At 46.0% G+C, this 57,671-nt stretch carries 47 protein-coding genes, 1 tRNA gene and 6 pseudogenes (2 of these 54 only partly in view); 18 read left to right on the plus strand and 36 right to left on the minus strand.

Going from position 1 to position 57,671, the window contains the following annotated elements; genetic code table 11:
• From FJQ87_RS14265 to flgF, 23 genes are all read right to left on the minus strand, one after another.
• On the minus strand, positions 1-1,566 hold the 5' portion of the coding sequence (locus tag FJQ87_RS14265; RefSeq protein WP_140933181.1) for a flagellar hook-length control protein FliK. It extends 390 nt beyond the left edge of the window; 1,566 of the gene's 1,956 nt are visible here — the first part of the coding sequence; it begins with the start codon at positions 1,564-1,566; the stop codon falls past the left edge of the window.
• Positions 1,567-1,836: 270 nt separating this feature from the next.
• Entirely contained in the window at positions 1,837-2,283 is a 447-nt protein-coding gene (gene fliJ / locus FJQ87_RS14270; protein WP_140933182.1) for a flagellar export protein FliJ, read from the minus strand.
• 24 nt (positions 2,284-2,307) lie between these two features.
• On the minus strand, positions 2,308-3,651 hold the full coding sequence (gene fliI, locus FJQ87_RS14275) for a flagellar protein export ATPase FliI (protein ID WP_140933183.1): 1,344 nt from the start codon (positions 3,649-3,651) through the stop codon (positions 2,308-2,310).
• Positions 3,651-4,625 carry a flagellar assembly protein FliH gene (fliH, locus tag FJQ87_RS14280; protein WP_140933184.1) on the minus strand — a complete coding sequence of 325 codons (975 nt, stop codon included), beginning with the start codon at positions 4,623-4,625 and terminating at the stop codon, positions 3,651-3,653. The genes fliI and fliH overlap by 1 nt, the downstream gene beginning before the upstream one ends.
• Complete coding sequence (gene fliG, locus FJQ87_RS14285) at positions 4,625-5,662, minus strand: flagellar motor switch protein FliG (protein ID WP_140933185.1); 1,038 nt, start codon at positions 5,660-5,662, stop codon at positions 4,625-4,627. Before fliG ends, fliH begins: the two co-directional genes overlap by 1 nt.
• Positions 5,649-7,346 carry a flagellar basal-body MS-ring/collar protein FliF gene (gene fliF / locus FJQ87_RS14290; RefSeq protein WP_168195253.1) on the minus strand — a complete coding sequence of 566 codons (1,698 nt, stop codon included), beginning with the start codon at positions 7,344-7,346 and terminating at the stop codon, positions 5,649-5,651. Before fliF ends, fliG begins: the two co-directional genes overlap by 14 nt.
• 103 nt (positions 7,347-7,449) lie before the next feature.
• Positions 7,450-7,785, minus strand: coding sequence for a flagellar hook-basal body complex protein FliE (gene fliE, locus FJQ87_RS14295; RefSeq protein ID WP_140934137.1), 336 nt, complete (start codon positions 7,783-7,785; stop codon positions 7,450-7,452).
• Positions 7,786-8,118: 333 nt separating this feature from the next.
• The gene (locus FJQ87_RS14300) at positions 8,119-9,450 is read right to left on the minus strand and encodes a sigma-54 dependent transcriptional regulator (RefSeq protein WP_140933187.1); all 1,332 of its coding nucleotides are present in this window, start codon (positions 9,448-9,450) and stop codon (positions 8,119-8,121) included.
• A gap of 8 nt (positions 9,451-9,458) precedes the next feature.
• Positions 9,459-10,532 (minus strand): ATP-binding protein, encoded by a 1,074-nt coding sequence (locus tag FJQ87_RS14305; RefSeq protein WP_140933188.1) that lies wholly within the window; start codon positions 10,530-10,532, stop codon positions 9,459-9,461.
• 135 nt (positions 10,533-10,667) lie between these two features.
• Entirely contained in the window at positions 10,668-12,107 is a 1,440-nt protein-coding gene (locus tag FJQ87_RS14310) for a sigma-54 dependent transcriptional regulator (RefSeq protein WP_140933189.1), read from the minus strand.
• A gap of 272 nt (positions 12,108-12,379) precedes the next feature.
• On the minus strand, positions 12,380-12,790 hold the full coding sequence (gene fliS, locus FJQ87_RS14315; protein WP_140933190.1) for a flagellar export chaperone FliS: 411 nt from the start codon (positions 12,788-12,790) through the stop codon (positions 12,380-12,382).
• Between the two features lie 6 nt (positions 12,791-12,796).
• Positions 12,797-13,129, minus strand: a complete 333-nt coding sequence (locus FJQ87_RS14320) for a flagella biosynthesis chaperone for FliD, FliT (protein ID WP_140933191.1) — start codon at positions 13,127-13,129, stop codon at positions 12,797-12,799.
• 53 nt (positions 13,130-13,182) lie between these two features.
• Entirely contained in the window at positions 13,183-14,550 is a 1,368-nt protein-coding gene (gene fliD, locus FJQ87_RS14325; protein WP_140933192.1) for a flagellar filament capping protein FliD, read from the minus strand.
• Positions 14,551-14,584: 34 nt separating this feature from the next.
• The gene (locus FJQ87_RS14330) at positions 14,585-14,989 is read right to left on the minus strand and encodes a flagellar protein FlaG (protein WP_140933193.1); all 405 of its coding nucleotides are present in this window, start codon (positions 14,987-14,989) and stop codon (positions 14,585-14,587) included.
• A gap of 109 nt (positions 14,990-15,098) precedes the next feature.
• Positions 15,099-15,917, minus strand: coding sequence for a flagellin (locus tag FJQ87_RS14335; protein ID WP_140933194.1), 819 nt, complete (start codon positions 15,915-15,917; stop codon positions 15,099-15,101).
• A 203-nt stretch (positions 15,918-16,120) separates the two neighbouring features.
• A complete protein-coding gene (locus FJQ87_RS14340) occupies positions 16,121-16,942 on the minus strand; it encodes a flagellin (protein ID WP_140933195.1) in 822 nt (273 codons plus the stop codon).
• Between the two features lie 92 nt (positions 16,943-17,034).
• On the minus strand, positions 17,035-18,234 hold the full coding sequence (gene flgL / locus FJQ87_RS14345; protein ID WP_140933196.1) for a flagellar hook-associated protein FlgL: 1,200 nt from the start codon (positions 18,232-18,234) through the stop codon (positions 17,035-17,037).
• Between the two features lie 9 nt (positions 18,235-18,243).
• Entirely contained in the window at positions 18,244-20,157 is a 1,914-nt protein-coding gene (gene flgK, locus FJQ87_RS14350; protein WP_140933197.1) for a flagellar hook-associated protein FlgK, read from the minus strand.
• A gap of 29 nt (positions 20,158-20,186) precedes the next feature.
• Positions 20,187-21,329, minus strand: a complete 1,143-nt coding sequence (flgJ, locus tag FJQ87_RS14355; RefSeq protein ID WP_140933198.1) for a flagellar assembly peptidoglycan hydrolase FlgJ — start codon at positions 21,327-21,329, stop codon at positions 20,187-20,189.
• Between the two features lie 18 nt (positions 21,330-21,347).
• Positions 21,348-22,490 (minus strand): flagellar basal body P-ring protein FlgI, encoded by a 1,143-nt coding sequence (locus FJQ87_RS14360; RefSeq protein ID WP_140933199.1) that lies wholly within the window; start codon positions 22,488-22,490, stop codon positions 21,348-21,350.
• A gap of 10 nt (positions 22,491-22,500) precedes the next feature.
• Positions 22,501-23,175 (minus strand): flagellar basal body L-ring protein FlgH, encoded by a 675-nt coding sequence (flgH, locus tag FJQ87_RS14365; protein WP_140933200.1) that lies wholly within the window; start codon positions 23,173-23,175, stop codon positions 22,501-22,503.
• Between the two features lie 9 nt (positions 23,176-23,184).
• Entirely contained in the window at positions 23,185-23,973 is a 789-nt protein-coding gene (gene flgG / locus FJQ87_RS14370) for a flagellar basal-body rod protein FlgG (RefSeq protein WP_140933201.1), read from the minus strand.
• Positions 23,974-23,984: 11 nt separating this feature from the next.
• Positions 23,985-24,728, minus strand: a complete 744-nt coding sequence (flgF, locus tag FJQ87_RS14375) for a flagellar basal-body rod protein FlgF (protein ID WP_140933202.1) — start codon at positions 24,726-24,728, stop codon at positions 23,985-23,987.
• A gap of 153 nt (positions 24,729-24,881) precedes the next feature.
• Here flgF and FJQ87_RS14380 point away from each other — a divergent pair.
• The 3 genes and pseudogenes from FJQ87_RS14380 to FJQ87_RS14390 all read left to right on the plus strand — a co-directional run.
• Positions 24,882-25,579: pseudogene (locus tag FJQ87_RS14380) on the plus strand (IS3 family transposase); the annotation flags it as partial.
• 664 nt (positions 25,580-26,243) lie between these two features.
• Positions 26,244-27,767 carry a group II intron reverse transcriptase/maturase gene (gene ltrA / locus FJQ87_RS14385; RefSeq protein WP_140933203.1) on the plus strand — a complete coding sequence of 508 codons (1,524 nt, stop codon included), beginning with the start codon at positions 26,244-26,246 and terminating at the stop codon, positions 27,765-27,767.
• A gap of 80 nt (positions 27,768-27,847) precedes the next feature.
• Positions 27,848-28,336: pseudogene (locus FJQ87_RS14390) on the plus strand (IS3 family transposase); the annotation flags it as partial.
• A gap of 219 nt (positions 28,337-28,555) precedes the next feature.
• On the opposite strand, the gene flgE reads toward FJQ87_RS14390, so the two are convergent.
• From flgE to flgB, 4 genes are read right to left on the minus strand one after another with little or no spacing between them, the layout of a single operon-like run.
• Positions 28,556-29,917, minus strand: coding sequence for a flagellar hook protein FlgE (gene flgE / locus FJQ87_RS14395; RefSeq protein WP_140933204.1), 1,362 nt, complete (start codon positions 29,915-29,917; stop codon positions 28,556-28,558).
• 52 nt (positions 29,918-29,969) lie between these two features.
• On the minus strand, positions 29,970-30,731 hold the full coding sequence (locus tag FJQ87_RS14400; RefSeq protein ID WP_240778931.1) for a flagellar hook assembly protein FlgD: 762 nt from the start codon (positions 30,729-30,731) through the stop codon (positions 29,970-29,972).
• 19 nt (positions 30,732-30,750) lie between these two features.
• Positions 30,751-31,167, minus strand: a complete 417-nt coding sequence (gene flgC / locus FJQ87_RS14405) for a flagellar basal body rod protein FlgC (RefSeq protein WP_140933206.1) — start codon at positions 31,165-31,167, stop codon at positions 30,751-30,753.
• Positions 31,168-31,169: 2 nt separating this feature from the next.
• Positions 31,170-31,580, minus strand: coding sequence for a flagellar basal body rod protein FlgB (gene flgB / locus FJQ87_RS14410; RefSeq protein ID WP_140933207.1), 411 nt, complete (start codon positions 31,578-31,580; stop codon positions 31,170-31,172).
• Positions 31,581-31,790: 210 nt separating this feature from the next.
• On the opposite strand from flgB, the gene FJQ87_RS14415 reads away from it, so the two are divergent.
• Entirely contained in the window at positions 31,791-33,116 is a 1,326-nt protein-coding gene (locus FJQ87_RS14415) for an IS4 family transposase (protein ID WP_140934043.1), read from the plus strand.
• 43 nt (positions 33,117-33,159) lie between these two features.
• On the opposite strand, the gene FJQ87_RS14420 is transcribed toward FJQ87_RS14415, so the two are convergent.
• Both FJQ87_RS14420 and FJQ87_RS14425 read right to left on the minus strand, forming a co-directional pair.
• The gene (locus tag FJQ87_RS14420) at positions 33,160-33,990 is read right to left on the minus strand and encodes a protein-glutamate O-methyltransferase (protein ID WP_140933208.1); all 831 of its coding nucleotides are present in this window, start codon (positions 33,988-33,990) and stop codon (positions 33,160-33,162) included.
• Positions 33,991-34,047: 57 nt separating this feature from the next.
• Positions 34,048-34,968, minus strand: coding sequence for a chemotaxis protein CheV (locus tag FJQ87_RS14425; RefSeq protein ID WP_140933209.1), 921 nt, complete (start codon positions 34,966-34,968; stop codon positions 34,048-34,050).
• 190 nt (positions 34,969-35,158) lie between these two features.
• On the opposite strand from FJQ87_RS14425, the gene flgA reads away from it, so the two are divergent.
• The 3 genes from flgA to flgN all read left to right on the plus strand — a co-directional run bounded on the left by flgA (position 35,159) and on the right by flgN (position 36,770).
• Complete coding sequence (flgA, locus tag FJQ87_RS14430; RefSeq protein ID WP_140933210.1) at positions 35,159-35,881, plus strand: flagellar basal body P-ring formation chaperone FlgA; 723 nt, start codon at positions 35,159-35,161, stop codon at positions 35,879-35,881.
• A gap of 129 nt (positions 35,882-36,010) precedes the next feature.
• Entirely contained in the window at positions 36,011-36,343 is a 333-nt protein-coding gene (flgM, locus tag FJQ87_RS14435; protein WP_140933211.1) for a flagellar biosynthesis anti-sigma factor FlgM, read from the plus strand.
• Entirely contained in the window at positions 36,333-36,770 is a 438-nt protein-coding gene (gene flgN / locus FJQ87_RS14440; RefSeq protein ID WP_140933212.1) for a flagellar export chaperone FlgN, read from the plus strand. Before flgM ends, flgN begins: the two co-directional genes overlap by 11 nt.
• A 204-nt stretch (positions 36,771-36,974) precedes the next feature.
• Here the strand turns inward: flgN and FJQ87_RS14445 are convergent, their stop codons facing one another.
• Both FJQ87_RS14445 and FJQ87_RS14450 read right to left on the minus strand, forming a co-directional pair.
• Entirely contained in the window at positions 36,975-37,454 is a 480-nt protein-coding gene (locus tag FJQ87_RS14445) for an LPP20 family lipoprotein (RefSeq protein WP_140933213.1), read from the minus strand.
• Positions 37,447-38,106 carry a FlgO family outer membrane protein gene (locus FJQ87_RS14450; RefSeq protein ID WP_140933214.1) on the minus strand — a complete coding sequence of 220 codons (660 nt, stop codon included), beginning with the start codon at positions 38,104-38,106 and terminating at the stop codon, positions 37,447-37,449. The genes FJQ87_RS14445 and FJQ87_RS14450 overlap by 8 nt, the downstream gene beginning before the upstream one ends.
• A gap of 614 nt (positions 38,107-38,720) precedes the next feature.
• On the opposite strand from FJQ87_RS14450, the gene FJQ87_RS14455 reads away from it, so the two are divergent.
• From FJQ87_RS14455 to FJQ87_RS14470, 4 genes are all read left to right on the plus strand, one after another.
• Positions 38,721-39,893, plus strand: a complete 1,173-nt coding sequence (locus FJQ87_RS14455) for a flagellar assembly protein T N-terminal domain-containing protein (RefSeq protein ID WP_168195205.1) — start codon at positions 38,721-38,723, stop codon at positions 39,891-39,893.
• A 147-nt stretch (positions 39,894-40,040) separates the two neighbouring features.
• Positions 40,041-41,477: a 6-hydroxymethylpterin diphosphokinase MptE-like protein gene (locus tag FJQ87_RS14460; protein ID WP_140933216.1), complete on the plus strand. Its 1,437-nt coding sequence runs from the start codon at positions 40,041-40,043 to the stop codon at positions 41,475-41,477.
• Positions 41,478-41,511: 34 nt separating this feature from the next.
• The gene (locus FJQ87_RS14465) at positions 41,512-41,772 is read left to right on the plus strand and encodes a hypothetical protein (RefSeq protein ID WP_140933217.1); all 261 of its coding nucleotides are present in this window, start codon (positions 41,512-41,514) and stop codon (positions 41,770-41,772) included.
• 109 nt (positions 41,773-41,881) lie between these two features.
• Positions 41,882-41,957: transfer RNA gene (locus FJQ87_RS14470), tRNA-Arg, on the plus strand.
• 489 nt (positions 41,958-42,446) lie between these two features.
• Here FJQ87_RS14470 and FJQ87_RS14475 read toward each other — a convergent pair.
• On the minus strand, positions 42,447-44,522 hold the full coding sequence (locus FJQ87_RS14475; protein ID WP_140933218.1) for an amidohydrolase family protein: 2,076 nt from the start codon (positions 44,520-44,522) through the stop codon (positions 42,447-42,449).
• A gap of 198 nt (positions 44,523-44,720) precedes the next feature.
• Here FJQ87_RS14475 and FJQ87_RS14480 point away from each other — a divergent pair, with 198 nt between their 5' ends.
• The 6 genes and pseudogenes from FJQ87_RS14480 to FJQ87_RS14505 all read left to right on the plus strand — a co-directional run bounded on the left by FJQ87_RS14480 (position 44,721) and on the right by FJQ87_RS14505 (position 51,901).
• A complete protein-coding gene (locus FJQ87_RS14480) occupies positions 44,721-45,356 on the plus strand; it encodes a TetR/AcrR family transcriptional regulator (protein ID WP_140933219.1) in 636 nt (211 codons plus the stop codon).
• Positions 45,357-45,574: 218 nt separating this feature from the next.
• A complete protein-coding gene (locus FJQ87_RS14485) occupies positions 45,575-46,843 on the plus strand; it encodes an IS4 family transposase (protein WP_140934138.1) in 1,269 nt (422 codons plus the stop codon).
• Between the two features lie 245 nt (positions 46,844-47,088).
• Positions 47,089-47,982 (plus strand): annotated as a pseudogene (locus FJQ87_RS14490) (IS256-like element ISSod4 family transposase); the annotation flags it as partial.
• A gap of 89 nt (positions 47,983-48,071) precedes the next feature.
• A complete protein-coding gene (locus FJQ87_RS14495) occupies positions 48,072-49,685 on the plus strand; it encodes an IS1634 family transposase (protein WP_140931885.1) in 1,614 nt (537 codons plus the stop codon).
• Positions 49,686-49,703: 18 nt separating this feature from the next.
• Positions 49,704-50,018 (plus strand): annotated as a pseudogene (locus FJQ87_RS14500) (transposase); the annotation flags it as partial.
• A 539-nt stretch (positions 50,019-50,557) separates the two neighbouring features.
• Positions 50,558-51,901, plus strand: coding sequence for a sensor domain-containing diguanylate cyclase (locus FJQ87_RS14505; RefSeq protein WP_140933220.1), 1,344 nt, complete (start codon positions 50,558-50,560; stop codon positions 51,899-51,901).
• Positions 51,902-52,224: 323 nt separating this feature from the next.
• On the opposite strand, the pseudogene FJQ87_RS14510 reads toward FJQ87_RS14505, so the two are convergent.
• From FJQ87_RS14510 to FJQ87_RS14520, 3 genes and pseudogenes are all read right to left on the minus strand, one after another.
• Positions 52,225-52,713, minus strand: a pseudogene (locus FJQ87_RS14510) (IS3 family transposase); the annotation flags it as partial.
• Between the two features lie 80 nt (positions 52,714-52,793).
• Positions 52,794-54,317 (minus strand): group II intron reverse transcriptase/maturase, encoded by a 1,524-nt coding sequence (gene ltrA / locus FJQ87_RS14515; protein ID WP_140933221.1) that lies wholly within the window; start codon positions 54,315-54,317, stop codon positions 52,794-52,796.
• 664 nt (positions 54,318-54,981) lie between these two features.
• Positions 54,982-55,679: pseudogene (locus FJQ87_RS14520) on the minus strand (IS3 family transposase); the annotation flags it as partial.
• 405 nt (positions 55,680-56,084) lie between these two features.
• Here FJQ87_RS14520 and FJQ87_RS18985 point away from each other — a divergent pair.
• Positions 56,085-56,210, plus strand: coding sequence for a hypothetical protein (locus FJQ87_RS18985; RefSeq protein WP_276613145.1), 126 nt, complete (start codon positions 56,085-56,087; stop codon positions 56,208-56,210).
• Positions 56,211-56,334: 124 nt separating this feature from the next.
• Here the strand turns inward: FJQ87_RS18985 and FJQ87_RS14525 are convergent, their stop codons facing one another.
• Positions 56,335-57,671, minus strand: partial view of an IS1634 family transposase gene (locus FJQ87_RS14525; RefSeq protein WP_140931885.1) — the 3' portion only. The gene runs 277 nt beyond the window's last position; the window shows 1,337 of its 1,614 coding nt (coding positions 278-1,614); its start codon lies beyond the right edge, outside the window — the gene reads right to left on this strand; its stop codon occupies positions 56,335-56,337.

The following is a 57,671-nucleotide window of genomic DNA, read 5'->3' on the forward strand; positions in this document are numbered from 1 at the left end:
CGCAAAGCGCTCAATCATTTCATGCTGTTGCAGCTGCTGATCTAAATGCTGGCGTAATGATAATTGCACTTGGCTAACGTTTTGGGTTTTAGTGGCATCCAGGCTTGCGCTAGCTGTACTTGGTAATACATTTATGGTTTTAGGTTCATTTTCAACCACTTGAAATTTTGCATCGGCTAACAAACTTGCCATTTGCTTATCGGTTAGCGGTGCATCTTGCGGCGTTAATAGTGATTTGCTAAGTTGTGAAGCCATGCTCCCTTGGCTATTTAGCGGCGATTGAGCCTCAAGATTAACGCCAGCATTTGGCGCACTATTCACTAGTCCCTCGCCTAAAATGTTACTGCGACTTTGTGGGCTTTGATTAAGTGCTGAATGGCTATTGGCATGTAACTGCGCTGTAGCGCTGGCTGATAGCTCAGCTTGATAGCCCTTCTGACTATTGGCGTTATCATTTAGCGCCGGTTTAGGATGATTCGCGCCATCACTCAGTACCAAGCTATTAATGTCCTTACCACTGACAACCGTAGCAGCCAGCGCATCTTTCGCGGTTTGCCATTTAGGTTCAGTATTTGGCAAAGGCTCACCAGAGGCGGCTAAGGTTTGCTGCAGCATGGCAGCCAAACTATGAGCATCAAGCTTATCCAATGCCTTAGCCTCCAGCCCTTGCGTGCTTAACCACTCTTTGAACTGCGCTAAATCATTGCTTGATAACTCAAGTGCTTGCCCTTGCTGCAATTGCTCCCAAGTATTGGTTAGCAAATTCTGTAACTCAGGCGGTAATGCCTCTTTATCATTGCCTTGCTGCCACTGAGCTAATAAGGCCGCAAGTTCATTGAGTACTTTGGCATCTATGTCTGTGGGCTGTTCATGCCCCAATGTCAGCGCTAATAGCTGCTCTAGTGAAAGCTCTGCCTCAGGTACTGCGCTGCCTTGCAGTAAGGCATCAAGCTCTTCAACCGCGAAACTGAGTTCACCATCTAAACTAGCATCGGCCCCAGCTAATTGATTGACATTGAGGGAATCAAGGGCTGAGTCATCAATACCTAACTGACTAAACATCAGCGTCATAAAATCGTCACTGCCAAAATTTTTGCCAAGCGGCAAGTGTTTATCTTGACTGACAGCCGGCTTGTTAGCTTGATTAACGTCATGATTTAACGGTTTAGTTTTATCGGTTAATGCGGTGTTAGCATCGCTGTTTTTAACAGGCTTAATCTCGGGATTTCTTGGTGTGTCAGTACTTGTTTGCTGGGCGCGCACAGCATCTTTACTTGCCGCGTCGCGATTAGCGGCATCTCTGCGGCTGTCATTGGCCGCCCTTTGATCAGCGGCAAGCTTATTATTAGCCGCCATTTGGGTATTTTCTTGCTGTAACTGCTCAGCTCTTTGCTGCCTAGCATTGGCGGCGGCCGTTAACGCGGTGGAGAAATCACTATCACGGCTAGATGCCACTTGACTGCGCGTATTAGCTGAGCCGCTATTGACTAAACTGGCGTTAGTTGAGCTGCTATTTACTGCCGTAGTGACTACAGGCGCTAAAAACACAGATTGATTTTGCTGCATGCTATTCTCCGCCAAGCCTTGATTGAATCTTAACCCGCATTTACTCAGGCCAGTTCCATGGGAGCGTTAACCTTAATCACAATGACAGTCACAGTGACAATAACGGCAACCACTCCCTATTGACCTAGTTATAAGCAATTTAAATGCCACAAACTAAGAGACTTAGGAATTGCAAGAGACAAGTTCAGAATAGCAACAGCAAGATAAGCAAGTATGAGGTTCGGCAAGCCTTAACGTATCAAACCCTAACGCCTTTTGCCTGTCGGGTAATTAGCGAATGGTGCGTCTAGCGTATTGATTAACCACAAACTCATCTTGCTGCTTTTGCTCTAATCGCTGCGCCTTAGCATTGGCTTGCTGGGCTTTTTTACCCAGCAGTTGCTCGACCGATTTACGTTTTTGCTGGCGCTGCAACCAATGCGCCTGCCTATGCTCACGAATATTATTGGCATCTGTAATGGTTTTAAGCTGATTAGCGATGGCGTCATCGATTTGGCGAATGAAGCGCTGAAATTGATGATAATAATTGGCGCTAATATCTTGCCCGAGTTTATTTTTTAACTGCTGCATGTAATCCAAGCGATATTGATTGAGAGAGGCCAACTGCTGCTGGCGTTTTTGGCATTCAAGCTGGGCACTTTTTAATTGCAAGGCCGCCTGCTGCTCAGCTTCTGTCACTAGTTTTAGCACTGTTAGCAGTGGATCTTTACTCATCACACACTCCCTTTATTGAGTGAACCGCTACTTACATTGGGCTGCTAACTGGGTCAGCATTAATTGACTATCAGCAAAATTGACGCTTTGGCGCATGCTTTGGCGCATAAAAGCATTCATGGCCGGCAATAAGCGTATGGCATTATCAAGCCTAGGGTCGCTGCCTTGGGCATAAGCGCCGATGGAGATTAAGTCGCGGTTTTGCTGGTACAAGGAATAGGTTTGTTTGACTTTACGCATAGCTTCAAGATGCTGCTCACTCACCACCATAGGTGCCACGCGGCTGATAGATGCTTCAACATCTATGGCTGGATAATGGCCGCTATCGGCTAAGGTGCGCGACAGCACTATATGACCATCCAAAATGGCGCGGGCCGCATCGGCTATTGGGTCTTGCAAGTCATCGCCTTCGGTTAATACCGTATAAAATGCGGTGATCCCGCCTTCGCCAGCGCTGGCATTACCATTACCCGCGCGCTCAACTAAACGCGGCAACTTAGCAAATACGGACGGCGGATAACCTTTAGTGGCGGGCGGCTCGCCCACGGCCAAGGCAATTTCCCGCTGCGCCTGCGCGTACCGAGTTAAGCTATCCATCAATAACAACACGCTATAACCTAGCTCTCGATAATATTCAGCTAATCGGGTAGCGGTTTCGCAGGCACGCAGGCGCATTAATGGCGAAGTATCCGCAGGCGCGGCGATGACGACAGAGCGCGCGCGCCCTTCATCACCAAGAATTTCTTCAATAAACTCTTTCACTTCTCGGCCACGCTCCCCCACCAGCCCAACAATAATCACATCGGCATTAGTGCCGCGGGTCATCATGCCTAGCAGCACACTTTTACCTACGCCTGAGCCTGCAAATAATCCCATGCGTTGACCAACGCCCACAGTTAACATGGCATTGATGACTCGAATACCGACATCAAGTGGCTCAGTAATAGCGCGCCGCGATAACGGATTTATCGCTTCTGTGTGACTACTCACTCGTTTTTCAAAGGTTAATGGCCCAAGTCCATCAAGGGGTTCGCCGCTACCATCAAGCACACGCCCAAGTAATGCCATTCCCACAGGTAAACCCGCTTTGGCGCCAAGGGGGGTCACTCTAGCGCCAGGCAATACTCCGCGCAGTTCATCCACTGGCATCAGGTATAAAATATCATCATCAAAGCCCACGACTTCAGCCACTAGCTCGCCTGCCATAGTTTCTATGCTGCATAAACTGCCCACAGGCGCGCGGCAACCACAGGCTTCTAAAGTGAGGCCAACCACCCGCACTAACTGCCCAGATGCCACAGCGCGAAACGGATGTTGCTGCTGCAAATGCTGAGTTAAGCTCTGTTTGAGGTGCTGCTGACGACTTGTCATTATTCTTCCCGCATCACTTGAGTACTGGCATCTAAGTTATCTAACTCAATGGCGGATGCCTCTGTGACAACTGAATTAGGCTCACTGTCACTTGCTAATTCATTGTCACTAGTGTCAGTGCCATCGCTATGATCGCAAGCGGTATCGGCGCTTGTTGAGCGCGCCGCAAGTGTGGCTTGTTTATCATTGATTTGATTGGATAACTGCTGCATTTGCGCGCTGGTTTGAGCCAGCACGGCTTGCAGGCGGGGCTGCAAACTTAAATCCACTAAAGAACGGCCCGAAGCAATTTGGCAATCACCGCGCCCTAAGCAAGGATCGGCTTGCAATTGCCAGCCATTATGCTCCATGTGCTCGGCGCCATATAAGGTGGTAACCAATTGAATATCATCGGGATGTAGATGAATCGCTATGGTTTTACTGGCTAAGGGTAAGGCGGCGATGCCTTGTTTAAGGGTATGAAGAATATGTTCAGGTTTTATGGATAATTCATGGCCAATTACGGCCTGGCTTAAGGCTTGAGTTAACTGCAATAACTGATATTCAATTTCATCATCCAGCAAAGATAGCGGCGCCATAAACTGGCTAATTAAGCCATCAAAGCGCGCCATCATGTCCGTGGCTTTAGCCATGCCTTGCTCGTAACCTTGTTGCTCGCCTTGACTAAAGCCTTGTTGATGGCCTTGCATTAAGCCTTCTAAGCGCCCCGCCTCTAGCCCTTGCTCTAGTCCCTGCGCTCGTCCCTCAGCAAAGCCTTCTTGCTCGGCTTCGAGGCGAATTTGCTCAAGTTCAGCCATGGTTGGCGGCATCATGGTGAGATCGTTATCAAGGGGTAATACTAACTCCCCAGGGACATGACCAAATAAGTCTTTATCTGGGCGGGCAATATCATGACTCACATCAGGCATGCGCCAAGCATCAAACTCTTCTTGCTCTTCTGGGCGCACCAGATAGCGGGTGATTTTTTCAGCCATTAGAGGAACTCATCTCCGCCACCACCACCCAACATGATTTCACCTGAATCCGCTAAGCGGCGCGCAATCGCCAAAATTTCTTTTTGCGCGACTTCCACTTCACTTAAGCGAATAGGCCCCATGGCTTCCAAGTCATCAGCCAGCAGTTCGGCGGCGCGTTTAGACATGTTGGCCAAGATTTTAGTTTTAAGCCCGTCATCGGCGCCTTTAAGGGCTTTCATTAAAGCATCTTGCTGAACTTCACGCAATATTGCCTGAATACCGCGATCATCCACATCAATCAGGTTTTCAAACACAAACATCAAGTCTTGAATTTGCTGCGCCATTTCTTCATCGGCTTCGCGCATGGTTTCCATAATCTGGCTTTCCACCGCGGTATCGAGGAAGTTCATAATATCCGCTGCCGTTTTTAGGCCGCCCATTTTGGCCGCCTGCGCGCCGCCTTGTCCGGCAAATTGTTTTTCCATGATATCGTTGAGCTCTTGCAAGGCCGCAGGCTGCACTTCTTCAAGGTTCGCGATACGCATCAACAAATCTAAGCGAGTATTTTCAGGGAATTGCGAGAAAATCTCGGCCGCTTGATCTGAGTCTAAATAGGATAAAACAATGGTTTGAATTTGTGGGTGCTCATTTTGAATGATGGTGGCCACTTGTCTGGCGTCCATCCATTTTAATGACTCTAAGCCTTTAGAGGCGCCGCCCATGACAATTTGTTCAATCAAGTTACCGGCCTTCTCTTCACCTAAGGCCGACATTAAGGCGCGGCGCACAAATTCCTGACTGTTAAAACCAATAGCGGTAAAGTTTTGAATGTCATCAAGAAATTTCTTATGCACAGCCATGACTTTATCTTGATTAAAATCTTTCATGCCTGCCATCACCATGCCGACGCGCTGCACTTGTTTGGGCTCTAAATGCCGCATAATCGCGGCAGCGTCGGCTTCGCTCAGGCTAAGGAGCAAAATAGCCGTCTTATCTATGCCGCTCATATCGGCAATATTAAACGCTTCCTTTTCAACTTTTTTATCGTCCGCCATCTTCGTCCAACCATCTTTGAATTACTTGAGTCGATAATTCAGGTTCATTGGCCACCAATGCCCGAATAGCCTTAATCACATCATCATCTCTATGTAGCGTTGGAATTTGGATGGAACCATCTTCCCGATAGGAGTATTCCGAATCATTGGCCTTAAGCATGCCTAAGGTGTCACTGGCAAATTGATCTTCAATGTCGGCCAATTCATTGTTAAGCCTAAGTTCGTCAGGTAAAGGTTGGCCATCTGGGTAAATCAGCTTTCTAAGCATAGGCCTAACCACAGCTAAGATAAGCACTAACACCACAAAGGCGCCCAAGGCCAATTTAACCGCCCGCCAGAACCAAGGCTGTTCCCACAGTACTGGCTCAGGACCCGCTTCAATCAGTTGATCCATAAAGGGAACTGTCACGACTTCTATGCTATCGCCGCGATCACTGCTAAACCCTACCGCGCCTTCTAACAAGCGGCGAATATTGCTAAGTTCATCGGCAGTGCGCTCAACCCGAGTAATGTCGCCATTTTCAGCAGCAGGTCCTGGTTTAAAATCCACTGCCACCGACACACTGACGCGCTTAACTGTGCCAATTTGCTGACGGGTATGGCTTATGATGGTATCGAGCTCAAAATTACGAGTCGCTTCCTTATGTGAACTGCCATTACTGGTACTGGTTTTGGCACCCTCGGTGGCATCTTGCGGAATATTGGCATCCATGGGCGGTTGATTACTTAAGGCGCCAGGAATGCCACCGATACTGCCGCTATTTGATTGATTCTCAACGGTCATTTCGCTTCTAAGGGAAGGTACTTCTGGATTAAAGCGCTTAGAGGTTTCTTCAACCGCGGTGAAATCAAGATTAACGTCAACTTGAGATGTAAAGTTTTCAGGGCCAAGGATAGGGATTAAAATCGCTTCAATTTTAGCGCGATATTCAGCTTCTTTTTGCTGCACTAATTCTTGCTCGCGCCGCGCTATGGCAGAAACGCCTGTTTGACTGCCAGAATTTAATAAGCGGCCATTGGCATCGGTTACTGTCACCCGCGATGGCTCTAAACCTTCAACGGCTGAAGCCACAATATCGACCACAGCATCGACTTCGCCTTGAGCTAACCCAGCGCGCCGAGTAGTCACTACCACAGTGGCACTTGGCTGACTGCGATGGCGCGCAAACACATTCTCTTTAGGCAGAGCTAAAATCACCTTAGCCCGGCTAATGCTGGTAAGCTCTTCAATCGCCTTGGCTAAATGTTGCTCTTGGCTGAACTTTAACCGTGCTTGCTCCATTTGCTGGCTAACGCCAAAACCGGTTTCTTTACTTAAGAAATCAGCGCTGCTGGTCGCTGTTTCAACACCGGCGCGGGACAGTAACATCTTAACGCTTTGATACTGCTCTTCAGACACCTTAATCACATCCACATCAATCTTATAGTCAACGCGGTTTTTATCGAGCACATCAAGGACCTCAACCATCTGTTGAGTATCCATTTTAGGTAAAGGTCTAAATTCAGGCTCTTGCGCCCAGATCATGATAAACACAGCCACAGCTAAACAAATTGCTAATGCTAAAATCATGGTGATTTGACGCAAAACATCACTGCCGCCAAAACGGCTACTCTTGCCTGATTCATGTTCTTGAGCGGCGCCATTATCGGCATTTATGGTGGCAGCATCGGCGCCAGTGATCACGTTTGTACTCACAGTATCATTCCTGAATTTTTTAGCTGTCCAGAACCTTTTATAGCAGCCCCTTACATATCAAGCGCTGACATCACTTAGCCGCGGCTTGGTATCACACTGGCATGCTCATAATCTCTTTATAAGCATCAACGAACTTATTGCGAACTTGTAGGGTTGCTTCAAAAGCCACACTGGCTTTTTCGCGGGCGATGACGGTATCAGATAGGCTCACGCGGGTGTCGCCCATTTCCAGCCGCGTCGCCAAGCTGCTGGAGTTATGTTGCAACTCATTGACAGAACCTATGGCTTGATTGAGCAATTGCGAAAAATCGGCGCCTTGAGTGTTATTAACCTGACGCATTGACTCAGGTAATAGGTTGGTCGACGGGGAAATTTCAGCTTTGATGGCCTGCATTTCAGCAAACAAGGGGTTAGTGGTAATTTGCATCATAGCCTCCTGACGGCAACTTGACTCTTTGGCGAGTAGTCATCTCTCGATGCAATTAGTTTGCCAACACTAATATTGACGAGTTAGCTGTAAGTCGGTGGACATGAAGGGAATGAATCTAGACGGGCTATGTGGTTAAGCTATGTTGCCAAGCTATCTTGTCAGGCTATCTGAGTAACGAACTCGCTTAGCTACGCCTAATATCTATGACCAATAACTATGACTAATTAACTCAGTTGGTTATCAAAAAAAGTTGCCATAACAAATAATCAGCACTCAGCCCAAGTTAACGCTTAAGCTGGTTAACTTGGGCTGAATGATTGCAACGGGCGACTAAATCGCCATGCCAAGCTCGCGCATTCTAGCCATTTTATAGCGCAAAGTTCTGGCGCTAATGCCGAGCTTTTCAGCCACTAACTTACGGCTACCTTGGCATTGATTTAAAGTTTCAAGAATGATCACATGCTCTTGGGCTTGCAACTCTTGCCCTAGCCCTTCGCTATTAACTGGCTCTTGTTCTTGAGCATTAAAAGCTATGGGTTCCTGAGTATCGATAATGATATCTATGGCGCTAATATTTAGCCCTTGGCACAAAATTAGCGCTCTTTGCATGACGTTATCAAGCTCGCGCACATTGCCAGGCCAGCGATGACCTAATAAGCGCCGACAGGCGATATCATCAAGCTCAGGTACGGCTCTTTGACTGTGCTCACAATGGCGCGTCAATAAATGCCGTGCCAGCGGTAAAATATCCAGCGGCCTGTCTTTTAAGGCCGGCCAAGTGAGCGGGAACACATTGATGCGATAGTATAAATCTTCTCTAAACTCGCCATTATCCACCGCAGCTTTTAAATCACGGTTTGAGGTCGCTAAAATCCGCACGTTCAGGGCTATGGTTTTGCGGCCGCCTAAACGCTCGACCTCGCGCTCTTGCAATACCCGCAGCAACTTAGCTTGCAACGACAAATCCATTTCAGAGATTTCATCGAGCAGTAAAGTGCCGCCCTCGGCTTGCTCAAACTTGCCAGGGCACGCTTGATAAGCGCCAGTAAATGCGCCTTTCTCGTAACCAAATAAGGTGGCTTCAAGCATATTTTCAGGAATCGCGGCGCAGTTAATCGCCACAAACGGCGCGTTGCTGCGTGCGCTATGCTGATGGATATAGCGCGCTAACACTTCTTTACCTGAGCCGCTCGGACCTAAAATCATCACCGACGCGTCAGAAACGGCGACGCGGCTTGCCAAATTAAGGAGTGCAATACTCTTATCATCGCACACCACAGGCCCTGCAATGGGCGCGGCATTTGGCATATAGCGGCTCACTTGATTGAGCAGCACTTCAGGCGCAAAGGGTTTAGCTAAATAATCAACGGCGCCTAATTTAATGGCATCAACAGCGCTATCAATACTGGCAAAGGCTGTCATCAGTAACACCGGCAATTGATGATGATTTTTTTGTAAGTAAGCCAGCAAGCCCATGCCGCCAATACCCGGCATTTGCACATCACTAATCACCATATCTACTGAGTGCTGTTTTAGCGCCAAGATGGCATCTTCTGCCGTTACCGCTTCAATGCAGTGATAGTGCGCTAGCAGTAATGTATCAACTAACGCTTCACGTAAGTGGCTATCATCTTCGACCAATAAAATCGTTCCGGCGTTCATAGGCTGACTCACACTAAGGCTGATTGATTAATGAGTGTTGGCAAACTGAGCGCGACTATTGCGCCGCGCCCAGGGGCGGCGCTTAAGGTCAAGCGGCCGTCATGTTGCTGCGCCACCGATTGCACCACGGCAAGTCCAAGCCCTGTGCCTTGGGCTTTAGTGGTAAAGAAGGGATCGCATACTTGCGCTTGAGATTTTTTATCTATGCCGCGGCCATTATCCGCCACCAATAACTGCACCCGTTTAGTAGGCTCAGTGGCATCGGGCATGACTACTAGGCGAATATCACTCGCGCCTGCTTCTAAGCTGTTATTGACGAGATTTCCAAGCGCCGATGCCATGGCATTAATGTTGACATGAATGTGGCTATCTTGCTGCACCGCCACACTGATCATGGCGCCCTGCTTAGTGACTATTGGCTCGCACCGCTCCATGACTTGCTGCATTAATGCTTCAGCGCTTATGTCTTGCGCTTGACCATTGGCTTGGCCGCGCGCCATTAGCAGCATGTCATTCACTTGACGCTCTAAATCATTAAGCCGGTCTAATAACTTATCGCTAAAGCGGCTACGCGCCTCTGCGCTTAAGCGCGCTTGCTTGAGGTTTGATGCATATAAAATGGCGGCGGTTAATGGGGTGCGTACTTGATGGGCTAAATTAGCCACCATTTTTCCGAGCGCCGATAAACGCTCAAGGTGAGATAAATTAGTTTGTAATTGCCGCGTTTCAGTGAGATCTGTGAGCACAATTAACTGCCCAGGCTCTGGCGATAACGGCGTAATGGCAAGCTTTACCCGCCGACCATCGCGCAGTGACACTTCATGGCCATCATCATCTTTGGGCGCAAATGCCCGCTCTATGATGGTCAGCCAGCGCAAGCCATCGAGCGGCAATCCCAACAAGGAATAAGCCACAGCATTGGCTTGGGTCACTATGCCAGCTTCATCCAGAATAATGATGCCAGATGGCATGGCTTGCAGAATATGATCCATGCGCGTCGACATATTGACCGCACTTTTGGTGATATAGGGCTTGGTTGGTGGGTCAATGGCGACCACAGTAGCAAGAGAATGATGAACCATATTAACCCCGTCAAAATACTTACGCTTGCAGGGATAATGCAGGCTTTGTGCCAAAAATAAAGCATTGAAATAGAAGCAAAAAAGAGACTTTCGTCTCTTTTTATGTACTGAGTATATGGATTGACGCTTAAGCCATTAGTCTTTACTTAAACCATATTTACGCATTTTTTCCACTAACGTGGTGCGGCGAATGCCGAGCATTTCCGCGGCGCGAGCCACCACATTGTCTTGCTGCTCTAAAGCTTGACGTATCATATCAATTTCAAGCTCAGCCAATAAATCCTTTAAGTTAACCCCTTCCGATGGCAGTTCACTTGGGAAGCGATGCTCAGGTAATTCAATGGGTTCTTCATCATTAAAGATGGCCGATAACACGTCGCGCTCCTGCAAGGCTTCACTGCATGCGACTTCATATTCAGGCACGTCAATATGACGATACTTAAGCGGTAAATCATTGACATCAATCAAGCCGCCAGGAAACAGTATGGTTAAACGCTCAACCAGATTCGATAATTCACGGACGTTACCTGTCCAAGCATGCTCTTTTAATGACTCGATGGCGCGCTGAGTAAATCTAACTTTACCGCGGCCTTCATTAAAGACGCGGCTCACCAACTCTTGCAGCAATAACGGAATATCTTCGGCGCGCTCAGACAAGGATGGCATTTCAATCGGAAACACATTGAGGCGATAATATAAATCTTCTCGAAAGGTCGAGTCGGTGATCATTTGTTCCAAATTTCTATGGGTCGCCGCCACCACTCGCACATTGGCTTGAATCGACTTAACGCCGCCCACACGCTCAAAGGTGCGCTCTTGCAATACCCGCAGCAGTTTTACTTGCATTTGCAGCGGCATATCACCAATTTCATCTAAGAATAAGGTGCCGCCTTCAGCTAACTCAAATCGGCCTTTACGGGCGCTAATCGCCCCAGTAAATGAGCCTTTTTCATGACCAAATAATTCACTTTCTAATAGCTCTGCCGGTATCGCGCCGCAGTTTACCGGAATAAACGGGCCATCACGGCGTTCCGATAAATAATGGATGTTACGCGCGACCACCTCTTTACCTGTGCCCGATTGTCCAAGCACTAACACGCTAGTATCCGAAGTCGCCACTTGACTGATCAAATGCCTAACGGCGGCAACGCCGTCACTGCGGCCCACCAGCGAGCGAAATAGTTTGGTTTGATTGGCGCTAGTCACAACTTCAGCGCGCTGGGATTGTACAAATAACTGACAGATATGCAGTAATTCTGTGAGCTGTGGATAGTTAAGCGGCTCATCTATCATGCCAAGGATATTACTGTGACCGCGCGTCAGACCCGCAGCATCAAACATCATTAACATCGGCTGCCAAGGAGCGGCGCTCGCATAGGCTTGCATCGCGTCAAGGGGCAGTGATTGCGGGCAAACAATGACGCCGCGAAAGCGGGTCTCTGAGGCTAATGTTGATAATTGTTCGGGCGCAATCACCTCAACTCTTTCACCGAGAAATTCGAGGATATGAGTTAAACGCTGCAGACGCTCACAAGCATTAGCAATAATTATTATTCGTTGATCTATTTGCATCATTCAGTAGGCCATCAAGCTCATGAGGATAGTCGCATTCGTTATTAATATGCTTGCTGTTACTTACCTTGGAACTATTTAATCTTAATATCTTTAGTAAGAATAGTGTATTAACAGGACGCCATTAGCAAGTGACAAATCATAATTGTCACTGATGATTCATGACGTCCATTTTAGAATAATCAGCTACCCAGCAAAATAATTGTTGCGACCTTGCTACTGTTATCACCACAGCATCCTTATTTTTAACCAATATAGACACAGAAAACCCACGCTTATACGAGCTCAGAATTAACTGATAGATGATGTTCACTATCAGGAATGGCATCCCAGCCTTCCTTAATATCGCGTAAAATGGTCATAACATCATCAATTGCTTGCAGATCATTATTGATATTGGCAAAGGTGATACGGCGCAACATAAACGCATACAGCTCGCTTAAATTATTAGCAATTTCACCACCTGCTTGCATATTAAGGCTACTATTAAGGCCATTAATAATACCTATGGCTTTACTCAGTAATATTCCCTTAGTTTGAATATCTTTATTTTCGATGGCATAACGACTTTGAGCTAGGCGCTCTAACGCACCAGCGAGCATCATCTGAATAATACGATGAGGTGATGCCGACGCTATTTCATTGTCGAGCGAAACCTTGCGATATGATTGTAATGACCCTCTCATAAACACCTACCTATTATCATCTATCGACTGATACATATTAATATGGCGCGTCGTTTGACGACCAGCATGGAGCAAGGACTGTCTGTGATCTCGCGCCTCGATTGCCCCTTGGCTAAAGGTTTGAGTCAGTTGCCATTGCTCTTGCCAAAATGAAACATCGGTTAAGGTTTCATCGGCGAGCAGCACGTCCAATATATTTTGACGCTGCAAGCTAAGCTCTTGCAATTTAGAGACCAAGTCGTCTGAATTAACATCTTCTGAAGGGGTATTAGCAAGCGCTGCTAGGGTGGCTGCCACGTCCTGATTCACTTGTGCAAGTGCTGACTGCTGGGATGTCATAGACCTATCCTTGTGTGATTTCACGCTTAATATCTTAAGTCAACTGGGAAAAATTAACGAGAGCTCACGACCCCAGGTAATGAGTTTAACCTGTCCATAATCCCAGAACCTTGAGCATTTAACCTACCGACGACTAAATCCATGGCATTAAACTGCTTAGTTAAGCGCGCTTGCAACTGGGTCATTTTACGGGCGAACGCTTCTTTTTGATCGGTTAAACGCTGTTGCTGCGAGGTATAGCTTTTGTTCTGTCCATCAATTACGCCGCCGGACTTCACATAGGTTTTCACCATAGTATCTAGCTTATTGGCAAGGCCAGTATCTTTGGTGGCGAACAAACCTTCAATGCCGCTCATGTTGGTCGCTATGCTTTTATCAAGCTTAGTGTTATCGACAGACATCTTGCCATAGCGGTCAATCCCAATACCTATGTCATACAAGGCGGTACTTTTGCCGTCCGTCGTCACTCTTTGACTGGCCATACTCCTAAGCTGAGATTCAAGTGAGCGCACCATGGAATCGCCTTGTAAGGCGGCGGCGGTTTTCTTGTCAACATCATAAGCCGAGAGCCGATTAACCTCAGTCATCAAGCTATTATAAGAATCCACAAACTCTTGAACGTTAGATTTTACCGTCGCAGTATCTAAGCTCACGGTTAGCGTGGATGTCTTATTCACATCGGCATCGGTTAATTTGACGCTCACGCCAGTAATGGCACTTGATAGGGTATTAGACGCTGAATCTAAACGCTGGTTATCTATGTAAACAATGGCATTTTTCGCAGGCTGTAACTCGCTTTGATTCACGCCATTAAACATGTCATTAAGACCTGTGCCTGTGGTATCCGTGGCTGTCACTGTCATGGCATTTGCAAGGCCCGTCTCTTTACTGCTAAAGACTAAACGCGAGCCGCCATTGGTGGTCACCACAGAGGCGCTCACCCCCACATTATCACTGGCAGTGTTAATAGTTGTTGCTATATCATTGAGATCGTTTGTCGCCGCAATATTGACACTAAACTGTTTACCCGCCACACCAAAGGTCAGCGAACCTTCGCCAACGGTTGAGCTCGCGCTCGTGGTAAAAGCGCCACCAACCTTATGCGCCGCCGCCAATTGTTCGACCTTGATGCTATAACTGCCTGATTGCGCAAATTTATCGGCGCTCGCCGTAAAGTAAGTGCTGTTACCGGTAGAGACAGTACGCGGATTTAGGTTCTTACCATCTTGCAGCTTAGCCAACGCATCTTGGAAGGTCGATAAGGCGCTCTTAAGCTTGCCTATCGCCGACACTTTAGCTTTGATTTGATCTTCAGCTTTATTAAACGCAGCCTCTTTGGGCAGTTTTTCAGCATCAACCAATACTTTGACAATGTTATTAATGTCTAGGCCTGAGCCTAATCCCGTTGCCGTGAGCGCCATAACTACCTCTGAAAAAATAAAGCCTGAGCGAGTCTCAGGCTTCGGTTTTCATCAGCAATCCGGTGACATCAGACAGTTTCTGAGCCAGCTCCAGCGCTTCTTCACTGGGGATTTGCCGAATGATATTACCGGAATCTACATCCATCACACTCACTACAGAGCGACCAGACGTATCATCAACCTTAAAAGCTAAGCCCTTACGCATCATAGACATCATGGAGGTCATATCCTCGACCACCTTATCTAATGCCTCTGAGTTATCGCGAGCTTTCTCTTTGGCTGATGCCTCTGAGTCAGCTTGCTCTTCTTTCTTAGGCAAATTCTGTACCAAATTAGAAGGTTGCGTTTTATTTTCTGCAGTGACAGACATTGAACGACTCGGATGCGGCCCTTTATCTTGCGCCGGTATCACGGTTGAAGTTGCTATATTGATATCCATAGCCATTTCTCACCTTATCCACAAATTAACATGCCTACTGAGTTCACACGTCGAAAACAGCAAAGGGCCTTCATGAGAAGCGCCCTTGCATTACCGACCTTGAGCGCTATTAGAGTAATGACAAGGCAATCTGCGGCATCTGATTTGCTTGGGCTAACATGGCAGAGCCTGTTTGTTGCAGTACTTGGCTCTTGGTCATGGCCGAAGTTTCTTTGGCAAAGTCCACGTCCACAATCCGGCTTCTTGCATCAGCTACGTTAGACTGAGTGTTGGCACTGTTATTAATGTTATGGCTTAGACGGTTTTGAATCGCACCAAGCTCAGCACGCTGAGTGTCAATGGTCTTAATCGCGGCATCAATTCTAGTTAAGGCACTGGTTTGCCCTGCTGAAGAGGCGACTGACAACGAATTGACAGATAAAGAGCCTGCTGTGGTAGTGGTCACTTTAACAGTGATATCTTCATCATTTTGGTGACCTACTTGGAAGGTCTTGCCGGCTGAAAAATCGCCATTGAGCAACTTAGTGCTACCGAAGGCTGTAGTATTACCGATAGCGGTAATTTCAGTGGCTAACTGAGTAATTTCCTCTTGGATAGACACTAAGTCATCGGTACTGTTGGCACCGTTGTTGGCTTGAATGGTCAAGTCACGCATCCGCTGCAGCATGTTAGTTTGCTCTTGCATGGCGCCTTCAGAAATCTGAGCAATGGAGATAGCATCATTAGCGTTACGCATACCGACATCTAAGCCGCGCACTTGGCTGTTTAAGCGGTCTGAAATGGCAAGACCCGCAGCATCATCCTTAGCGCTGTTGATACGTAAACCGCTCGATAAACGCTCCATCGAAGTGGCCAATGCGCTATTTGAAATATTCAGGTTTTTTTGTGCCTTCATCGAAGTTACGTTGGTGTTTACTGTAATAGCCATAATTAATTTCCTCTTTACCTGGCTGCCAAACTTGCCTGTCTTGCTTGTTAAGCCAGGCGGGTCATCACTCATTACACTTACTGTAACGGCGGCGGTTTGGCGAACTTTAGCGAAAAAATCAAAAATGACGAACGAAAAAAATAAGTAGTTGTTATAAAACAAAAAAGACGCGACAACCGCGTCTTTTTTAGTTTGACAATCCCTTAGCCAAGTAAGGAAATGGCAATTTGTGGCAACTGATTGGCCTGCGCTAACATGGCAGAGCCCGTTTGTTGCAATACCTGATTCTTGGTCATGGTTGAGGTTTCTTTGGCAAAGTCCACGTCCACAATCCGGCTTCTCGCATCGGCAACGTTAGCTTGAGTGTTAGCACTGTTAGCTATGTTATGGGCCAAGCGGTTTTGAATCGCGCCGAGATCAGCGCGCTGCGTGTCCACTGACTTAATGGCGGCATCGATTTTAGTCAGAGCACTGGTTTGCCCTGCCGAGCTTTTAACATCAACCCCAGCCACAGACAGGGTGGCAGAGTTGTTTTCTTTCACCTTAATTTGAATGTCTTCATCATTTTGATGACCTACTTGGAAGGTCTTGCCCGTTGAAAAATCGCCAGTCATCAATTTAGTATTACCAAAGGCTGTGGTGTTACCAATCGCGGTAATTTCAGCGATGAGCTGAGTGACCTCTTCTTGAATCGATTGCAAGTCGTCAGAACTGTTGGCACCGTTGTTGGCCTGAATGGTCAAGTCTCGCATCCGCTGCAGCATGTTGGTCTGCTCTTGCATGGCGCCTTCAGAGATTTGGGCAATGGAGATAGCATCATTAGCGTTACGCATACCCATATCTAAACCGCGCACTTGGCTGTTTAGTCGGTCAGAAATCGCCAGACCCGCCGCATCATCTTTGGCGCTGTTGATTTTCAAACCGCTAGATAAGCGTTCCATGGAGGTTGCCAAACCAGAGTTCGACATATTCAGGTTTTTCTGAGCCTTCATGGAAGTCACGTTAGTATTGACTACGATTGGCATGTTGAGTTCCTCTTCCTAGTTTAACCGCCAAGGCTCATAAGCTTGGCCAATTTCAGTTGTTTCTTGCTGGTAGAAAGGCTTCATACTTGTTGCTAAATAAAGTCAAACAAGGACACCGAACCCACTCTGCCAAACACATTCGAGACCGCATCTAACGCCGCTTGTTGCTGAGTAAACTCACTAAACGCCGATGCGTAATCCAAATCTTCCAACACTGAGAGCGCGCTAGTATTCACTAATTGCTCATCCACATGTTGACCGCGGTAGCTCGTCAGTTGCTTAAGTGAATTTCCTGCTTCACCTTGGGCAACACTCAATTGTGCCAATCCGTTGTCAGTATTTTGCAATAGCTGTGCCAACTGCGCAGTTCCTGCTGGAGTATTCACGGCATCTGTGGTCAATAAACTGATGGCTTGATTAAAGGTGTCGAGCAGGCTCACCTGGGATTGCGGCGTCAAAGTTAGGCTATCCCCAGCCTTAGGCGTGCCGCCAAACTGCACTTCAATACCGTTGAAATTCACAGGGTTAGTAGTGTCAACATTAGTGACTGTCGTCACTAATGTGTTGGCAGAATTGCGCACTTCGAGATCAAGCCCAGTGCCGCCCGCTATAAAGTTAAAGGTGTAATCGTCAGCCACATACGTCGCTTGGTTAATGATGTTTGCCTGCTTCACCCGAGTGTCGCCAGTTAAGGACGGCGAATAGTTGACGCTAAAATCTCCCAAGGCATTAGCGGCATTCATAAAGGCCTTATCACCGCTGATGTTGGTGGCTATGCTGCTATTTTTGGCGACTATGGATTGGCGCGCGCCATCATCGCCGCTATAAATAGCATTGCCATTGTTATCAAGCGCAAACGGCGGTGTATCGGTTTGAAAGCCGCCGAAAATATAATTGCCGGATTCATCTTGGCTATTGGCAATATTGATTAACTCATCAAGACTGGCACGCATATCATCGGCAAGGGTTTGCCGCTCATTCAAGCCCAAGGTGCCATTGACTGCCCTTAGCATCTGCTCACGCATATTGATGCCAATACTTTGGGCATTACCTAATTTGGTTTCAGCAAAGGATAAGCGCTGGGTGGCGTAATCTATGTTCTTCATAAACTGGCCCACTAAGGCATTTTGCTGCTTCAGATTATCTATGCCTATGGCTGCCACTGGATCATCGCCAGCGGTATTGACCTTTTTGCCTGTGCTTAAATTGGCCAAAAGCTCAGCGGTACTGCCTTGCTTTTGCAGCACGCTATTAAGATTTTGTTGGTAAAACTGCGAGGTTGAAATACGCATCTATCCCCCTTAACGCACTGAGCTGAGTAAGCTGTCAAAAATTTGCTGGGCTGTGGTCATAATTCGCGCCGCCGCTTGATAAGATTGCTGAAAACGGATGAGATTGGCCGCCTCCTCATCAAGATTGACGCCCGACTCACTTTCCACTCTATCTTTGGCCTGCTTATAAATGGCTTCGGCCGAGCCTAATTTGACATCGGCGGCTTTCGCTTGACTGCCAACATCTAACTTAGTGTTCTCAAACACATCCATTAAGGTGCTCTTGCCATTGTTCATCAGCTTGTTATCAGCAAGCTTGGCCATGGCCTCGATATTGGTGTTATCGCCGCTATTACTGCTGAAATCTAAGGTGAAAGTGTCTGTGGCGGCGCCGCTTGAAGTTACGTCAAGGGTAAAACCAAAGGCTGAGATACTTGGCGGCGTATAAGCAAACGTACCTAATGACGCACCATTACTATCAAACGCTTGATAAGTACTAGCGCCAGTATTGATAGTGAGCGTGAGTTTATTGGCCGTAGTGGGAAAATTGGCCGCATTGCTGTTAGTCACTGAGGTTAACTTAAGCTCTGTGGTGCCAGAATTGGTCTCAGCGCCAACCATTTTTGGGGATGCCGCCGCGATACCTTTAGGGTCAGTCATCACTATGGCAATGCCAGCGCCCGCGCCAGCGCTTGGGCGCAAGGTAAAACTGTCACCATCCGCCATAGCGCCGCTGGTGATATTAAGGCTAAAGCCAAGGCCGCCGCTTAGGACGCCCCCCGCTAAGGTTAAACTTGTCGTGGCGCCGGACGCTGTATCGCGCAGTTGATAACCACCCGCTGTGGTGTAATTAAGCTGATACTCAGTGCCAGCCAATTGATTAATATCATCTATGGTCAGAGTTAACGCCGCCGTGCCGGTATTGCCAGTATCGACGCCCACGCGTCCCACCGACATTAACGGGTCGTTAATATCTCTAAAAATTGGCGCGCCTACTTGACCACTTTGATCTAATCCTTGCGCTTGCTGCTGATTGAAACTGGCGGCTATGCCTAAGGCTAGCTGGCCGACTTCACGGGCTGCGGGCAATAGACTGTTATCGCGATAATTAAATAAGGCGCCTAACTGCCCGCCAATATTCTCGCCTTTCACCGCAATCGACTGACCACCAGAGCTGGCATTAAGGCGCAACTCTTCTGCAAATGGACTGCCCTGCTCTGTGCCTAGGGTCATAGGCACTTGATTTGACACTAGCATGATACTGCCGCCGAGCATCACACTCTTGGCGCCAGTTTCTAGCGGGATAACACTCACCTGCGCAAACTGACTTAATTCTTGAAACAAGGCATCTTGATGATCAAGCAGCGCCGTATCTTGGCCGCCGGACTTCATCAACTCGCGATTAATATTGGCAAGCTCAACCCCAATTTGATTGACTCGCTCAGTAATCGCCACTATTTGATCATTGGTTTGCTGCAGTTGACCATTTAAGGTCGATTGCAACTGATTAATCGCCTTAGCGACTTCACCAGCATTATTAAGCACTGAGCCGCGCAGACCTAAATCGGCCGGTAAATCAGCTAAACCATTAAGATCGGCAAACAGTTGATTCAAGCTATTAGGAATGGCCTTGCCGATTTGCGAGAACAATTGATCTAGTTCGCTCAACTTTTTATCTTGGGTTTGCGCCGCGCTTAAACTGCTTTGACCTATACGCAATTCACGCTCGGCAAAGTCATTGTAAATACGCTTAACGTCAGACACATAAGTGCCGGTGCCATAAAAATTACCGCCAATGCGCTGCGTCCCTAAGGTATCTTGCTGCGCCACTTGCCTGTGATAGCCCTTGGTATTGACGTTAGTAATGTTATTACTGGTAACGCCTAGCTGTGATTGCGATGCCATCACCCCTGTGCGGGCAAGATTGAGTAAATCCACGCTCATCGCTGACTCCTTGACATGTTAGTCATGGCTTATTGGCCTTCTGCTGGAATTAAGGCCTTAACCGCTTCCATGACTCGCAGCACTTTGCGCGCGTATTGCGGGTCGGTGGCATAACCTGCTTGTGCCAAGGAGCGAATAAAAGCTTGGGGGGAAGCGGCTTGTGCACGCGCGCCTTGGTAGCGTTCGTTGTTTTCAATTAAGCCGACAAAATCATCAAAACTTTGTTTAATACCGTCATAGACCCGAAAATTGGCCGATTGCTTCACGGCTTGGCCGCGCTCATATTCCAGCGTCAATACTTGGGCTTTTTGCCCAGACCAGCGGCCATCGGCCTTAATATTGAAATAGTTATGACTGGGTTCACCATTTGGGGTCTTCACCATTTTTTGACCCCAACCGGTTTCTAGCGCCGATTGCGCCAATAACACTTCTGGGGTAGTGCCAAGTTGCTTGGCGGCGGCCACTGCATGGGGGTAAAGCTGCTTCACAAAATGGCTAGGGGTTGAAGGCGATGCGCCCTGCGGCGCTATTACCGCCATCGGCGAGCGCCATTCAGTATCAAGCTGATCACTTTGCGCCTTAGCGCGCGTATGGTTGAGCGGCTTAGCGATGGCAGCCAAGTCATTCGCACTTAAGAGCTTATCGAGTTCGCGCTTGAGGGTGTCAGTGGCGCTGCTATCTGAACTGCAAATTGGCGCGGCGCGGCTATCAAGGGAAACTGCATCAATTTTGTAGGGAGTAAATCCTGTCGTGTGGATTGAGGCCGTGGAATTCACTTGTCCATGGGTGCCGCTTGGCAAGCTAGCATCGGCAATCATTCGCCCCTGAGCGCCCGTAAGGGCCGATGCCGGAGTAATGCCTGCGCCATCTGCACTTAATTGCTGCACCATCATGTCAGCTAAGCCTAAATTGCCTTGATTACCGAGTTCTGCGGCCATTTGTTGATCGCGCATTTGCTCGTAAAATTTAGTGTATTCACTGTTAAATGGGCTGTCGGATTCAAACACGGCATTGGCGGCGCGCATGCTTTGCATGAGCATTTGAACGAAGATACCTTCAAACTGGGCGGCCACCTCTTTCAAGGCGGCCTTATCGTCTTTTTGAGCGCGGGATCTTAGCTGATCTAAGCTGGCGAGATCCAAATAGTGACTTGAGTTAGCGAGCTTTTCCATAAGACACAGTGACAATAATCAGATGATGATAAGCTCTCCATGCAAGGCGCCTGCCATCTTTAACGCTTCTAATATCGCCAATACATCAGAGGGCGCTGCGCCCACTAAATTGACCGCCCGCACTAACTCATCCAAGGTGGTACCTGGGTTAAATAAGAACATGCGATTGTTTTCTTCCGACACATCTATGGTGCTTTCAGGCGTGACCACAGTCTCCCCATTAGCAAAAGCATTGGGCTGCGACACATTTAATGATTCGGCAATCGTGACAGTTAAGCCGCCATGGGTGACCGCCGCCGGCAATAAGCGCACGTTTTGGCCCACCACGATAGTGCCGGTGCGCGAATTGACAATAATTTTAGCGACTTCAACGGCTGACTCCACTTCAATATTTTCTAACGTCGATAAGAAGGACACGCGCTGCGATACATCCCGCGGCGCGGTGACTTGCACCGATGATGCGTCCAGCGGGCGCGCCATATCCGGTCCCAGTAAATCATTAATGCTTTGCGCCAAGCGCTTGGCGGTGGTGAAATCTGGGCGGCGCAAATTAAAGGTGAGATAATCGCCGCTGGAAAATGGCGTTTCGACGGTGCGCTCGACTGTGGCGCCATTAGGAATGCGACCAACGGTTGGGGTATTTTGAATCACCTTAGAGCCATCTAAGCCTTCGGCGCTAAAACCACTGACCACTAAACTGCCTTGAGCTATCGCATAGACATTACCATCCACCCCTTTCAAAAAGGTTTGCAGCAAGGTGCCACCGCGTAAACTCTTGGCTTCACCAACGCTTGAGACTGTAATGTCCATGGTTTGGCCGGGCTTAATAAAGGCCGGCATTTCAGCGCTCACGGCAACCACGGCCACGTTTTTAATTTTAGGGCGGGCATTATCGGGTAAATTAATGCCGAAGTTTTTAAGCATGGTTTTAAAGGTTTGTTCGGTGTAACTGGTTTTTTCACCTGTCCCAGGTAAACCAACCACCAGCCCATAGCCTATGAGTTGGTTAGAGCGCACCCCTTGAATATTGGCAATATCCTTAATGCGCTCGGCATGAACGGGCAGCGCCACCGAAACGAGTGAAAAACTTAATAAGCCTAAGCTTAAAACTCGTAAGCTCCATGATGTGAGATTGGTAACACACTGCGACAGACTGTTCATGATGCATTCCTTAGAAAGGCCACCAGCTACTCATAAAGAAACTGCTTAACCAGCCAACCTTTTGCGCTTCCGCAAAGGTGCCGGTACCACTGTATTGAATTCTGGCATTGGCCACACGATTAGAGGCTATGGTGTTATCTGGGCTGATATCTTGCGGGCGCACTATGCCGGTAACGCGAATGAACTCATCACCATTATTAATACTGATCCATTTTTCGCCGCGGATGACTAAATAGCCATTGCTCAGCACTTGCATCACGTTGGCAGAAATGTTGCCCGATAAACTGTTACTTTGATCGGCCGCCGATTCCCTACTGGTGTTAAAACTATCGTTATAAGCTAAATCAAGAGGTTTACCATTAATGGTGACATTGCCCCCCATGACTTTCAGCGGGTCGATACTCAAATCTGAGCTCTTACTAATCTCGTTATTGGCACTCTTTTTGGCCTGAGTCGATTCAGCCAACACCACAGTAATGATGTCACCGACTCTAAGGGCGCGAATATCAGAGAACAGGCTGTTGGCCTGACTCTCTTGATAAATAGAGCCAGTCGCCACTACTTTAGTCGGCGCCGATTCAGGATAGACAGGGGCGTAAAATGGGTCATCGGCAATGGGTTTATCACCGGTGGCGGCGCATCCGGTAACAACCAAGATGGCTAGGATAGATATTGAGCTGCGCATCAGCCTACCTCACAGATTTTGAGTCACGTAACTAAGCATTTGATCAACCGCCGAAATCACCTTGGAGTTCATCTCATAAATCCGCTGACTCTCAATTAAATTAACTAACTCTTCGGTGACATTGACGTTTGAGGTTTCAAGCGCCCCTTGGCGTATTGTGCCTAAGCCATCTAACGAGGCCGTGCCTTGAATAGGTGTACCGCTCGCCCCAGTTTCTAGATACATGTTCTGACCTATTGGGTCGAGGCCGGATGGGTTAATAAAGTCTGAAACACTAAACTGGCCTACCACCTGATTTTCAGCATTACCTGGGGTTTTAACTGACACTTCGCCTTCAGCAGACACAGTAATAGATAAGGCATCATCCGGAATTGTGATCGGGGGTTGCAGCACATAGCCAGAACCTGGGGTCACTATTTGGCCATTTTCATCCAAGTTAAATTGACCATTGCGGGTATAAGCTGTGGTGCCATCTGGCAGAGCAACTTCAAAAAAACCAGGGCCTTCTATCATCATGTCCAAAGAATTATCTGTGGTGAGCATATTGCCTTGGGTAAACTCTTTTTGAGTGGCCACCACTTTAGTTCCCGCGCCTATGTTTAAGCCGTTGGGCAACTTAGTATTGGCCGCACTAATGCCGCCCGGTTGATTGACGGTTTGATACAAGAGATCTTCAAATACGGCGCGGCTTTTCTTGTAACCTATGGTGCTAGCGTTAGCGACATTGTTAGAAATAGTGGCAATATCGGTTTGCTGAGCATCAAGCCCGGTCTTACTAATCCATAGTGCTGGATGCATATCCTCTACTCCTAACTAATGCGCATTAATGCGGTGGAGGCGCGATTGATTTCTTCGCCGGTTTTCATCATTTTTACCTGCATTTCAAATTGACGTTGCAAGTCGATAAGCGACACCATTTCATGGACGGCATTGACATTACTGCCTTCAACGGCGCCCGCTTGAACTAACACGGCTTCATCCACAGGCGCTATCTCGCCCGACATTTGCCGAAATAAGCCATCTTCACCCCGCATCAGATTTTTCTCATCCGGGTTAACTAACTTAAGGCGCCCGACTTCTTCGATAACATTGGCCGCCGCCCCTTGGGGTCTGACAGAAATAGTGCCATCGGTGGCAATTTGGACTTTTTCTATAGGGATGGGCAGTACAATCGGCCCGCCATCGCCCATGACAGGATTACCGCGATCATTACGCAGTAAACCAGATTCATCTATGTGTAAGCTGGCAGAACGGGTATAAGCTTCACTGCCGTCAGCCGCTTGCACCGCAAACCAGCCCTTATCCTTGATAGCGACATCTAAATCACGGCCGGTAGTGCGAATACTGCCAGGGGTAAAATCGGCGGCAGGATTTTCTGTCATGGCAAACACCCGAGTTGGTAAGCCATGGCCAAAGGCTTGCATTGAGCGCGCTTGCTCGATGTCGGCTTTAAAACCGTCGGTATTGGCGTTGGCTAGGTTGTTAGCGCGAATGGCCAACGAATGCATATTCTGCTTGGCTCCACTCATGGCGATATAAATGAACTTATCCATGCTGCTCCGTCAATCTTTCTACTGGCGTCTGAATACAGGATAAGAAAGCAAGCTCTGTGCCATCTATCCCGTGCGCCGCCTTGTAGTGGTACGGTGAATTTGGCCACCTAGTTAGAGGTGATATCATCACCTCATAAGTTAACAGGTGACACTATGAAAAAACGTACAAGAAGACTGTTTAGTGCAGAATTTAAACTCGAATCTGCACAACTAGTACTAGACCAAAATTACTCAATTGTTGAAGCCGCTCAAGCTATGAATGTGGGCAAATCAACTATGGATAAGTGGGTTCGGCAATTAAGAGAAGAGCGACAAGGTAAGCAACCTAAAGCATCACCTATATCACCAGAACAAATTGAAATTCGAGAGTTAAAAAAGCAACTAGCTCGCCTCCAGGAGCACAACGAAATATTAAAAAAAGCCACAGCTCTGTTGATGTCGGACTCACTGAACAATTCTTAATAATTGAGAAACTCAGGCAGAGCTACAGCATAAAAACATTATGTGAAGTGTTCAGTATTCATCGTAGTAGTTACAAGTATTGGAGAAAACGGCCAACAACCATAAACGCAGATAAAGTAAAGCTTCGAAGTTTAGTTAGCGAAGTACACACTGCAAGTAACGGCTCGGCAGGTGCTAGAACGATTGCAGATATGGTTAGCCAGCAAGGTATCTCGCTAAGCCGTTATCGCGCCACTAAGTTGATGAAGGAGCTTGGTATAGTTAGCTGTCAGGTACCTAAGCACAAATACCGAAAAGCGACACTAGAACACATTGAAATCCCTAATCACCTAGGTCGACAATTCGCTGTCACTGCTCCGAATGAAGTTTGGGTTGGTGATGTCACCTACGGTGTGCCCGGAGTTCAGCACTAGCATGGAATGCTTTAACGAACCACGAGTCTATCTGAAATACATGAACACTACGGTAGGAGCTACATTGTTTATGGCACTATCTGGTTGTGCAGATAGTTGAGTCTGAGCGGCAGTGACTTATCGTATGCTGATAAGGTGATGTAACTCGCTGACAACGGGGAGTGAGGCGAATTCGTTAAGCCAAGATGCTCCTCTAGACTAAGTATTGGACGGATGAAGAACATGAACCGGTTAACCCGCATCTATGGGCTGAAACGTCGCCATTGCCTACACGAATTAACAGGCAATATGGTGCTGCAATAGTGCTAAACGTATGGGCACTATTGCCGAATTAATGAGTAATAAATATGTACTTATTAATGGATAAACGTTAAATCACAATTCTGCGTTTAAGCATCATCACCTTACAGTACGATAAGGTCAAAGACTGCGATCGGCATCCACCCCAATATGTTTGAGTTCAGGTAGATAAACCGGGGAAGGTTTGTTTTGAATGCTAAGGGAGCATGACCCTGATGACAAACAAGCTGGCGGAGTGTTCGTAGTAGTCTGAGATGGGGAAAGCCCATTACATGGCGAAGGGACACAGTTTAATTGATTTGCGTCAGCAAATTACCTGACCTTAATGAGGTGAAGACCTTTGATAATCAGCGAACAGCAACGTAAATTAGCAACATGGACAGCAACCGATAAAACGCGTCGCGTTAATCGACTGCTGCGCCTTATCAGTCACCCGCATTGGCTTCGCCAAGCGGCTGAAGTAACGCTTTCTTCAAAAGGTGCTAAAACGCCTGGTGTTGATGGAATAACAAAGATTCATATACAGGCTTATTTGGCTGGTTATCTTGATGAGATCAGAGATGATCTGCTGTCAGGTAACTATCAACCGATGCCTGCTAGACGGATCTATATTCCCAAGGCCAATGGAAAGCTACGTCCTTTAGGTATACCAACGCTTAGGGATAGAATAGTTCAACGTGCCATGCTCATGGCAATGGAGCCGATATGGGAAAATGATTTTCATTCGTTGTCCTATGGCTTTAGACCAGAGCGCAGTGTCCATCACGCCATTCGCACGGTTAAACTACAAATGACCGAATCCAATGAGCCTCGAGGTCGCTGGATAATTGAAGGAGACTTATCAAGCTATTTTGATACAGTTCACCATCGATTATTGATGAAATGTGTTCGTAAACGGATCAACTGCCGTCGATTTAATGATTTGCTTTGGCGCTTCATTAAAGCTGGACACATTGAACGTAACCTATTTTGTGCAACAAGCGAAGGCGTACCACAAGGTGGTGTAATTTCTCCGTTATTGTCAAACATAATGCTTAATGAGTTCGATCAATATTTGGATAAATGTTACTTGAGCAAGAAAGCCCGTAAAGACCGCTGGTACTGGAACCACAGTATCAAAATCAAGCGAAAACCTGCGGTTGAGGAAAACAGACAGTGGAAACCTGCCGTTGCTTATTGCCGTTATGCTGATGACTTTCTAGTGATTGTCAAAGGCAATAAACAACAAGCAGAGGCAATTCGTGACCAATGTCGACACTTCCTAGAAGGTAAGCTGCAACTCACGTTAAATATGGATAAAACTCATATTACACATGTGAATGACGGTTTTATATTTCTCGGACATAGGATCATTCGAAAGCGTGGACCTAAGGGAAATATGCGAGTGGTGACTGGTATTCCAAACGGTAAAGCCAAAGCATTTTCTCATTCATTGAGTCAGGCTTTATCAGGGGATCATAGCTGTAGCAAGATAGACAAAGTGGAACAACTCAATCGCAAACTTAAGGGTTGGGCACAATTTTATCGACATACTGATTACACCGCGAAAGTTTACAGCAAAATTGATCGTATTATTTTCTGGAAACTCGCTAAGTGGTTGGCTAGAAAATATCGTTGTTCTATTAAATCGTTAATGATGACATGGATCAAACGTCCAACACCAAATCAGGCAATGACATGGGTGTTATTTGGTAAAAGCAATCGTGGAAATTTATGTGGCGCGTCACTATTTAGATTAGTGAGTAGCCCTAAATTACCCTTTAGATGGCGATCACCAGAAGCAAACTCCTACCTCAGAGATGAAATTAGAAATACTGTCATGTCTCGCTATAGCGATGTTGCCATGGCTGTTAGCCACAATTAAGCGGAGAGCCGTATGCGCTGAAAGGTGCACGTACGGTTCGGAGAGGAGAAGCAGAGAAATAGTTCGACTACGCTCTGCCTCTTACTCTACTGTGGGCTGGTAACCGCTGGATGTACTTAGCTGTTGTGATTGATCTATTCGCTCGTAAAGTCATTGGGTGGGCTATGTCATTATCACCAGATAGCCGTTTAACGGGCAAAGCGCTTTCGATGGCCTATGAAGGTCGAGGTAAACCTAAAGATGTTATGTTCCATAGCGATCAAGGGACTCACTATACAAGCAGAAGATATCGGCAATTATTATGGAGATACCAGCTCAAACAAAGTTTATCTCGACGTGGGAATTGTTGGGATAATAGTCCAATGGAACGCTTTTTTAGGAGCCTTAAGACAGAATGGATACCAACGACAGGGTACCGTAACTTTGCAGAAGCTCAGCAAGAAATTACACGATACATAATTGGATATTATTGTCAGCTTCGCCCACATCAATATAACGGCGGACTGACACCCAATGAATCAGAACGATTGTTCTGGTTAAGCTCTAAAACTGTGGCCAATATTAGTTGACCACTACACCTTTAGCGTAGCAATGGCAACTAAGCATGGGTTGTCACTTAAGCTTGCTGGCAGATTGGGGTTGTAACTGAATTGACGTAGGTGTTTAAGGGGCGGCTGAGGATTCAGGATTGAGGGGTAACTGATTGGAAACCATAGACCAGAAGTGCAATGCGCGGCCTAATAAGGCGCGCGCATTGCTACTAACTATTATTAACTAACCATTGTTAGTTAACGTATCTGCAATACGGTTTGCTGCAAGGTGTTATTCACTTCAAGGGTGCGCGAGTTAGCCTGGAAGTTTCGCTGCGCCGAGATTAAATCCACTAATTCAGTGGTTAAATCTACGTTGGATTGCTCAAGCGCCGATGAGCGAATATCGCCAAAGGTGCCAGATTTAGCCTCCCCCGCTAATGCCGGGCCTGAGTCTAAACTTGCCTTCCACGAAGTATTGCCTGCTTGAGTTAAGCCTTGCTCATTAGCAAAGCGTGCTAACGCTACCCGAGCTAACGGCACAGTCGAGCCGTTAGAGTAACTGGCTGTCACTAGGCCATCGCTGCCCACTTCAACGTTAGTTAAGCGGCCGACCGTAGTGCCGTCTTGCGTCAACTCTGTCACTTCAAAGGGTGAGGCAAATTGAGTCGGACTATTAAATTTAACTGTTAACGCTTGCGTGCCATCGGCGCCAGCGCCCAGTACGCCAGCGCCATTGACGCCCAGCTCTTCAGTGGCAATAGTGGCAGGAGAGCTGCCGGTATACACACCCGTATCATTAAATTTAACTACCGCACCTTTCCAACCGCCCGCGTTAGTTGCCGACGCTGCAGTATCAGGCGTGCCGTCGGCATTGGTATCCGTTTGATAGGTGCCAGCGGCGCCAGAGACATCTACTTGCTGGCCATCTACCGCATAAAAGGCTACCCAGTTACTTTCGCCGGTATAGGCGCCATTTTCTGGTCGCACAAAATAACTGGTCATAATGTGTGGCTCCCCCAATGAATCATAAAAAGTCACTGAGGTAGAGTTATTAAAAGTATCAGGATCGTTTGGGTCAAATAGCGATGGTTTTTTAACATCTTCGCCCGCGTTCAAATTCATCTGTATGCCGACTTCCGCCGTTTTTACTGGGCTACCGGCCGTATCTGGAATTTTCACTTGCGCTGTGGTGGTTAAGCTTACTGAGGTTGAATTACCGTCTTTATCCACTGGAAACGCTTGCAAGAAATTACCGGCGGCATCGGTTAAAAAATTACCTGAGTCAATTTTAAAGGCGCCAGCGCGAGTATAAGCAAAGTCTTGGTTACCTAAGCCAGTTGACGTCACAAAAAAACCGCCGCCACTAATGGCCATATCAAGGGCGTTACTGGTGAACTTTAAACTGCCTTGATGAAATTGCTGCGCCACTTGAGTGGTAGTCACGCCGCCACCGACTGCAGTTTTACCGCTAGAGAAAATCGAGTTGGCATAGACATCGGCAAACTCGGCGCGCGACTCTTTAAAACCTACGGTATTGACGTTTGCCACGTTGTTCGCTGTGGTATTAAGATCTTTCTGGGCGGCAGCGATACCACTAAGTGCAATATTAAATGACATAGTAAACCTCTACTTCAACTCGACTTGGCGGCAAGGCTTTGCCGCCGCGGCATTATTTGTTTTCAGCAACGGCAAGTACGTCACCGAGTTTCACTCCGCCAATTCCTTTAAGATTCAGAATGGCCCCCGTAGTTGCATTACCCAGTGACACACTGGTCACATGGGCATAACTCGATACTGGTAATGCTTGTGACTTACCATCAAGCTTACCGCTCGCTTTAAACACATAATTGCCCGCAGCGACTAACTCGCCTTTGCTATTTTTGCCATCCCAACCGAAGTCGACATTACCACCCGCGCTGCCATCCACCGCAAAGGTAGTGATTAGCTGACCCTTTTGATCTTCAACCCGCACCATGATGTCTTTAATAGGTTGGGGGGTAGTGACTACCGCATTAACATTAGGATCTTCGGCGCTCACATGGGTGGTGGCTGATGGGATCAACACCTTTTGCCCAACTAAACCAGACGCTTGCAACGCTTGGCTGGACGTCATCACACTATTAAGCGTTACAATTTCAGCATTGAGCTTGGCAATGCCATCCACGGTTGAAAACGAGGCCATCTGCGCAATCATCTGATCATTACCCACAGGCTTAAATGGGTCTTGCATGGATAACTGTTGACTCAGCAAGGCAAAGAAATCCGCTTGTGTCAGTTCTTGGCCTTTAGGTTCAGGGGTCTTAGCATCTTCAGGTAAACGAATGCCGTCTAAAAACGGATTGGTCGTCACTGTCGTATTTTTGCTAATAGCCGAACCTAGGTTAGATTGGCTATTTGCCGGTAAGGGGCCGGTACCCAATGGATTAACCAGGTTCACGACTTACCTCCTATTATTTACCGATACGCAGTGTCTGCTGCAGCATAGACTTGGCGGCATCCGCCACTTGCACATTCATTTGATACGAGCGCGAAGAGGAAATCATGTCCGCCATTTGCTCCATGACATTGACATTGGGCTTATAAATAAAGCCATCGGCGTCAGCCATAGGATGTGTGGGAGAATATTCCTTTTGCAGTAACTCATCACTTTCCACTATGCCCTTAACCACGACACCTTGGCCATGTTGCTGCTGATGGCTCGCTTTGGCCATAGCGGCTTCAAATACCGGATAACGGGCGCGATAGGTTTTATCTTGGCTACTGGACACGGCATCGGCGTTGGCAATATTACTCGCCGTGGTATTCATCCGAATCGATTGCGCCGTCATGCCGCTACCTGAAACATCAAAAATATTAAATAAGCTCATGATTAATTACCTTTTAATGCTTTTGTTAGGCCACTAAACTTACTGTCGAGAAATCCTAATGACATTTGATATTCCAGCGAGTTTTGCATAAACGCTGTTTGTTCATGCTGAATATCCACGGTATTGCCATCCCCAGTGTCGGCTTGATTAGGATTGCGATACTTAAGTTCAGGCGCCAATTTAGATTGCAAATCAAAGTGGTTGTCGTGGCTTTGGCTCATGGGCAGGCGCATAGTGGCAGTCGATTGTGTACCCGTGGCCGCTTGCATCGCCATGGCAAAATCAACATCTCTGGCCTTATAGCCTGGAGTATCTGAGTTTGCTATGTTGCTAGCTATCACTTCAGCCCGCTGCGCGCGCACACCGATAGTGTACTGATGCACGCCTAATGCTTTATCGAAACTGATCGCCATAATTTTGCCTCCCCACTTTGTTAGCAAACATATAGCAATTGATGTGCCAGAACAGAAATGACGGCAGCAAATTTACTAAATCAATGGGTTAGCTGAGTTAAAAGCAAAAAACCACAGGATTAGCTGTAATGCCGATCAGTTAAGACAGATCGCTTGACGATCTCACTGAAAGGATCAAAATCCGATGACCCCATGTCATCGGATTTTTTTATGCAACTTTCAGAAGCTTTGGCGCGTACTCATATCAATCGCCATACCGAATTCACCTGTCTGGCCGATGTGCTTGAGCCAGATTTAATTCAGTCGTGCCTTGATTCACATGGTGTTGCCAGTTTACGGCGACGTAAGTTACCTATGGATGCCATGATTTGGGCGGTGATTGGTATGGCTCTGTTCAGAGGCGAGTCCGTCCGCTCTCTCATCAATAAGCTTGATATCGTCTTACCTCAAGAGGTGGATTACGTGGCTCGCAGCGCTGTCACGCAAGCGCGCAAGCGCCTGGGCTCTGACGTTGTTCAGGATGTGTTTAAGCGAAGCGCCAAGACTTGGCATGAGAGAGCAGAGCATCCTCATTGGTGTGGACTCAACCTCTACGGTGTCGATGGTGTCGTGTGGCGAACACCTGATAGTGAGCAAAACAACCAGGCCTTTGCCAAAACCGCCAATGCTGCTGGTGATGCTGCCTATCCTCAAATTCGTATGGTTTGCATGATGGAATTAAGCAGTCACTTGGTATTGAACAGCGCCTTTGATTCTGTTGCTGTCAGTGAAATGAATTTAGCCGCCGAACTGATATCCAGCATACCCAATAACAGCCTGACGCTGTTTGACAGAGGCTTCTATTCGTTGGGGCTTTTGCACGCCTGGCAACAGGCTCAACCTAACAGCCACTGGCTGCTGCCGTTGAAGAAAGGGACACAATATGAAGTGGTACGCTCTTTAGGAAAACACGACCAACTGGTGCAGTTAACCACCACACCTCAAGCCAGAAAGAAGTGGCCTATGCTGCCTGACAATATTGAAGCTCGCTTACTGACGAAGACGGTAAAAGGTAAGTTGGTTTCAATTTTGACCTCATTAACTGACCCCTTGCGTTATCCGGGGGCCGAGATAGTGGATTTATATGCCCATCGATGGGAGATAGAAGTGGGCTATCGGGAGATGAAGCAGCATCTGCTGGAGAGTCGCTTTACGTTACGCAGTCAATTGCCAGAGCTGGTTATCCAAGAATTGTGGGGGGTACTGTTGGCCTATAACCTCATCAGATACAAGATGGTGTTGATGGCTAAAAGCTTACCGTCGTTACATCCGAACCAATTGAGCTTTAGAGATGCGTCGAGTTATATCATTTTAAAACTGACTCAGCTGTCATCTCAAACGCGAGGGAATGTCCCGAGAGATGTCTTGGACATAGTGCGTAATGCGAGACAGTTCAAGCTTGATGGGAAACGGGATAGGGCCTATCCACGTGCGTTAAAAATGAGTAAAAACAAGTATCCCATTAAGCCTAAGAAAAATGCCGTTCACACTAAGTGAACGGCATTACAGGATTAGCTGTGGTTTTTAGTCAAGTATGGGCTTAGCGTTTGCGGTAGAAGATCCCAGGATTGCAGCGCACCATGTCAAAGTCATCACTAAGACCTGCCAACGACTCTGAAGCCCCTAAAAACAATATCCCTTTAGGATTTAACGCGGCAGCAAATTGCCGCAAGATTTTAATCTTTGCCTCCGAGCCAAAATAAATTAACACATTGCGGCAAAAAATAACGTCAAACTTGCCCATAGAAGAATAACTGTCTAACAGGTTAAGCGGTTTAAAGGTCACTAGTTTGCGGACATTATCTTTCACTTTCATGCGGTTTTGATGTGGCAAAGGTTCGAAAAATTGGCGTTTATGTTCTTCAGTCAATCCTCGACCCAGCGCTAAATGGTCGTATTCTGCCACGCCGCAGCGCTCAAGCATGGACGGCGAAATATCTGTGCCAACTATACTAGTGCCGCTTAACGTCCCAGGGCGGCGCTGTTGAAATGCCATCAAGGTCATAGCGAGCGAGTAAGGCTCTTGCCCAGAGGAACAAGCCGCCGACCAAATTTTTAGCGGCTTAGCGAGCGCCGCATACTCAGGCAAAATCACCTCGGCCATTAACTCAAATGGAAATTTATCGCGAAACCATAAGGTTTCATTGGTGGTCATGGCATCAATGACATCGACGCGCAGCTGACGGTCAAGCGAGCCCATAGCCATTTTCACTAACAGTGACAAGGACTCGCAATTAAACTTTGCCATTAATGGACTTAAACGACTACTAACTAAATATTGCTTGTTGTCCCCTAACACTATGCCACTTTGTTGTTCTAAAAATTGTGCAAACTGACGATATTCGTTATCAGTTAGAGTTTTGTTTGACAAAATAAACCCCTATTCATTCTCACAATACCTATCAAATAGCGCAGCAAGGCCAGCACGTCATAAGCAGAGGTGTTTATTCACCGCTTGCGCCAATTCATCTGGGTTGAATTTAGCAATAAAGTCATCCGCCCCGACTTTCTCAACCATAGCTTGGTTAAACACGCCGCTTAACGAGGTGTGCAGCACTACTTTGATATGCTTAAGTTTTTGGTTATCACGAATTTCAGCGGTCAGGGTATAGCCATCCATTTCTGGCATTTCAATATCTGAAATAATTAACGGAATTTGCTTAGAAACATCATCGCAAGTTTCGGCCCGAGCTCTCAACATATCGAGTGCTTCGCGGCCATCTTTGGCGGTATCAATTTCAAGTTGTAACGAATTAAGCGAGCGAATGATTTGCTTACGGGCCACAGCCGAATCATCAATCACCATGATGTGATAATTTTTATCGCGATCAATATTAAGTAAGTCGGCAGTTTCTTGACTAATTTCGGTTTTGACTGGGGATATTTGGTCGAGAATTTTTTCAACATCAAGGATTTCGACTAGTTCGCCTTCTATTTCAGTCACAGCGGTTAAATACGAAAAACGCCCCGTGCCATCAGGTGGCGGCAAAATGGCGCCCCAATTCATGTTAATAATACGTTCAACAGAATTGACTAAGAAGCCTTGAATACTGCGGTTGTATTCCGCAATGATGATAAAACAATTATCTACATTTTCAATGCGTTGCCCGCCAGTTGCCGCACTTAAATCAATCACAGAAATGGTTTGACCACGAATATGAGCCACACCGCGCACTAAAGGACTGAGCTTAGGCAGAGTCGTTAACGGCGGGCATTGCAGTACTTCTTTGACTTTGAAAACGTTGATACCGAATCTTTGTTTGCCACTGAGTTTAAATAGCAACAACTCTAATCGGTTTTGACCGACCAGCTGAGTACGCTGATTTACAGATTCAAGAATATTTGCCATATCATTGCCTTTGTTACTATTTGATTCCCTTCCTACTCGTAAAGAGTATAGGCACATAACTTGCTTTATTTACATTAGTTATAGCGCAGCGTCGAAACTATGACGCTAAAAACCTTAAAAAAATCATTAACCGTGAAATGACTGTTTGAAGTATAGGTGCATTCTTGAAAAATAAGCCAGATTTGACACTATGACAACAAGCATATGGATAATTATCGCGTTAGCATTCAGTGTTAACGTCACCGCGGCGGCCAATAGTGACAGCGCCAACACGGCTGTGCGCCCAACGGCGGATGACATTAAACAATTGGCAACCGCTGCCATTGCCGATGAGGTAGAACCTATTACTGGCGCGCAAATATCCATACAAGCCCACACACCTAACGCGCGGGTAAAATTGCCACTGTGCAGCGGCGCTATTCGAGCCGAAGTCGCTGCCAAGCGCGCTATCAGTCGCAATAACACAGTCAAAATTAGCTGTGATAGCCCCGAGCTTGATTATCCGTGGCAGATTTTTGTCGCAGTCAAAGTTGATATTCGCTTTCCTGTGGTCGTTGCCAGGCGTCCCATTAATGTGGGCGAATTACTGACTAGCGAGATGTTAGATATTGCCATGATCGAGAAGAGTCAGCTGCGAGGTGAGCAATTTAGTGAGCTTGAACCCATCATAGGCAGTCGCAGCAAACGGCGAATTAGCCAAGCAAGTCCGGTGTTTATTGAAAATTTATGTTTTGTGTGTGAAGGTGATAGTGTCACTATTATTGCTAAGAGCACTAATTTTACGATTCGCACTCAAGGCGTTGCTGAAAGTAATGGTGTGCTCGGTGAACATATTCAGATTAAGAACGCTCAATCGCAAAAATTGATTAAAGCAGTCGTGACTAAAGTGGGAACAGTTGAAATAAATATGTAAGCTATTTGCTTGCTGAATATTTACTATTGTTTTATTAACGACTTAAATATTTATCGAAAAAAAAGTTAAGTCATAACGCTTTTGGTCGATAACTAGATACATTGTAAACGCATGCTATTGGAGCCAATTATGGCGATTGATTTTTCCAAGCTGAATTCTGCCAGCAATACTCAGGTATACAGCAAGTCTCAACAAGCGGCGCTTCCTCAAACAGGAAATGCTAATGCGCCAGTTCAACCTCAAGCGACGACTGTGCACACGGACTCAGTCAAGTTGACGCCGCAAGCGCAGCAGTTACAAGGCGCGAGCGCTAAAATGGCCGGCTCACCTGACATAGATCAAAAGAAAATTGATCAAATCAAACTCGCCATCTCTGAAGGGCGCTATAAGATAGACCCTGAACGCTTGGCGGCTAACATAGTTAAATTTGAAAAACAGATGCAGGATTTCAATGACTATTGAACAACTTAGCCTAACTACGCTGCTTGATACCCAGCAAACTTGCCTTAAGCAACTTGAGCTGGTTATTACCCAAGAAACTGCGGCCTTAACTGCCAAGCAGGCTGATGCCTTATTAACGTTAGCCGCCGAAAAAAATAGCCTGCTTGATAGCTTATTTCATACTGACCAAGCCTTAGCCGTGCATCCTGAGCATCACTTACTTACGATAGATACTAATCTTGCGGCGCAAGTGGCGCAATGTCGTCAGTTATTAGTGATTTGCCAAGACTTAAATCAACGCAATGCCAGTTTGATTGAACTTAATATCGCAAGCCTCAATCGCCTCGCGCAAGCACTGCAAGCCAGTCGTAATGCCAACAGCCTCACTTATGATGGCAAAGGTAAAACCAGCACTATTTCGACCTTAGGCAATAATCTTGAAGTATAAGTCGTTAGGCTTTTAGCGATAAGAGTTAAAAGCCCCTCGATAATGTGCTAAACAATACATTCACTAAACAATGATTCGCCAAATAATTACTGGTAAGTAATCACTGCTAAGTCATTGCAACTCGCAATGGCACCCTCAGATGTAAGTGAGCCATCACTAGCAAGCTGCGTCTTTAAATACAGAACAATCAAGTAGTCAATCATCTTAAAAATAAGTAACTTCTTTAATTCGTTGCGGACGATTTTGCTGCTGATATAGCTGCCAAACAATAGCAAAATCCATCTCCACTTCAGTCACATAATGCTCACCCGCTGGATAACTGCGCACTACTTTCGCGCCGCGAATTAAGCCTTCAACTGATACTTTAACTTCATCGCTTGATACCATCCACTGCGACATCTGATTAGAGGCGCTGATATGTTGGCCATACACTTGCTCAGCTAATTCGCGATAAGCGGCAATTTTGGAGGCTTGCATCGCCATAAGCATCTGCTCGGCTGAGTTTTTCGCTCTTGATTGGATCAGCGGCGCATAACCAGTGGCTGTTAATACCGGAAACTCACTGGGTGCCTCGGTTTCCCATTGCACGTACCTATCGTTACTGCTGCATCCCATCAAAAACAAGCTCGCGACTAATACCAGCAGTCCAGTGCTACGCACAGATAATAAGCCTAAATTACTCATTACTTCCTCCCATGAGCTTAACCTTGCCTTCGCCGGGTTTGCTATAACGATAAATGATGCCGCTTTCAGACACGCTGGTTCTTGATGGTTCTAAATAGGCGCCAAATTCAGCCAATGAGGCGTGAGCCGCCGCCGCGGACATTAGCTGCTGATAAGCTAAGTCCACTATCTTGCTATTAACCTGCATGCCACTTTGATTAAAAGAGTAAGTAGTCACTAATACGTATTCCACTAAGGCATCGTCACGTAATTGTTGCCAATCACGACTTAAGATAAAGTCACCTTGGGGGGTTATCCGCATGCTTTGCGCCAAATTAATATCAACCACATTAAACTTTTGCTGCTGCAACGAGGTCATCAAACTTTGTTGCAGTTGCCGGCCGAAATCACTGCTCTGATTAAATTCTGATACTGTAACTGGGGTTGCTACTAACATCATCTTACTGAAAATATAGTCTTTATGATGGCGCACTAAGTCATTGACTATGCGCGCCGCCAAATGATCCATTACGGCCGTAGGCGGCAACCCATTGCCATCTTGTAAGTGACCCGGCGGCAAAGGCAGTGGCTCTTTGGCTTTAAGGGTGCAACTGGCTAATGCCAGCACACTGATGCCGTACAATGCCACTTTCAGCAACTTTTTCATCATCATCCCTCATACTTCGGCCGCGAATACTTCAAAATAATGAAATAACACGCGCCCCTATTTCATCTGGCTTAACTGCTCTGGCGTTAATTATGCAAACCTAATACCAAAATAGAGTAATTGATAAACTAATACCGAGGTGCAATCAGCAAGCGTTTAAACTTGCCTAGCGTTAGGTATTTATGATGAGGCTTTCCGCTTTCCACTTTCCAAGAAAGCGGAATCAAACCAAGCCCAAGAACCAACACTTATCTACTCATCTCAAATGCCCAAATAGCAAATTCCATACGGCCTAGACTCAAAGCAGCAGCTAAAACCCTCTATCTAAAACACTCAAACACATGCGCCTCCCATAGCATTAACGGCCGCATAGTAAAAATCTCCAACCATCACTGCCATTTAAGTGCATAGCTTCATACCTATATTGATGATTGCAAACACGGGCATGTTTATTGCTTACATCGCTAACTAACACAGGCATTGACACTCTGACATCGAAACAATGTCAGCAGATAGCTAGCACAATCAGCGCTTTGTTGGTTCATCTAGCAAAATTAAGCCGTAAAAGATACGCCAATGGATGCTCATGCAGTCAAGCCCTTGACGCTAAGGAGATAAGAGTGAAAACCAAGTCATTATTATTGCTAAGCCTACTGTGTATCAGCATAAGCTTTGATGCCACGGCAGCGCGCTGGGTTAATGCCACTGGGCAAGCGAGTATTAAAAACGATAATATCGATGCTGCCCGCCAAGAAGCCATTAAACAAGCCATCACTTATGCTGGCCTCAGCCAAGGCTTTACCATGCAAAGCCAAACCACGGTAGATCAAGGCCACATCATTAATAATCAATGGAATATGGCGCAGCAACTGCAAACTCAGTCAATGAAAATGATTTCTGAACTCATTATTGGCGATGAGCTTCAAGTCAATATCGCGCTTTTAGTGCAAGATGAAGCTGCCTATGAAGAGCAATGCACTCCAGCATCGCTTACGGCCGCGATTTTAGTGCCGCAGGCCACAATTAAAGATCGCAGCCAACTTAATTATGGTCAGTTAGTTAACTTTGAAACTGAGCTAGCCAATCGCCTCGCCAAACAAATGGAAGCATACAGCCATAAGTCGTTTGCACAATTACACAGTAATGACCGCTTAGACATAGACACTAGCCTTGGGCAAACTCGGGGTTATCGCTTGCCCGATTGGCTCGGCAAAACCACTGACAGCCAATATATCTTGCAGCTTAATATCGAAGATATGTCGTTGCTACCAGCCACTGAGAGTATGTTTGGCTTGATGGCAAATGATCCCTTACGCCATTTTGCTGTGACTTTTAGCCTCATTCACAGCATTAGTGGCGAAGTTATTTGGCAAAAGCTCTTTTCCCACCAAGCGGCTTGGCCCTTTGAAAAACAACAACAAGTGTTACCCAATAGCTTAGTATTTTGGAAGTCGCGCTATGGGCAAGGCATAGATGCGCTATTAATTGATGCCATTAAAGACTTAGATAACGAATTAGTATGCAGGCCAACCCTCGGGCAAATAGTGGCAATGGAAGGCAATCGATTAGTCATCAATCTTGGCCGTCGCCATGGCATGAACTTGCAAGATACAGTCGAAATAATTTTAAAACGCGATATCACAGATAGGCTCAGTGGCATGCGTTCGCTAGCAACCCCAAGCCAGTTAACCTTTCGCTTAGATCAAGTGAGTGAACTCAGTGCCAGCGGCGTGTTTGAGGAAGCGCTTGGCACCGGTGGTATTCAAGTACAAGATGTTGTGGTTAAGCAATAACTTAAATAGCTAATTAAGCTTTAACCTTGAACAAGCTCGCTTAAACCCAGTTAATAGCAATACAGTCAATACCAAAACCGTTAGCAGCAAAACAGTTAGCAGTAAAATAAGTTAAGTGAATTAAGCTCGCACTAAAATGGAATTTACATGGCACAGACATCACTACTTGATAGCCAACTCAGCATAATAAAGAGCCGCTGGCCTAAGCTTGCGCAGCAACTTAATCAATTCACCATTGACGATATTCATGCGCAGCTTAAGGTCGAGTTAACCCAAGGGCTTGAGCAAACTATAAGCATTAATGGCATTCAGCTCAGTAGCCGTCATGACCGCTACCAAGAAGCAGCAGCTTGGTGCCAAGGAATAAATGAAGCCTGTCCGCACGTGGACTGCTATGGCATAGGTATGGGCGACACCCCTTGGTATCTACTTACCGTCAAAAAAGTCGCCGCGCTAACGCTTCATTGCTTAAACCTTAAATTATTGAAACTGTTACTCACCTATACCGACCAAAGAGAGTGGCTAACGCACCCTAATCTTGAATTAGTGAGTGCACCTGCGCGCCCAAGTTTAGGCGTCCATTGGCTGGCCTGCACCGCCGACTTACGCTTTTGTGACCCACATTATTACTATCAGCGCGATATTTTTTGGCATGAAAAAAACCTCAGTTACGCCAATAGCCGCCACGAGAGCAACCGCGCGCTTCACTTGCAACGCTTTGAGGAAAACCGCCACTATTGGCAGTATGACCCGGATGCTTTGTTGCTAGCAGCAAAGCTGCCGCCACATCGGCGCGTGCTGATTTTAGCCTCAGGCCCAAGCCTTGAAGAACACTTTACTTGGCTAGAACAAGTGAGCGCCCTGCCCCAAGCACAAAAACCCTTAATCATAGCGCTGGATACCGCCTTAAAAGGGCTAGTTAACTATCAGATTACTATCGATATAGTGGTGAGTATTGATGAGTTAATTACCCCAGAGACAGCGCAAGTCACAAAACTCAAACCCAGAAATGACTTTGCCCATAATATGGCGTTAGCTACTGAGTTTGAGTTAACTCCCATAGCGCTTATTCAAATAACGCCCGCCACCAATCATCTCTTCCCAGCCTTAGTGTACTTTCCCAGAAGTCGCCCTGATTTATTAGCCGCTTGGCCAGGGCCACGTTACGCCGCTTATTCTGACCACCCTCTTTATGATGAATTAGAGCAACAAACGCCCCATTGTCGCCTCTACGCTAATGGCAGCGTCATCCATCCTGCTGTTGATTTAGCGTTAAACATTGGCGCAAGCAATATGTATTTACTTGGCGCTGATTTTGGTTTTATGGACGGAAAAACCCATGCGGCATGGGAAGATGGCAGCCTAGGAATAAAACATCATCATGCTAAGCATCAGCTCATCAATGGCCATGGCGAAAACATAGCAACCACGCTTAATTTTATTTCGTATTTGCGCGCCTTAGAGCTATTAATCAGCAAGCATCCAAGGTGTAAATTTAATCGATTAAGCCAACGCGGCGCCGCGATTACAGGCTGCGACTATCAAGCGCCTGATAAGTTGCTACTGAACTGGCAGCAAGCATGATTAAGTCTTTGCCCGAGCAATGTAAGGAGACCCTATGCTAAATAAGAGCGAGCAGCAGTTATTAAGGCAATGCGCCTATGATTACCGCTGCGGTAATGAAGGATTAGCGAACGCGGCATATCTTACTTGCATCAATCTTATGCAAGCGCATTATCAAGCACAGCCAACCGCTGAATTATTGACTATCATGCAAAGCTTACTTAGCGCGCAAGAACGCCAAGATTGGCTAGGACTGGCGGACACGCTGGAATATGAATTATTGCAGCAGTTACTCATAGCAATAGATGCTAGCTAATGGCTCAACTGCCGAAGTTAATCCAAATACTCGCCAAATATTGTTTAATAAACAGCCGATTAGGTTTTTAGGCTTTTAATAAGCGATAAAAGCAGTATAATCGCTAGGTCTCCTTATAGCTCAACAGGATAGAGCAGTTGCCTCCTAAGCGACCGATCGGGGTTCGAGTCCCTGTGGGGAGACCATATTTTGTTTAATGTATAAATTGCCTAAATTATTTTGCTGTTTGTGATAGTCCCTCCATCATGTTACCTCGCCTTTTTCTCGCACTAGTTAATCATTGCCACACTTAACCATTAGACTTTTTATTAGCCACATTACTATTCAGTTTATTTTCTAATAAATGCCAAGCTATGGTGGGCGGCGAGAGGCAGGATTCTGCCTTATGATGAGCGCTCGGTGCTATACGCAGCAATTAATAAGCGAATAAGAAAGTTAATTAACCTAATCTCTAGCCATGTCAGTCAACCAAGTACAAGTAACAGCCAATTCTAAGCGCTAATAGCCGTGAATAAACGCGTTAGCAGTAAACCCGCCAACGAAAAATGCAAAAGCCATCTTGGTCATCGCGCTAACTGCCACGACCCCAAGATGACCCATTGATTATGCTTAACTGGATGCCGCGTATCTTTTGATAGCTAATGTTTACCTGTTTACGCGACTAGCCATACCGCTTAAGGCGCTGGCGCTTGATAGACAACCGCACCATCAAAAATGGTCGTTAAGACTTGGGTATCATTAACCTCATAAATGGCCTCTGGATCAGTACTTTCGGCTAATTGCACTATGTTGCGATCCAGAATAATCAAATCGGCTCGTTTGCCCACTTCAATGGAGCCCACCTCATCTTGCTGGCGTAATGCCTTGGCGCCATTGATGGTATAGGCGGCTATCATCTCGTGCACATCTACTACTTGATTAGCATTTAACACAAACACTTCATCCCCCACTAAGGCATTGCGAGTCATACCACTGGCCATATGTGAAAATGGCTTGGGCTCGCGACTATCGACCGGTGCATCACTGCCAGCAATTAATACAGCGCCCGCATCCTTAGCCGTTTTAGTGGGATAAGTGGCTTGAATATAATAGCGAGTCTCATCGTATAAAGTGGCTGGCTCAAGATTATCCAGTTGCTCAACAAATGGCATCACACCGAGATCGTAAAAATAATCTGGTTTGGCCCAACCATAAGTAAACGCTAAATAAATTCCAAGATCACCCAAACGCTGCTGATCGTCTGGATGCACCACTTGCATGTGAGCAATCGCGTGGGGAATGGTGCTATTTTTATTGTGAGTTTTAGCCGCTGCAATGGCATCAATGGCGGCACGCACAGCGCCATCACCGACGGCATGCATATGCACAGCAAAACCCGCAGTATCAAGCTTAGTCACAAAGGTATTTAAAAAATCAGTGGCCGATACGCCTGCGCTAGTTAACGTTGAGCTATCACCTTTGGCCGCTAATAATTCACCCCGCTCAGCAGCACATTGAGACGGATGATAATTATTAATCGCCATAAAATTAGCAATTTCATCGGCATCATCATAATCACCCACTTGGTTACGAACCTTAAGACACAGCTCACTGTTAATATCAACATAACCATCAAGCGATACTAAACCTTGATCTAATTGTGATAAATTCACTTGCGGCTGTTTAAAATGATTGATCATCACAGACGTCGGTAAGGTTGGCGGCACTTCTATCAGATTGCCTTCTTGCACGCCATCTATCATGATTTTTACCGCATCGGCCTTCATATACGGATATTCAAGTAAACTATCGCGAGTAGCTTCTATCTTGGCGATTAGCGCCGCATAATCGACTTTTCCCTGCTGTACAAACCCTGTAGCACTGTACGCCTGCGCTGCTGTTAAGCGAAAACTCATGTTGCCGTTATCCGCTAACGTCTTATATAAGGCCAACTCATCTTCGCCCACCCAAGCATCTTGCACTGAGGTGATCCCATATTTATTGAGTTTCTGGGCAATCTTAGGTAACTCTTGTGGATGTTGCTGCAAGGGATAAATGAAACTAGGCACAGCCGCTAAATGCAAAGCTGATTCTGTTAAATTACCGTTTGGATGACCATCACCATCAACCCCAACAAAAGGTCGATATTGGCTAAATTCATTAGAAAGTGTGATCTTATTGAGGCCAACAACTTGGCCGTTAGCATTTTTAACTTGCGCCAGTGCAAAGGAATTCGCGGCGGCGGAATGGCCATCAGGTCCTGCTAAGAATACCGGCTGAGTAGTAGAGATAGCATCTAATGCACTGATTAAACTTGGATAGTTTGCTGTGGGTTCATTACCTATGTAAGAGTTCCACTGCAGCACAAAAATGGTCTCTTTATCATCATATTGATATGTTACCCGACACGCTGTTAATGCGGTCACCAATGCGTCTAGATCCATGGACTCCATATCTAAATCACAAATATCAAGGTCAACAATGCCAGTGGGGTGAATGTGCGCATCGTGTAACCCAGGGAGCATCATCTTATTATCTAAATCATGAACTTGTGTCTTGGTTCCTATATATTGGCGCGCGCCTTGCGTCGTGCCGACATAAATAATCTCCCCCTCTTTAATCGCCACGGCTTCGGCCACGGTTTTATGATTATCCACCGTGTAAACATACCCATTCTGATACACATCATCAGCCACCAGTTCATCGTCCTGGCCACACGCACTCAGCATGCAGGCTGTGACAACGGCCATCGTCCCTGTTAATAGTTTCATTGTGCTTGCCTTCCTCGCAGTTATTTCAGTGATTACTGAAATAACTTACAAGTTTTCGAGTATTTTTCAAGCATATTGTTTTATATATTTTACATTTTTTGTAAAAATAGTCGCTTTTGTGCGATTTTAACAACTCTCGACCAGGCGCTAAGCACGCGATAACATACATTCACTAAAACTTGCCATTGCGGATTAACATTGATTGAATTAGCCGTTCCAGCCCATTTACAACTACGTAAATTACCCAAGCAAAAACGCAGTCAGGCGTTAATTAGCAATATCATTCAATGTACTGAAAATTTAGTGCAACGCTTTGGTTATCAAGCCATCAACACCAACTCGATTGCTGAGCATGCGGGTATACATGTCAAATCCTTATATGAATTTTTCCCGAATAAGGAATCCATCTTTTATTACATTGCCGATGAGTGGCTATTGTCGCTACGCAAGATGTGTCTCGCCTATGAAGCGCAAGACTATTTGGCATTAGAATGGCGCAGCTATTTTTGGCAACTGCATCAAGGCTGTAAAGCGGATAATCGTTACGCCAAAAATTATAACTCGCTGCAAGGACTCTGGGATTTAATGCCAGAATTCACTGCCTTAGATAATTTCCATCGGCAATTTCTTATCGAGTTTCACATCAAGCATTTTCGTCGTTTCGGTGCCACACAGCCTGATGCCAACTTAATAACCTTGTGTCATTTTTTAATGGCAATGGAAGATGGTTTAGGTTTAGTGCTGGCGCAGGTCAGTCCCGAACAAGCCTATCAATTATCACACATGCATTTTGATACTCTTTGTTTTCATCTTGAAAAAATCCTGGACAACTGAGCGCTTAGCACCTCAGCATAGCAACATATAACGTCATATCAATTTCTTAATAGGTAACTGCTGTAAGGGGCTGTAGGTCATATTGCTGTGATGTCGACAATATAGAGGTTACTCATAGACAGGATCTTAAGAGTTAACGCTTTTATTTAGATAGAAAAATGGCCTTATTTGTGATCTGATAATTGTCGCCAAACAAACCATCAAACACAAAAAGGCCAGTGATGATTATCTCTCTTAAAAAGCAGTTTATGCAATTCTTTAGCGCTCACTTTCTTCAAAAAACGGCAAAAAATATTGGCCTCATGAAACGATGTCGAGCGATTTTGCCCGAACAACTTGTACTCAGTCTGATTTCGGCGCTCAGTAAGGGGAATTGTACTTCAATTGCCGATCTGCTCAGGCAGTTCAACGGGATGTGTCTGACCGAAATGGATAATGTGGCTTACAAACCTTTTCACAATCAGCTCAGAAAAGAAGCTTTTCCTCTATTCATGCGTCAGTTAGTACAGTTTGCTATCGCACAATTTGCCCGGCAGCAATGTGCTCAATTACCCGATAAGATGTCTTGTTTTAATGATGTGTTGCTCCAAGATGGTAGTTCTTTTCACGTTCATAGGCAGTTGGCATCTGTTTATCCAAGCCGCTTTAAGCGTAACCCTGCAGCGATAGAGTGCCACATGACCATGTCTCTCAAAACCTTTAGTCCTACTGCAATGACGATTAGTGCGGACACGGCTTCGGAGAGAGATTATCTTCCTAAACCAGCAACGATGGACAACAAATTGCTGCTAGCAGATGCAGGTTACCCAGACTTTGATTACTTTGCCGAGCTTGAGCGGCATGGAGGGTTCTACATTTTTCGGGGAGCCAAATCCCTCAACCCGACGGTCATCGAAGCGAGGAACTGTAAAGGTCGAACACTGACTAAGTTGGCAGGCAAAAAACTCAAAGAGATTACGCGCCGCACCAATCGGACAGAGGTGCTTGATTTGGCGGTTTGTAGAGGCAATCAGACATTTCGGGTAATAAGACGCTGGTTTGCCGAAGAACAACGATTTTGCATTTGGCTTACTAATCTGCCACGAGAAACCTACTCTGCAGATGATATTATGGCAATTTATCGCTGTCGCTGGCAGATAGAGCTGATGTTTAAAGAGTTGAAATCTCATACTAACTGGCAGCGATTTGCTACAGCACAAAAAGCCATCGTTGATGGCTTAGTCTGGGCCAGTTTATTGGCATTGTGCATTAGACGCAGTACGGCACTGCAGATAATGCCTTCAGTTTCGTTATTCAAGGCTGCAAAGAATGTTGATGTGTGGCTGCTGCCCATATTTGAGTGCATTAGCCACACATCATGGTCAGAAATAATAGATAAGATTGATTGGGCGATCCGTTATATAACGAAGAACGCCCCAAAAGCACAACAGAGAAAATCTAAGAAAGACATAACGTTAGATGGAATTTTTGAACAGCTTAATGCTTAAGGTTCAGTCTATGAGAAGTTACTAGCTTGCGAGCTAGTAATAATGCTAACGGCAAAAGGTTCATTCGATATGGGAAATAAGACTGACTCAAGGCGATAAGCAACAAAGCAATAGCAAGTACCAACAAAACGATTAATGGCAATCATAATTAATTTAGCATCAGTAATGTATCTAAGAGTGAAGCAATTGGTAGTGTTCATAATTCTGTGTCATTTCAGTAAAATATTCAAAAACAGGAATGACACATGACCCAACCTTTTAACTTCGAACAAGCCCTTAAAGATCTGCAGTCAGGTAAAAGCCTCACAGGTAAAGACAGCATTCTTGGTCCACTGATCAAGCAACTCACTGAAGCGGCTCTCCAGGCTGAGCTTGAGCAGCATTTAGCGCATGATCCTCTGCCTAATCGTAAAAATGGCAAAACCCCTAAGACCATTAAGCATCCGTCCGGTAACTTTGAGTTAGACACCCCTAGAGACCGCAATGGCACTTTTGAACCTCAGTTGATTAAGAAAAATCAAACTACGCTAACCGATGAAATCGAACGTAAAGTGTTATCGATGTTCAGTATAGGTATGAGCTATCGCGATATTAATCAACATGTTGAAGATATGTATGGGATCAATGTATCTAACGCAACAGTCAGTGCTATCACTGATAAACTCATCCCCGAACTTAAAGCGTGGCAACAGCGCCCATTAGATAGCCATTATCCTATCGTTTGGCTTGATGCGATACATTATAAAGTCAAAGAGGATGGGCGTTACGTCAGTAAAGCCGTTTACACATTGTTAGCGCTTAATATGAAAGGAAAAAAGGAAATTTTAGGGCTTCATTTATCCGAAAATGAAGGCGCTAATTACTGGCTATCCGTACTGACCGATCTTAATAATCGTGGTGTAAAAGATATTCTTATCGCCTGTGTTGACGGCTTGACCGGTTTCCCTGAGGCGATAGCCAGTATCTTCCCTAATACGGAAACACAGCTATGTGTTATCCACCAGATCCGCAACTCAATGAAGTATGTCGCCTCAAAACATCAGAAAGCGTTTATGGCTGATTTAAAGCCTGTGTATCGAGCCGTGAGTAAAGAAGCCGCAGAGATGGCATTGGACGAACTGGAGGCCAAATGGGGTGATCCGTCATTCCGCACCTAATTTTCGATTTAAAAAAACTTGACGGCGATCGGCCATTCTGATCTATTACTACTTTTTGCAGGTAGATCATTATGCCCACTCCCGCTATCGCTATTCGTAACCTCGACCACCTTGGTTTGGTGGCTGCACTTTGCCAAGAACTCGGCATTGCTCGCATGATTGATGCGGTGCTCCCCAAAACGCCGCCCTACAAAGTTTCACATGGTGAAGCGTTGGTGGCGATGATACTGAATGGTCTTGGCTTTCATAGTTCGACCTTGCACATGTTCCCGCAATTCTTTGCCAACAAGCCTGTAGAGCGTCTGATTGGCCCGGGGATCTGTGCCGATGACCTCAATGATGACGTGCTCGGCCGCTGCCTTGATGCCCTCTTTGAGGCCGATGTCAGCACGCTTTATCAGGTGATGGCGGAACAGGTCGTAGAGCGATTGGAGCTCAAAAGTACGGCAGTGCACCTCGATATCACCAGCTTCCACGTCGATGGCGCCTATGACCAAACCGATGGCGAAAAGCTCGGTAAGTTGCAATTGGTACGTGGCTATAGCCGCGACCATCGGCCCGAGCTGAACCAGGTTATCCTAGAACTTATCTGCGAAAATCAGGCCGGCCTGCCCATCTACATGCAGGCCTTGAGTGGTAATAGTAATGATACCAAGGCCTTTGCCCAGACCGTACGGCGCCACTTGAGCAGTCTCAAGGCCGCGCAGGAGAGTCGTTACCTGGTCGGCGATGCGGCGCTGTATTGCGCTGATACCTTGCAACTACTGGCTCAACAGCAACAGTTGTTCGTGACTCGAGTGCCTGTCACACTCAATGAGGCCAAGCGGGCCGTGGCAACCATTGGCACCCAGTCGCTGGTCGCGCTGGGCAATGGCTATCATGGCTGTTGGCAAAGCGCCAATTATGCCGACGTCGCGCAGCGTTGGTTGCTGGTGCGCAGCGAACAGGCTAGCCACCGTGAGCAGCAAACATTAGCCAAAAATCTACTTAAAGACAGCACGCGTGAGCTGAAAGCCTTCAACAAATTATGTGCCCAGCGTTTTGCCTGCGAGGCCGATGCGCAGGCTGAATTAGCCCGTTTTGCTGCCAGCTTAAATCTGCTGCAACTGGAAGCAGAGGTCGTGAGTGAACCTCTCTATGCTGGGCGCGGAAGGCCGCAAAAGGGTGAAGTGCCGGTGAGCTACCAATTTCACATCAAGGGGTTAGCCGCAAGTAGCTTGGCGCGGGTAGCAGAAGCGCGCAACCAGACAGGGGTGTTCATCCTCGCGACCAATGATCACAGTGAAACGCTCACCATGGTTGAGCTGTTGGCAATTTATAAAGCCCAGCAAAACGTCGAGCGTGGGTTTCGCTTTCTGAAAAGTCCCGAATTTTTAACCTCCTCGTTGTATCTTAAAAAACCGGAACGTATCGAAGCATTGCTGATGGTGATGACCAGTAGCCTGATGATTTATGCGGCGCTAGAGCACCGGATCCGGCAGGGTTTAGTAGAGCAGAATCGCAGTGTGGCGGACATGAAAAAGAAACCCACGCAAAAACCGACAGCGCGGTGGATTTTTTTACGCTTTGGCGGGGTACACGAATACCAGTTGGGAGAAGCGCCACCTCAAGTTACGGGACTCACGGTGGACCAACAGATCATTCTCGACGTGCTAGGCGAACGCTATCGACAAATTTATTCCTAAATCAGGTGCGGAATGTCGGGTGATGCTTATCCGCTGGTAATCAACTCTTGGCGTCGCAAATGGCATAATTTGTCCCATTATTTTAGGTACCCAGAACATATCAGGAAAGTGATTTACACGACCAATGCCGTTGAGGCGGTACATCGCCAATTTAGAAAGCTCACCAAAACCAAAGGTGCTTTTCCTAATGAAAATAGCTTGTTGAAGCTACTTTATGCAGGCATATTAAACGCCTCAGATAAATGGACCATGCCAATCCACAATTGGAGCCTTTGTTTATCTCAGTTAGCGATTTATTTTGAAGGGCGTTTAGATAGCGTGCTAGAAATTTAAAAATTAGCCTGACACAGAATTTTGAACGCCCTCCTGCAATTTGCTATTAATAGCTAGATTTCAGTCATAAATGACACTCACTTACCATTTTTTTATTTGCGCTAAATAAGCCTCAAAAACAAACTAAACTTACGCTAACTAATACTCTGATACAGGTAAATCTATAATAACTTGACGATATTCCAGCTAATTAGTTTCACTATCCCCCCAGCAGCGGACTCAACATTTCAGCTACATTAATCAGGCTCGGTTACGCCATTGACTGGCCACAACCAAGCTGGTAGGTGAATTACTACAGCGCCACACCTCAAATGAATTGCATGATAATTGCAGCCAAAGTGTTTCATTAATGTTTTTGCAAATAAAGTCATTATTTGGTCAACTTGGATATCGACAATCACAGCGTCGTGGGTATAATGCGCAGCTCATTCTTGGCGTCACTTTCGAGTTAAATGAATTACAATTTCTTTTATAATCCTAGTGATAAACAAAACGCGATACATTCATCAGCGATTGAATTAAAGGCTTAGCCATAATAAATGTTAAAAAAAATATTCACATTTGCCTTAATCGTCATGCTGTTAATGTTAGCAACCGAAAATTTAGTGTGCGATTTCGATGAAGAGCTCGACAAGCAGCATTTGCCTTTGGTCATCGCAGAGTTAAACGAGGCGGCCAAAGTCGTCTTTAATGGCGCCTTAGTTTCTACCGAAGTGATTGACCAAATGGTCAACCTCTCTGATAACCACGATTTACCATTAAAAAAATTCAATCGCCTAGCCGCTGAATTAAAAGAAAGTTACCGCGATATCGACACTATTGTATTGTCGCCCGATGGGATTGTTTCTTATATATATCCGTTAGCGGGCAATACCAAGGGACTGGGGGTTAATATCCTAGAAGATAATTCCCGTAGCCTAGGCAGTAAAGAGACCAAATTAAATAACGATGCTGTCATTATTGGCCCGGTAAAACTTAATCAAAATGGCACGATAGCCTTTATCGTTAGGCGCTCAGTTTACACTGCTGATGGATTTTGGGGATTTGTCAGTACCACAGTCAATGTCAATAGCATCATCAATGCGGTTGATAAAGTGCTCGTCAAAAATGGCATAGAAAATTATCAGCTATTAGGTCATGACCCTGATAGTAAAAATAAATATAGTAAAATGATCAGTTCAAAAGGAATAATACATAACCGTCAATTAACGGATGGCAACAGCACTAAACTGACTATTTTTAACCATCGCTGGGAATTGACTATCGTTAAATGTCATTCGAGTCTGTTAATTAAGTTTTTAGTATTTTTATCACTATTGACTCTTGTCATATTCATTATGGTGCTTTTTAGCTATTTCAGAAAATATCAAGGTGTTCAAAAAGATAAGAATCAATTAGTCAATGATGCTCATACCGACTTTTTAACTGGCCTACTCAATCGCCGCGGCTTTGAACACCAAATAAGTCATATCAATAACGCTATGTCTTATGGCGCGGTTGCTATCTTTGACATAGATTTCTTTAAAAAAATCAACGACTCCTATGGCCATGATGTCGGAGATGACATTTTGGTCGGCTTTGCCAATTGCTGTAAGCGCTACATAAATAGCAACTATGTATTATCACGCAGCGGTGGTGAAGAGTTTATCTTGTTGATGCCAAACACTCAGCTAGCCCAAGCAACCCTTGTGTGTGATAACTTAAGAATATTGATTTCAAAAGAAAAATTTGCCATAGATGATATTAGCATAAATATTACTATGAGTGCTGGCGTCGCAGAATTTCAACAAGTGAGTGATATCAAACAGGCGCTAACACTGGCAGACAAAGCGTTATATCGCGCTAAGCATGCCGGACGTGATCAAGTGTGCGTCAGCCAATAGCTCGCACGCGAAAAGAGTTTGCAGAGTTTTCGTATTCATAGTCAGCAGAGTTTTCATGTAAGTTAGATGAATAATTTTCAAGTGATGTCGTGTGTACTCTCAAGAGTAAATTGATTCATTGAGCACCTGTCACCTCAATCATCTGGAACAAGCTAGCAACTCCATCTAGGCGCGATTAGCGCAAGCTTGCCGCCACGAACAACTCATATGAGTGATTCCGCTCAAGCTTACCAATAAGGCTTACAAATCAAGCTTACAAATAAGGCTTATAAACCAGAATAACAAGCAAGTGCTAGCACCTTACTAGCCAGTATCTGTAGTGGTCAACTAATATTGGCCACAGTTTTAGAGCTTAACCAGAACAATCGTTCTGATTCATTGGGTGTCAGTCCGCCGTTATATTGATGTGGGCGAAGCTGACAATAATATCCAATTATGTATCGTGTAATTTCTTGCTGAGCTTCTGCAAAGTTACGGTACCCTGTCGTTGGTATCCATTCTGTCTTAAGGCTCCTAAAAAAGCGTTCCATTGGACTATTATCCCAACAATTCCCACGTCGAGATAAACTTTGTTTGAGCTGGTATCTCCATAATAATTGCCGATATCTTCTGCTTGTATAGTGAGTCCCTTGATCGCTATGGAACATAACATCTTTAGGTTTACCTCGACCTTCATAGGCCATCGAAAGCGCTTTGCCCGTTAAACGGCTATCTGGTGATAATGACATAGCCCACCCAATGACTTTACGAGCGAATAGATCAATCACAACAGCTAAGTACATCCAGCGGTTACCAGCCCACAGTAGAGTAAGAGGCAGAGCGTAGTCGAACTATTTCTCTGCTTCTCCTCTCCGAACCGTACGTGCACCTTTCAGCGCATACGGCTCTCCGCTTAATTGTGGCTAACAGCCATGGCAACATCGCTATAGCGAGACATGACAGTATTTCTAATTTCATCTCTGAGGTAGGAGTTTGCTTCTGGTGATCGCCATCTAAAGGGTAATTTAGGGCTACTCACTAATCTAAATAGTGACGCGCCACATAAATTTCCACGATTGCTTTTACCAAATAACACCCATGTCATTGCCTGATTTGGTGTTGGACGTTTGATCCATGTCATCATTAACGATTTAATAGAACAACGATATTTTCTAGCCAACCACTTAGCGAGTTTCCAGAAAATAATACGATCAATTTTGCTGTAAACTTTCGCGGTGTAATCAGTATGTCGATAAAATTGTGCCCAACCCTTAAGTTTGCGATTGAGTTGTTCCACTTTGTCTATCTTGCTACAGCTATGATCCCCTGATAAAGCCTGACTCAATGAATGAGAAAATGCTTTGGCTTTACCGTTTGGAATACCAGTCACCACTCGCATATTTCCCTTAGGTCCACGCTTTCGAATGATCCTATGTCCGAGAAATATAAAACCGTCATTCACATGTGTAATATGAGTTTTATCCATATTTAACGTGAGTTGCAGCTTACCTTCTAGGAAGTGTCGACATTGGTCACGAATTGCCTCTGCTTGTTGTTTATTGCCTTTGACAATCACTAGAAAGTCATCAGCATAACGGCAATAAGCAACGGCAGGTTTCCACTGTCTGTTTTCCTCAACCGCAGGTTTTCGCTTGATTTTGATACTGTGGTTCCAGTACCAGCGGTCTTTACGGGCTTTCTTGCTCAAGTAACATTTATCCAAATATTGATCGAACTCATTAAGCATTATGTTTGACAATAACGGAGAAATTACACCACCTTGTGGTACGCCTTCGCTTGTTGCACAAAATAGGTTACGTTCAATGTGTCCAGCTTTAATGAAGCGCCAAAGCAAATCATTAAATCGACGGCAGTTGATCCGTTTACGAACACATTTCATCAATAATCGATGGTGAACTGTATCAAAATAGCTTGATAAGTCTCCTTCAATTATCCAGCGACCTCGAGGCTCATTGGATTCGGTCATTTGTAGTTTAACCGTGCGAATGGCGTGATGGACACTGCGCTCTGGTCTAAAGCCATAGGACAACGAATGAAAATCATTTTCCCATATCGGCTCCATTGCCATGAGCATGGCACGTTGAACTATTCTATCCCTAAGCGTTGGTATACCTAAAGGACGTAGCTTTCCATTGGCCTTGGGAATATAGATCCGTCTAGCAGGCATCGGTTGATAGTTACCTGACAGCAGATCATCTCTGATCTCATCAAGATAACAAGCCAAATAAGCCTGTATATGAATCTTTGTTATTCCATCAACACCAGGCGTTTTAGCACCTTTTGAAGAAAGCGTTACTTCAGCCGCTTGGCGAAGCCAATGCGGGTGACTGATAAGGCGCAGCAGTCGATTAACGCGACGCGTTTTATCGGTTGCTGTCCATGTTGCTAATTTAGGTTGCTGTTCGCTGATTATCAAAGGTCTTCACTTCATTAAGGTCAGGTAATTTGCTGACGCAAATCAATTAAACTGTGTCCCTTCGCCATGTAATGGGCTTTCCCCATCTCAGACTACTACGAACACTCCGCCAGCTTGTTTGTCATCAGGGTCATGCTCCCTTAGCATTCAAAACAAACCTTCCCCGGTTTATCTACCTGAACTCAAACATATTGGGGTGGATGCCGATCGCAGTCTTTGACCTTATCGTACTGTAAGGTGATGATGCTTAAACGCAGAATTGTGATTTAACGTTTATCCATTAATAAGTACATATTTATTACTCATTAATTCGGCAATAGTGCCCATACGTTTAGCACTATTGCAGCACCATATTGCCTGTTAATTCGTGTAGGCAATGGCGACGTTTCAGCCCATAGATGCGGGTTAACCGGTTCATGTTCTTCATCCGTCCAATACTTAGTCTAGAGGAGCATCTTGGCTTAACGAATTCGCCTCACTCCCCGTTGTCAGCGAGTTACATCACCTTATCAGCATACGATAAGTCACTGCCGCTCAGACTCAACTATCTGCACAACCAGATAGTGCCATAAACAATGTAGCTCCTGCCGTAGTGTTCATGTATTTCAGATAGACTCGTGGTTCGTTAAAGCATTCCATGCTAGTGCTGAACTCCGGGCACACCGTAGGTGACATCACCAACCCAAACTTCATTCGGAGCAGTGACAGCGAATTGTCGACCTAGGTGATTAGGGATTTCAATGTGTTCTAGTGTCGCTTTTCGGTATTTGTGCTTAGGTACCTGACAGCTAACTATACCAAGCTCCTTCATCAACTTAGTGGCGCGATAACGGCTTAGCGAGATACCTTGCTGGCTAACCATATCTGCAATCGTTCTAGCACCTGCCGAGCCGTTACTTGCAGTGTGTACTTCGCTAACTAAACTTCGAAGCTTTACTTTATCTGCGTTTATGGTTGTTGGCCGTTTTCTCCAATACTTGTAACTACTACGATGAATACTGAACACTTCACATAATGTTTTTATGCTGTAGCTCTGCCTGAGTTTCTCAATTATTAAGAATTGTTCAGTGAGTCCGACATCAACAGAGCTGTGGCTTTTTTTAATATTTCGTTGTGCTCCTGGAGGCGAGCTAGTTGCTTTTTTAACTCTCGAATTTCAATTTGTTCTGGTGATATAGGTGATGCTTTAGGTTGCTTACCTTGTCGCTCTTCTCTTAATTGCCGAACCCACTTATCCATAGTTGATTTGCCCACATTCATAGCTTGAGCGGCTTCAACAATTGAGTAATTTTGGTCTAGTACTAGTTGTGCAGATTCGAGTTTAAATTCTGCACTAAACAGTCTTCTTGTACGTTTTTTTATAGTGTCACCTGTTAACTTATGAGGTGATGATATCACCTCTAACTAGGTGGCCAAATTCACCGTACCACTACAATCTGATGGTGGTATACCTCTATTTAGCTCAAGTCTAGCTACTTAGGTTGCCAAGTTACCCACCCGGTTTTACCCATGCCACGCAGCTAAAACTCCAAGCTTAACGCACCGCTTTACGACCAACAAAGTGACTATTTGACTGCGCTACAACCAGCAAATTTTTTTCATTTGCAAAGCGATTCAGGGGGCTAGCAATTGCTCGCAATTAGGTACATACTGATTTTGCTTAAGATGCTGCGAGTTAATGAAAACTAACATCATATTAAGTGCTGTCGTTAAGTGCGCTTACATTATTAATTGATTAATTTATAGTTATCTCTATAAGGAAACATCATGAGTAAAGGACAAGACAGTAAAAAGAACGCTAAGAAACAACCTCTATTATCCCCGAAAGAAAAAAAGGCCGCTAAAGTAGCTAAGAAAGCTCAAATCAATTCAACTAGTCTTCTTAAGAAATAATCCCTACTGTATATACGAATGAAGGTCATTGAGCCATCTCAATGACCTTGTTTATTATTGGGCCGTCAGAAAATTTAATCTCACATGCGGTGGCGCAGTTATTATCCGACATTCCGCACCTGATTTAGGAATAAATTTGTCGATAGCGTTCGCCTAGCACGTCGAGAATGATCTGTTGGTCCACCGTGAGTCCCGTAACTTGAGGTGGCGCTTCTCCCAACTGGTATTCGTGTACCCCGCCAAAGCGTAAAAAAATCCACCGCGCTGTCGGTTTTTGCGTGGGTTTCTTTTTCATGTCCGCCACACTGCGATTCTGCTCTACTAAACCCTGCCGGATCCGGTGCTCTAGCGCCGCATAAATCATCAGGCTACTGGTCATCACCATCAGCAATGCTTCGATACGTTCCGGTTTTTTAAGATACAACGAGGAGGTTAAAAATTCGGGACTTTTCAGAAAGCGAAACCCACGCTCGACGTTTTGCTGGGCTTTATAAATTGCCAACAGCTCAACCATGGTGAGCGTTTCACTGTGATCATTGGTCGCGAGGATGAACACCCCTGTCTGGTTGCGCGCTTCTGCTACCCGCGCCAAGCTACTTGCGGCTAACCCCTTGATGTGAAATTGGTAGCTCACCGGCACTTCACCCTTTTGCGGCCTTCCGCGCCCAGCATAGAGAGGTTCACTCACGACCTCTGCTTCCAGTTGCAGCAGATTTAAGCTGGCAGCAAAACGGGCTAATTCAGCCTGCGCATCGGCCTCGCAGGCAAAACGCTGGGCACATAATTTGTTGAAGGCTTTCAGCTCACGCGTGCTGTCTTTAAGTAGATTTTTGGCTAATGTTTGCTGCTCACGGTGGCTAGCCTGTTCGCTGCGCACCAGCAACCAACGCTGCGCGACGTCGGCATAATTGGCGCTTTGCCAACAGCCATGATAGCCATTGCCCAGCGCGACCAGCGACTGGGTGCCAATGGTTGCCACGGCCCGCTTGGCCTCATTGAGTGTGACAGGCACTCGAGTCACGAACAACTGTTGCTGTTGAGCCAGTAGTTGCAAGGTATCAGCGCAATACAGCGCCGCATCGCCGACCAGGTAACGACTCTCCTGCGCGGCCTTGAGACTGCTCAAGTGGCGCCGTACGGTCTGGGCAAAGGCCTTGGTATCATTACTATTACCACTCAAGGCCTGCATGTAGATGGGCAGGCCGGCCTGATTTTCGCAGATAAGTTCTAGGATAACCTGGTTCAGCTCGGGCCGATGGTCGCGGCTATAGCCACGTACCAATTGCAACTTACCGAGCTTTTCGCCATCGGTTTGGTCATAGGCGCCATCGACGTGGAAGCTGGTGATATCGAGGTGCACTGCCGTACTTTTGAGCTCCAATCGCTCTACGACCTGTTCCGCCATCACCTGATAAAGCGTGCTGACATCGGCCTCAAAGAGGGCATCAAGGCAGCGGCCGA

The organism is Shewanella sp. SNU WT4 (genome assembly GCF_006494715.1).
Classification (GTDB): domain Bacteria; phylum Pseudomonadota; class Gammaproteobacteria; order Enterobacterales; family Shewanellaceae; genus Shewanella.

Coding starts and splice junctions, on each gene's coding strand:
- FJQ87_RS14310 (WP_140933189.1), bottom strand. CDS start 12,107: ATGATGCAAATAGATCAACGAATAATAATTATTGCTAATGCTTGTGAG.
- fliD (WP_140933192.1), bottom strand. CDS start 14,550: ATGGCGCTCACGGCAACGGGATTAGGCTCAGGCCTAGACATTAATAAC.
- FJQ87_RS14465 (WP_140933217.1), top strand. CDS start 41,512: ATGCTAAATAAGAGCGAGCAGCAGTTATTAAGGCAATGCGCCTATGAT.
- fliG (WP_140933185.1), bottom strand. CDS start 5,662: ATGGCGGACGATAAAAAAGTTGAAAAGGAAGCGTTTAATATTGCCGAT.
- FJQ87_RS14330 (WP_140933193.1), bottom strand. CDS start 14,989: ATGGATATCAATATAGCAACTTCAACCGTGATACCGGCGCAAGATAAA.
- FJQ87_RS14335 (WP_140933194.1), bottom strand. CDS start 15,917: ATGGCTATTACAGTAAACACCAACGTAACTTCGATGAAGGCACAAAAA.
- flgM (WP_140933211.1), top strand. CDS start 36,011: ATGGCGATTGATTTTTCCAAGCTGAATTCTGCCAGCAATACTCAGGTA.
- flgJ (WP_140933198.1), bottom strand. CDS start 21,329: ATGGAAAAGCTCGCTAACTCAAGTCACTATTTGGATCTCGCCAGCTTA.
- flgE (WP_140933204.1), bottom strand. CDS start 29,917: ATGTCATTTAATATTGCACTTAGTGGTATCGCTGCCGCCCAGAAAGAT.
- flgG (WP_140933201.1), bottom strand. CDS start 23,973: ATGCATCCAGCACTATGGATTAGTAAGACCGGGCTTGATGCTCAGCAA.
- FJQ87_RS14505 (WP_140933220.1), top strand. CDS start 50,558: ATGTTAAAAAAAATATTCACATTTGCCTTAATCGTCATGCTGTTAATG.
- FJQ87_RS14320 (WP_140933191.1), bottom strand. CDS start 13,129: ATGACATCCCAGCAGTCAGCACTTGCACAAGTGAATCAGGACGTGGCA.
- FJQ87_RS14450 (WP_140933214.1), bottom strand. CDS start 38,106: ATGATGATGAAAAAGTTGCTGAAAGTGGCATTGTACGGCATCAGTGTG.
- FJQ87_RS14425 (WP_140933209.1), bottom strand. CDS start 34,968: ATGGCAAATATTCTTGAATCTGTAAATCAGCGTACTCAGCTGGTCGGT.
- FJQ87_RS14340 (WP_140933195.1), bottom strand. CDS start 16,942: ATGCCAATCGTAGTCAATACTAACGTGACTTCCATGAAGGCTCAGAAA.
- FJQ87_RS14305 (WP_140933188.1), bottom strand. CDS start 10,532: ATGGTTCATCATTCTCTTGCTACTGTGGTCGCCATTGACCCACCAACC.
- flgL (WP_140933196.1), bottom strand. CDS start 18,234: ATGCGTATTTCAACCTCGCAGTTTTACCAACAAAATCTTAATAGCGTG.
- FJQ87_RS14495 (WP_140931885.1), top strand. CDS start 48,072: ATGCCCACTCCCGCTATCGCTATTCGTAACCTCGACCACCTTGGTTTG.
- FJQ87_RS18985 (WP_276613145.1), top strand. CDS start 56,085: ATGAGTAAAGGACAAGACAGTAAAAAGAACGCTAAGAAACAACCTCTA.
- FJQ87_RS14475 (WP_140933218.1), bottom strand. CDS start 44,522: ATGAAACTATTAACAGGGACGATGGCCGTTGTCACAGCCTGCATGCTG.
- FJQ87_RS14460 (WP_140933216.1), top strand. CDS start 40,041: ATGGCACAGACATCACTACTTGATAGCCAACTCAGCATAATAAAGAGC.
- fliI (WP_140933183.1), bottom strand. CDS start 3,651: ATGACAAGTCGTCAGCAGCACCTCAAACAGAGCTTAACTCAGCATTTG.
- flgK (WP_140933197.1), bottom strand. CDS start 20,157: ATGAGCGTGGATTTACTCAATCTTGCCCGCACAGGGGTGATGGCATCG.
- FJQ87_RS14415 (WP_140934043.1), top strand. CDS start 31,791: ATGCAACTTTCAGAAGCTTTGGCGCGTACTCATATCAATCGCCATACC.
- flgF (WP_140933202.1), bottom strand. CDS start 24,728: ATGGATAAGTTCATTTATATCGCCATGAGTGGAGCCAAGCAGAATATG.
- FJQ87_RS14300 (WP_140933187.1), bottom strand. CDS start 9,450: ATGAACGCCGGAACGATTTTATTGGTCGAAGATGATAGCCACTTACGT.
- flgH (WP_140933200.1), bottom strand. CDS start 23,175: ATGCGCAGCTCAATATCTATCCTAGCCATCTTGGTTGTTACCGGATGC.
- flgN (WP_140933212.1), top strand. CDS start 36,333: ATGACTATTGAACAACTTAGCCTAACTACGCTGCTTGATACCCAGCAA.
- flgC (WP_140933206.1), bottom strand. CDS start 31,167: ATGAGCTTATTTAATATTTTTGATGTTTCAGGTAGCGGCATGACGGCG.
- flgB (WP_140933207.1), bottom strand. CDS start 31,580: ATGGCGATCAGTTTCGATAAAGCATTAGGCGTGCATCAGTACACTATC.
- FJQ87_RS14360 (WP_140933199.1), bottom strand. CDS start 22,490: ATGAACAGTCTGTCGCAGTGTGTTACCAATCTCACATCATGGAGCTTA.
- fliH (WP_140933184.1), bottom strand. CDS start 4,625: ATGGCTGAAAAAATCACCCGCTATCTGGTGCGCCCAGAAGAGCAAGAA.
- flgA (WP_140933210.1), top strand. CDS start 35,159: ATGACAACAAGCATATGGATAATTATCGCGTTAGCATTCAGTGTTAAC.
- FJQ87_RS14445 (WP_140933213.1), bottom strand. CDS start 37,454: ATGAGTAATTTAGGCTTATTATCTGTGCGTAGCACTGGACTGCTGGTA.
- fliS (WP_140933190.1), bottom strand. CDS start 12,790: ATGAGAGGGTCATTACAATCATATCGCAAGGTTTCGCTCGACAATGAA.
- fliE (WP_140934137.1), bottom strand. CDS start 7,785: ATGCAAATTACCACTAACCCCTTGTTTGCTGAAATGCAGGCCATCAAA.